The sequence below is a fragment of the Sphingomonas sp. FG14 genome, from assembly GCF_057809675.1.
In genome coordinates this window covers 53,232-106,771 of record NZ_JBMDKK010000015.1, presented here as the reverse complement: position 1 = coordinate 106,771, position 53,540 = coordinate 53,232, and the positions used below count along the sequence as shown (strand labels likewise).

Here is a 53,540-nt window from a genome sequence, read left to right as displayed (position 1 = left end):
CAGCCTGAACACCGTGCCGAAGCCCGCCCGATCCCCCTTGCCGCCCAGTTCGCCGTTGTAGAAGGTCAGGCCGTACAGCGCGCCGTCCGCCCCCTGGATCACGCCGCCCGTCGGGTTGCTCGGCGCCTTGTTGACGGGGCCGAACGAATAGAGCGTCGCCATCACGCCCGCCGGGCTCAGGCGGAAGATCGTGCCCGCCAGGTCGCCGCCGCGCCGCCCGCCCGAACCGGTGGCGCCATAGATGCTGCCGTCGCTGCCCTGCGTCAGATACTGGGCCGGGCCGCGCCCGTCATAGGCGACCGATCCGAAGGAATGCAGGATCGTCACCGCGCCGGCGGGCGTCATGCGAAACAGCGTGCCATGGCCGCTGCTGCCGCCGGAGGGCGAGGTGCCGTAGAAATTGCCGTCGCGCCCCAGCAGCAGCCCGCCCTGCGGCGCGATCGGCTCGGAGGCCCGCTCGCCGAAATCATGGACGACCGAATATGCCCCGGCGGGGGTGATGCGGAACGCGGTGCCGCAATTGTTGGTGTTGCCGAAGGAGCCACAGGCATTGGCGCCGCCATTCACGGTGGTGCCGTACAGATTGCCGTCATTGCCCAGCGCCAGCCCGCCGATCGGCGTCACCCCGTCCGCCGGGAATGCGCCGAAGGAATGGAGGATGGTCACCACCCCGGCGGCGGACATGCGGAAAATGGTGCCGCAATTGCCGCCGGCCTGCGGAATCTGGCGGCAGTGATTGGCGCCGCCCGTTCCCGTCACGCCATAGAAATCGCCATTGGCGGTCTGCACGAGCGGCCCGGTCGCCGTGCCGCCGTCATCCGCCGTGGCGCCGAAGCTGTGCAACACGCTGTACGCGCCGTCGAGCGTGATGCGGAAGATGGTTCCGCCGCCGCCATAGGTGCCGCCATTGCTGGTCGTGCCGTAAAGCGCGCCGTCCTTGCCCTGGATCAGCGCGCCGGTCGGCGAATAACCGTCCGTGGGCGTGGCCCCGAACGAATGGAGCACGGTTTCCTGCCCGCCGGGCGTCATGCGAAACACGGTTCCGCACGGAACCCGATCGCTGCCCCGGCAGCTATAGGCGCCGCCCGCGCGCGTGGTGCCGTAGAAATTGCCGTCGCTCGCCAGCATCAGCGGCCCGTTGGGCTGGCCGCCGTCATTGTCGGCGACGCCAAAGATGTGGAGATAGCTGATCGCACCCTGCCTGGGCGTCACCGTCACGATCGTGGTGGCGGTCGTCCCGCTATAGCTGGCGGTGATCGTCACCGTCCCCTCGGCGATGGCGGTCACGGTGCCGCCCGCCACCGTCGCGAGATTGCCCGCGCTGGTCGACCAGCTCACCGATCCCGAAAGGTCGCGCGTCGATCCGTCGGAATAGCTGCCCATCGCCTGCAGCACCTGCGTGGTGCCCGCTTCCACATCGGGGCCGGACGGTGTGATCTGCAAGGAACGCAGCGTGACCGATCCGCCGCCGGGGATGATCGTCCCGCCGCCGTCGCCACCGCTCCCGCCGCCACAGGCCGCCAGCAGCAGCACCGCCATCAGCGAAACCAGCAGCCCCGCCGCCCCCCGCATCGGATACATCCACGCAACTCCACACCTTGAAATCAAACGCGATTTCCTAACAACATGCGCCGGGCGCCACCATCACCGATTGATCCGTTCCGGAAGTATCGCGCGCCGCTCAATCCTTGTCGGGCGGGCATTCCACCTGCCCCTGCTCGTTCCTGACCTCGAAATTGCACCCGCACGACCAGTCGGTGAAGCGGCGGTGTTTTCGATCATATTCGCCGTAAGCGTAGCGATGCTGCGAATCGTCGATCAACGTCCGCCAATCGGGCTCGGCGATCACGCGCCCCGCCGGCAGGCCGCGATGCCCCGCCTCGACATAGCTGATCGTGATGATGTTGCGATCGATCCGGTTGTCGAACCGCTGATAGGCGAAGATCCGGTGCCAGCGGGCGAGCGATCCGACGCACGCGTCCTGCGTCGTCGCCGCCTCGATCGCGGCGACTTCCCCGGCGGGCGGCTTGCCGATCGAACACCCCATCATGCTCAGCAGGCCCAGAAGCAGCGACGTGCCTGATTTCATCGCCTCAGCCCTCTCCCCAACACATTTTCACCGCGGCCAGCGCGCGGGTGTCAGCGCCACGGGCGCCGCGGGCTCCACCGCCCGCCAGCCCAGCGCCGCGATCACATCGTTGCTTTCGCGCGCCTTGCGTTCCTCCGCCAGCGACCAGGTGATGTGGAAATGGCCGCCATCGCCGCGATCGGTGGTGCCGTCTATCCGCACCACCAGCGCCTGCACGCCCAGCCCGTCATCGGCCATGCCCACCACCTCGCCCGATCGCGCGTCCGGCAGCGGCGTTTCGGCGGTGGTGGCGAAACGCAAGGTCACATGATCGGCGATGACGCGCGGATAGAGCGGCGCGAACCGCGCGAGCAACGCCGCCCGCGCCGCCGCGTCCAGCTTCCATCCCGTGATCTGGTCGCTCATTCCGCGCCCCGCGCGCCAAGCAGGAAATCCAGCGTCTCATACACTTCCGACATCGTCCGCTCGACGGGCAGGCCCAGGATCAGGTTGAGCCATCCGGTGCCATATTCCACGGCATAGACCAGCTTCGCCATCCGCTCCGGCGGGAAGGGCAAGGCGAGTTCGCCGTTCTTCTCCAGCGCCTCGAATGTGGCGGTGAACATGGCCAGGCTCTTGCGAAGCTGCGTCACCAGTTCGTCGTTCAGCGGGCTTGGCGGAAAGCCCTCGGCCGACAGCCGCAGGCTGGCCGACACCATCTGTTCGGGGGTGAGCGCGGTCTTGATCGGGATCGTTTCCAGGAAGGACCGGAACTCGCTCAGCGTCTGTTGCGGCGCGGGCGAGACATAGGAGAATTCGCGGATCGCCGCCAGGATCAGCTCCTCCTTGTTGGCGAAGTGCAGATAGATCGTCCCGCCGCTGAGGCCCGCTTTCTTGCGGATATCGTCGATCGAGGTCCTCTCCACGCCCTTTTCCGCGATGCAGGCGATCGCCGCTTCCAGGATGCGGCGGTTCTGGGCGGCCATATAGGCGGGGCTTCGCTTCGGCATGGCGGCGTTATGCCGCGCGGGGTGAAGGGCGCACAAGAAAAATGTAATCGAGATTCATTTTAATTGACGCCACCGCGCCCCGCCTTCAAAAATGAATTGATAATCATTTTCGAATCGGCGCGCGGGATCGTGGCGCCGGCATGGTGGAAGGGCCGCGCCATCGCCCTGTTTTTCCGCCCGATCACCCGTTCCCGTCGCGATCGCGGCGGGGGCATCCGATTCAATGTGGAGAGAAGAATGTCCGACGGGAAACTCGCCGCCAAACTCGATCCCGGCACGATCGACGCGATCTTCGCGCCGGTGAACCAGGGCCAGTTGCCGGGCGTCGCGGTGGCGGTCGCGATCGATGGCGTGCCCGTCTATCGCAAGGGCTTCGGGCTCGCCAACATGGAGTTGCCGGTCACGCTGTCTCCCACGATGCGGATGCGCATCGGCTCCACGTCCAAGCATTTCGCGTGCCTCGCCTATCTGCTGCTCTGCGAGGACGGGCGCGCCGGGCTGGACGACGCGGTCGGCGTCCATTTCCCCGAATTTCACCCCGTCGCGCGGCGCGTCACGATCCGCCAGTTGATGGGCCACACCAGCGGCCTGCGCGATGCCGTCACGCTCTGCATGCTCGTCCATGGCACCGGCGTGCCCACCACCGAGCGCGAGATGCTCGCTTATTACGAGACGATCGGCGACAGCGATTTCGCGCCCGAAACCAACTGGAGCTACAATAACGGCGCCTATGCGATCCTGAGCACCGCGATCGAGCGGATCAGCGGCCAGAGCCTGGACAGCTTCCTTGAGGAGCGCGTGTTCAGGCCCGTCGGCATGAACGACACGATGATGCGGCGATGGGATACCAGCTTCGTGCCCAACAGCGCCACGCTGCACATGGTGGATGCCGGCGGCGGCTATACCAGGCAATATATGGGCATGGAGATTTCGGGCATGGGCGGCATGGTGTCGTCGATGGACGACATGCTCCGCTGGCTCCGCCACATGGACGCGCCGGTGGTGGGCTCGGCCGAGACATGGCGGCTGATGAAGGCGCCGCGCACCCTCTCCAACGGCCACGGCACCGGATATGGGCTGGGGCTGATCAGCGCGCTCTATCGCGGCGTGCCGACGATCGCGCACAGCGGCGGCGTGATGGGCGGCAATTCGCAGATGATCAAGGTGCCCGGCGCCGGGCTGGACATCTCGATCGCCACCAACCGCGCCGACGTCAATTCGATCGATCTCGCCAACAGGATCATCGATGCCTGTGTCGAGGGGCTGGCGCCCGTCGCGGAGGCGGAGGCGGAACCGGCGAGCGAGACGCGCACCGGCCTGTTCCGCTCCAGCCGCACGGGCCGGGTGGTGGAATTGCTGGCGGTGGAGGACAAGCCCTTCGTCTCGGTCGACGCGGCGATGCCCTTTCCGCTGAAGGCGGACGGTGATGGCGGCTTCGAACTCGCGCCCCCGGTGGATTTCATCAAATGGGGCGTGACGCCTGCGGACGCCGGCCTGACCTTCGTGGATTTCGGCAATGCGGATGAGTTGGACGAAGTGGCGCGCGATGCGGATGCGAAGATCGGCGCTTTCGCCGGCGCCTATCGGTTCGATCCGTTCGACGCGACCGCCGAAGTCTCGGACACGGCGGAAGGCCCCCGCCTGCGACTGAGTGGCCGGCACGGCAGCCATGCGTACAGGCTGGAGCCGCTCACCGCCACGATCTGGAAGGCGTCCAGCCTCGGCATTTTCTCGGTGATCGGCTTCACCGTCACCTTCGATCCCGAGGGTACGGGGCTGACGATCAACGCCAATCGCGCGGTAGGCCTCCGCTTCACGCGGCGCTGAACGGGCGATCGATCGGGCATGGGAGTCCCCGAGGGGGATTTCCCATGAACGGCAGCCGTGATTCCGAAGAACGCACACGCCATTGGAATCGCTTCGCAGGCAGGCGATCCCGCCGTCACCGCCAGCAGGGAGCGCAGCTTGAAACGATCGATACCGGCCCTCCTCGCCATCGCGCCTCTGTGCATCACGGGCCAGGCCATCGCAAAACGGCCGCTTTCGATCGACGACGTGCTGGGCATGTCGCATATCGATCAGGTCGCGATCGCGCCCGATCGGGAACGGCTTGCCGTCGTCGTGCTCCGCCCCGCCGGCCCCGGTGAAATCCACGGCCGCACCCAATATGAGGTCGACCCCTCGCGCGGCGACATCTGGCTGATCGATCGCAAGACCGGCGCCCGCCGCCGGATCACCAACGGGCATGCGAAGGCCGCCGGAGCCTGGTGTGCGCAATGGTCGCCCGATGGCCGGCGCATCGCCTTTCTCTCAACCACGCCGGAGGGGCGGGAACCCGGGGGCGGCAACGCCGTCCGCCTCTATCTGTGGGATGCGCGCTCCGGCGCGGTCCGCCGCCTGTCCGATCGAGCGGTCATGACGCAGACGCGCACCGGATCGGGCATCTGGGCCGTCGCCTTTCGCGGCCCCGCCGACGACGCGCCACGCACCTGCCGCACCGACGAGGACAAGGCGCCGTTCACCTGGACGGACAATGGCCATATCCTGGTCGCACTGCGGCCACAGGGCGCGACATCCGGACTCCAGGACGAATATGCGCGCACGCTCAGCCTGCCGGGAGAGACGCTCGCGCATATCCGGCGGGGCGATGCGCCGACGGCGACGAAGATCGGCAGCGGCGACGAACGCACGACGATCGCCGGGCCGGACGCGCGGGCGACTGTGGCGCTCGTCGATGTCGAACGGCAACAGGCGATCCGTGAAGTCGAGACCCCCGCCTACCCCTTTTCGGGCGAACTGGCGGTGGCGGTTTCGCCGGATGCCCGCCACGTCGCGATCCTGGCGAGCACGGGGATCGATGCGCCCGAACCGGGCAAGGCGGTGCGGATGGGCCATGAGGGCGCGATCGATCGGCGGCTCGGCTTTTTCGACCTGTCGGCGGGCGGCGCGATCCGATGGGCCGGCCTCGCGGCAACGCGGTTGGACAGTTGGTCGCCGGAAAGCCGGTCGATCGCCGTCCGGCTGACGGGCGGTGAGCTCCAGCAGGTTTCCGCCGCCGCCGGCACGTCGCTTCCAGGCGCCCCGCCCGCGCCCACTCCACCACCCGCGCATGCCGAAACCCTGCCCGACTATGCGGTGGAGCAGGCCAGGGCCGGCGACATGCTGATCTATAGCGAGCCGACCGAACAGGGCCTGTTGTTGCGCGAACAGACGGGCGGCGTCACGCGCACGCTGCTGACGCTCAACCCCCATCTCGCCGATATCGATTGGGGGCGCCGCGAGATTGTCGACTATGCCGGGCCGAACGGCCGGCCGCTCAAGGCGGCCGTGCTGCTGCCCCCCGGCTGGCGGCCGGAAACGCCGCTGCCGACATTGGTGTGGGTCTATCCCGGCACCATGATCAGCGGCAATGGCGATTATTTCTGCGATCCGGCGATGCCGGGTTTCTACAATCTCCGGCTCTACGCCGCACGCGGCTTCGCGGTGCTGATCCCGTCCATGCCGTTCGACCGGACGAAGACGCCCGCGTTCGCGCTGCCGACGCTGCTCGACGGCGTGAACCCGGCGATCGACGCGCTCATCGCGCGCGGTATCGCCGATCCGGGCCGGCTTGGCATTTTCGGCCAGAGCCTTGGCGGCTACGCCGTCAACGGCATCGTGACGCTCACCGATCGCTTCAAGGCGGCGGCGTCGATTGCCGGGATCAGCGACTGGCGATCCTTCCACCTGTCGATGGACCCCACCGGGCGCGGCTATGCCGGGGTGGAGCATGAACGATCGGCGAACATGCCGATCGTCGAGGGCGGCCATGGCTATATCGGCAAGGTGCCATGGGAGGCGCCCGGCCTGTACGACGCCAATTCCCCGATCGCCTTCACCGACCGCATCAGGACGCCGCTGCTGCTGATCCACGGCGAACAGGATGTGCGCGGCGGCCTGGATCAGGCGGAAACGCTGTTCATGGCGCTCTGGCGCCAGGGCAAGACCAGCCGCCTGCTGCGTTATTGGGGCGAAAGCCACGGCCTGGCGCTGTCCCCGGCGAATGTGCGCGACGTTCACGCCGAACTGATCGACTGGTTCAGCCGCCATCTGAAGAAATGATGGTGCTGCCAGCGAACCGATGCCTCCGGTCCACCCGCACCGAAAGGCGACCGGCTACAGCACCGTCAGGCCGTCCATCACGACATCCGCCACGCACATCCGGCTTTGGCGGTCCCCATCCCCCGGCGTCGGGAGCTCCAGCCAATCCTCCGTGCTCCTGCCCGTCACCGCGACCAGCTTGCCGCTGTCGGCAAGCAGCATCGCCTGCAGCCACCGCACGCTCCAGCCATTGTCCGGGTCGCGCATCAACAGGCAGTTGCGGGTCACGTCCTCCCCCGATCCGGTGGTGGTCGTGATCAGATAATCGCCGCCGCTGGTCCGCGAAATGCGGCCCTCCACGCGCAGCCGGTCATGCGGCTTCCAACTCACCGGCTTGCCATTCTCTTCAAGATAGACGGCGATGGGCGGCGGCGGCGGGCCGCGATCGCAGCCCGCCAGCAACAGCAACGCGAAAGCCAGGAACACCGCCCGTTTCATCCATCTCCCCGGCTTCGCATATCCGATCTCCTGGCCTGCCTGCGGCGGATCGGGCGAAGATGGGAAGAAGCGCGCCATGCCGCAACACGCCCCGATCCGGTTCGATCCGAACCGGATCCACTCCGTCTTGCGCCTGTCATGCGCCAGCCATAGGCTCCACCCCATGAAAATCCTGCTTCCCGGCCCCGCCGCCGCCGCGCTGCTCGCCTCGATCCCGGCCGGGGCCGTGCCGCCGCCACCGCCGATCTTCGTGGACGAGGCGCAGGCCACGCGCTGGCAGTTGCTCGCCTGGGCGCCCGGCACGGTGCGCTGCGGGGGGCAGGTGATCGGCGCCCCGGCAATGCCCCGCCCCGCGTTGGTCATGGGCTTTCCGCCACAGGGCACGGCGGCGCGGCGAGCCTATCGCTTCCGCATCGATGCGGAGGGGCGCGCGCTCTCGATCGTGCAGGATGGCGCCGCGAGCTGGGCGTCGGGCAATGACGATGCGGGCGCGGCGCTCGCCGCCACGCGCTTCCCCGCTGGGCCGGCGCGATCGGATTGCGCGATCGCCTTCACCGTCACCGCCACTCCGCTGGACAGCGCGCCGGTCGGCGACCTGATGGCCTATAGCATCTTGCCGCGCACGGGCCGGTTGCCGGCCGCCGCCTGGAAACGCATCGCCCCCGCCGGATCGACCTGCATGGAGGCGCCGCGCCCCGCGCCGCTCAACCGCGCCTTTCCCGATTTCGACGCGCTGCCCGCCAGCCCCGGCGCGCGCGACTGGGCGATGGTCGGCTATGATCTGGATGCGAAGGGGCGGCCCCGGAACGCGCGCGTCGTGGAGGGCACGGGCAACCGCGCGCTCGATGACGCGTCGGTCCGCGCGGTGCGCCAGTCCCGCTTCACCGGCGGCGCGCGCACCGGATGCCTCTATCCCTATTGGCGCGCGGCCGGTCCGCTGGCCGCGCCCGCCAGCCCCGATCCGGCCAGCCTGCGCCCCGAAGGAAGCAATTGCCCCGCCGGCCGGCCCTGGGCGGATGCGCCACGGCTGGTCTATCCCACGGCTTATCGCCAGCGCGCGGTGGAGGGATGGGCCGCCATCGCCTATGACGTCGCCCCGTGGGGAGAGATCGGCAATCCCCGCGTCGTCGCCAGCGAACCCGCCGCCGCCTTCGGCGAACAGGCGATGCAGATCATCCGATCGGCCCGCAAGCAACCCTCCCCGAACGGCGCCACCGGCTGCGTCGACATGGTCCGCTTCGTCATGACGGGCAAGGACGCCCCCGCGGACGCAGACGCGGCGGGGTTCGGGGAATAGCGGAAGCGTCGCCGGAGAGATCGAACAACCATGTCAATGCACCTCGCCAAAACTGCCATCACGTCCCTTTCGCTGTCGGCCATGACGATCGCCGGCGCCACGCCGGCCCATGCGGCATTCGTGCACGCGATCCACACCGATTGCCCCGCGCCCGGCACCCCCGTGCTGCATCCATTGCCCGGCAAGGATGCGGAGGTGGCGGGACGGCGCTATGCCCCGATTTCCGATGAGGCGCTGGCGCGTGCGCGAACAATCGCGGAAGGGCTGCTCGGCCCGGTCCAGGGCGATATCGGACAGGTCAACGCGGTCTATTATCACGGCACGATCGCGTCGGGCGAACAATGGCGCGACATGGGGACCTGGCCGGTCAACGATCTGCGCGCGCTGGCGAGGGATTGCACGGTCTCACCCGCCCGCTCGCTGGGCCGCCGGGGCGATGAAACCTTCGCCTTTGTCGATGTCGCCTGCGCCAGCGCGCAGGATCCCTGGGCCAGCCTGCGCGTCGGCGTCGCGATGAAGGGCGCGGCGCTCTCCACCCTCTGCCTCAATGTCGGTGAACCCGCCGTGCTGCAACTGGGCAAGCCGGAGGCCCGCAAGCCCGAAGGCTGAGCGGGTCCTACCCCCACCGCCCGCACGATCCGCGCCGGATTCCGGGCCACCAGCACGTTCGCGGGCACGTCTCGCGTCACCACCGATCCCGCCGCCACCACCAAATTTTCGCCGATCGTCACGCCGCCGATGATCGTGGCGCACGTCCCGCCCGTGCTGCATCCACCAATATGGACATGAATCCGATATACGCCGCCGCGCCGCCGCGTTAACCCCGGTGCCACCGCGTTCGGATAGGCTTGGCCGAACCGATCAGGGGAGGATGCACCGATGAAACAGATGATCGCCGTGGCGCTCGGCATCGCGATCTGCGCGACGCCGCTTCATGCGCAGACGATCGACGGCGCGGCGCGCATCAGCGGCGGCGGCCCGGCGGCGTCGGGCGCCTTCGCCGGCGCGCGGATCCGCATTCCCTTCGGCGGCGCGCGGGGCGAACGGAAACCGGTTCGCGCGGGGCTGACGATCGCCCCGACCCAGCGGCGCGAGGGACAGGGGCATGGCGCATCCACGCTGCGCTTCGGCGAGGGTGTTGAATTCGGCATTCGCGGCGACGTGCCGGTCGCGCATTTCTCGCTCGCCGGCCAATATCTCGGCCCCGCGCGCTATGCGCCGGGCGGGCGCGTGGCGGATGGCCGGCGCAGCCGGCTTTCGGGCGGCGGGACCACGGCGGTCGTCGTCGGCGTGGCGGCGCTTGTCGGCGTGGGCCTGCTGCTCGCGCTCAAGAGTTCGGGCGATCCCGACAATTGCACCGGCGGGGAGTGCAACAACAACTGATCCCGTCGCGCCGCGCATGACGGCGATCGAAAAAAATTTGCGCGGCGATGTCGATTCCCGAAAACACCGTTCGTCGTTCCGATGCGCGGCCAATGCGGCCGGCTTCGACAAGGAGACAGACAATGCGTGTGATGGTGCTGGTGAAGGCGACCGAGGACAGCGAACAGGGTTTCAACCCCACGCCCGAAACGATGGCGATGATGGAGGCGATGGGCAAGTTCAACGAGGAACTGATCAACGCCGGCATCATGCTCGCGGGAGACGGGCTGAAGCCCACGTCGGAGGCGAAGCGCGTCGCGTTCGACGGCCCCGGCCGCTCGGTCATCGACGGCCCCTTCGCCGAGACCCGCGAGCTCGTCGCGGGCTTCTGGCTGTGGCAGGTGAAGGACATGGACGAGGCCGTCGCCTGGGTGAAACGCTGCCCCAATCCCATGCCGGGGCCGAGCGAGATCGAGATCCGCCCGATCTACGAACTGGAGGATCTGCTGCCCGCCGACGCCTGAACGCGGGCCGCCCGAACGCCGCGCCCGATCGTCTTGCCTCACCCCCGGCTTTGGCCGACAAGGCGGCATGGCGGGTGAGACGCGACAGGCGATCGAGGCGGTTTTCCGCATAGAGCGGGCCAGGCTCATCGCGGGCCTGGCCCGCATCGTGCGCGATGTCGATCGCGCGGAGGAACTGGCGCAGGACGCGCTGGTGATCGCACTCTCCGAATGGCCGCGAACCGGCGTTCCCGCCAATCCCGGCGCGTGGCTGATGACCGCCGCCAAGCGCCGCGCCATCGACACCGTCCGCCGCGACGCGATGCGCGCGCGCAAGCATGAGGAGATCGCGCGCGCGCTTGACGGCGCATCCGACGACACCGCCGAAGAGGAGATCGCGGCGGCCATGGACGACGATCTGGGCGACGAGCTGCTGGGCCTGATCTTCACGGCCTGCCACCCCGTGCTCTCGCCGGACGCGCGCGCCGCGCTCACGCTGCGCGTGGTCGGCGGGCTGACAACAGACGAGATCGCCCGCGCCTTCCTGACGAGCGAGGCCACGATCGCCCAGCGCATCGTCCGCGCGAAAAGGACGATCGGCAAGGCCGGCCTCGCCTTCGAAGTGCCGCGCGGCCCCGAACGCGCGGCGCGGCTGGCCTCGGTGCTGGAGGTGATCTACCTGATCTTCAACGAAGGCTATGCCGCCACCGCGGGCGAGGATCTCGTGCGCCCCGGCCTGTGCCTGGAAGCGCAGCGGCTGGGCCGCATCCTGGCGGGGCTGATGCCCGCCGCCACAGCGGGGGCGGAAGCAGGGATGGAGGCCGGGGCGGACGCGGAAACCGCCGAACTGTTCGGCCTGCTCGCGCTGATGGAAATCCAGGCCTCGCGCCTGCCCGCGCGCACCGGGCCGGATGGCGCGCTGCTGACGCTGAACGAGCAGAATCGCGCGCGCTGGGATCGGCTGCTGATCCGTCGCGGCCTCGACGCGCTGGCCAGGGCGGAGGCGCTGGGCGGCGACGGCCCCTATGTGTTGCAGGCCGCGCTCGCCGCCTGCCACGCCCGCGCGCCCAGCATGGCGGAAACGGACTGGCCGCGCATCGCCGGTCTTTACGATCGGCTGCGCATGGTGATGCCCTCGCCCGTGGTCGATCTCAACCGCGCGGTCGCGCACAGCATGGCGTTCGGCCCGGAAGCGGGGCTGGCGCTGGTGGATGAACTCGCCGACAGCGCCGCGCTCGGCGCCTATGCGCCGCTCCCCGCCGCGCGCGGCGATTTCCTGTTCCGCGCCGGCCGCCATGCGGAGGCGCGCGCCCAGTTCGAAACCGCCGCCGCCCTCACCCGCAACGCCCGCGAAAAAGCCTTCCTCCTCGCCCGCGCCGACGCTTGCGATTGAAGATGGGCGGATAAAGGATGCCGATGATGTCCGCGACACGGGATTTCGACGCCAGGGCCATGGCGCTGCTGATCGCGGGCGCCGTGCTGATCGCGCCGGGATCGGCCGCCGCGCAATCCGCGCCCGCCGGCGACAGGGACGGCGCCGTCTATCTGATCAGCCACGGGGTGGAGACCGCGCAGACCGACAGCAACGGATCGAACAGCAGCTCCACCAGCCGGAACGTGGTGGCCGAACGCGTGCTGAAGGTCCGGCCCGACGGGCTGGAGCTGGAATATGATTTTCCGCGCGGAACCAAGGCGCAGGATCGCGAGCGCGACTGGCGCTTTCCCCTGCGGGTGCTGAGGCCCGCCGCCGGCCCGCCAACCCTGCTCGACCGCCCGGCGATGGAGGCGCGGATCGCGCGCTGGCTGAAGAAGAGCCGGCTGACGCGCGCCGATTGTGGCCGCTGGATCTTCACCTGGAACGCCTTCAGGATCGAATGCGATCCCCAGTCGGCGCTCGCGGCGATCGCGGATATCGATCTGCGGCCCGGCGAACTTCGCGACGGCGGCGCCTATCGCGATCCGGCGGCGGCTGCCGCCATGACGCTGGGCAAGACGCTGTCCGCGAACGGCGCCGCCAGTTTCGGCGCCACGATCGCGGCCGATCCCGAACATGTCCGCCGCGAACGGGCGGAGGCGGACGTCGCCGTCGCCGAGATCAACGGAAAGCCCGTCACCCTGGACGACGCCCTGCGCGTGCGATCGCGGGAGGCGGTGTCGGGAACGATCACGGTCTCGTTCGAAACCGATCCCGCCGGCGTCGTGCGGCAACGCTCCAGGGTGACCAGGCTGGAGATCACCCGGCCGGACGGCGTGGTCGAAAACCGGACGGTCACCGAAACGGTCAGGCGGCGGGAGATATCGGGCGCGGCGGGGTCTCGATAACGCGCCGCCGCGCCACGCATGGCGATCAGCGGACCAGATCCCGCACCCTGGCCTCATCCATCCGGTCACGCACCAACTGCTGCCCGCACCACCGCGCGACCTCGCGGAAGCCGTCCAGCATGATCCGCTTCCGGTGCACGCGCTTCTGCTCGTCATTGCTGTCGACATAGGTCAGCTCGAAGGAACGGGCGGCCAGCATGTCGGGCATGAGATAGACGAACGGCAGCCAGGGATGATCGGCCTTGCGGCGAAAGGACAATATCGACCGGTCGAATGTCAGGACGATCCCGTCCTCGCCCGGGGGTCCGCTCAGGCGCCATGGCAGGGCGGTCACCTCGAAACGCTTTCCATCGATCGACACCGCGCGAACCTGCATGGGCGTGTGCAAACGGCGCTCATCCTCTTGCAGGAACGTCCAGTAGGACGGCATCTCGCTCGCCTCATTCGGCCTTCTTTGCAACAGGCTCGCGCCCGAAGTGCTCATCAGGCACTGATATTCGGGTCCGAACGTGTAATCCGTGCCGAAAAGGGCGGCGGTCGCGCGCCACGATCCCGCACGATGTGTCGCAAAGGCGTTCTCGCGCACGTCATCCTCATGCGTCCTCGCGGCCGCCACCGCCGGTACGATGGCCAGCAATGCCGCCATCGCGAAAAATCCCACCCCCGCCATATCATTGTCCCCCGACGAAAAAGCCGATGCGCCGAACCCGCATGCCGCGAACCGGCGTCGCGTCCGCCGCCTTCAGCGGCGGCGCGGACGCGACTTGCGCGATAAGCGCACAGGCCTGCTGGTCCAGATCGGCATCACCGCTGGTTCTCTCAACCGCGCAGGCTTCCCGCGTGCCGTCGGCGGAGAGAAGCTCGCGAACCGCGACACTCGCGGATTTCTTCCCGAACGGGAGCGCCCGCACATTGATGATCGCGTCATAATCGCTCTCGACATCGGCACCGCCCGGCTGCCCCCAGGATATTCTTCGCGACCATTCGCCGGGCACGGCGGCGCCCGCCCGATCCAGCGCCGGCCTGAATTTCCCCCGTACCAGCATCAGCGCGCAGCTTTGCTGATCGAGCGCGGGCACGCCGCTGGAGCGGACGATATCGCAGCGATAGACCGTGCCGCCGGCATCGATCGCGAGCACGAACCGCACCGCGCCATGCAATCCCTTGGCGCTGGCGGCTCGCTGGAAGTCCGCCGCCTTCACCCATCCCGCCGGCTCGATCGGCACCGGCCCCGCGCTGGGATCGGCGCTGCCGGGCTGCTGACCGGCAAGCGGTGCCGCCAGGGCGAGCACGCAGCCGCCCAAGGCCCATCGCCCCATCGGCGCACGCCTCCAAAGCATCATCGGCGAACGATCCTGCAGCTATATCCCGCCTCGTCCCGGCCCCCTTGGCTCCAGTCGCTCGAGAATGTCAGTTCCGCCCCGGCGGGCGGGGACGACAGCGCCATCCGATGGGTGCCGTCGTGATGTTCCCAAAGCCGCGTGATCCGCCCCCGCCCCCATGGGGACGAGAAACGCTGGCGCGCCAGATCGAAGGTGATGACGAAATTGTCCTGGCGCACCGGGTCCACCATGCACATGCCGTCCTCTCCACAGCCGCCCGCCGAAGACAGGGTGCACGCGATCACCCTGGGCGTGGCCGTCCCGGCGGCCTGGGCGGCGCCCGTGCCGGCGATCAGCGCGACGACGAACCATCGATACATGCCGTGCTCCCCATCCGCATGCGCCCGGACGCGACACGCGTCATTCAGCGCCCGCCGCCTGACGCGCCGCCGAAAGCAGCGCGATCGCCCGCGCCAGCGCGTCGCGCGCCGTGTCCGTCTCGTCCTCGGCCGGAATCTCGATATCGGGCGCGATGCCGGGTGCGCCGCTCGTCGCGCCATCGGCCAGGATAAGGCGCGACGTCGTCACTTCCAGCGCTATCCTGTCGCTTGGCAAGAGCAGGCTCCGGATAAAGGGGGGGCCGACCGTGGTCCGACCGATCAGCCGCGCTCCCCTGTACAGCTTCAACGCGCTCGCCAGGATCAGCGCGCCGCCGCCCGTGTTTCCGTCCATCAGCACGATCAGGGGCAGGCCATTCGTCATGTCGCCCGGCTTTGCATACCAGCGCTCCACGTCGCCGATGGCCCGCCCCTGATTGGTGACGATAACGCCCTTTTCGACAAACAGGTCCGCCGTCTCGATCGCCGTGTCGAGCAGGCCGCCGCCATTGCCGCGAAGGTCGATGACATATCCCCTGGAGACGGCCCCGCCCAGGCGCTTTACGCCCGCTGCGATCAGTTCCGCCGTGCGGGGGGCGAAGCGCGTGATCCGGATGATGCCGATACCCTCGTCCACCCATGATCGCGGCTCACCCTCGATGGCGAGCGAGCGCGTCAGGCTGAGATCGAACGGTGCCGTATCGCCCCTTTTGACCGTCAGCGACGCGACCGATCCGTCCGCGCCGCGCGCAAGACGGATCACCTCGTCCAGCGTCATGCCCTGTGTCGGTTGCCCGTCGATGAAGAGTATGCGGTCGTCCTTTCGCAATCCGGCTTCAGCGGGGCCGCCAGGTGTCAGGTCGACGATATAGGGAAGCCCCTGATCCGCCGCGATGGTCAGCCCCAGGCCCGCCGGGCCGCGCGCCTGCATCCGCCTCTCGCTCTCGATATCGATATACCGCCCGGCACGGCCGGTTTGCTGGAGCATAGCTTCGACGCAGGCGCGCACCAGCTCCCGCTCGTCGTCGCCCGCCGCACGCAAGCGATCGAACACCGCCATCGGAGACGTCACATCCCTGGCCGAGGCGGCGTTGGCGTTGATGGCGGCGGCATTGTCGGTGGCGGTGTTGGTGGCGGCAGCGGCGGTGGCTGGGCGCAGGCGCATGGCCTCGACACAGTCTGACGCGAGCTTGCCCGCATCCACCGGATCAACGGCGTGCTTCCCGATCAGTTTGAGCGATTTCGAAATCTCCGACCGGCCGGCGTTCCCGGGCGCACCGGTCGCGGGCGAGGCGACCGCGCAGGCGGCGAGCATGGCGAAAATGGCGGCGCGGCGGATCATGACGAAGATGTGGCCGACGCGCCATGCCCGCGCAAGCCACGGCTCGCTCCGTTTCGGACCGATTCCCCCACCCGCGAGGCCGTGGGAAAGCCGCGATCGCGCTAGGCGCAGATCCAGTCGAGCTCGGCATCGTCGAGCGCACGCGCGATATCGCCGTCGTCCAGCATCGCGCCCAGCCGCCGACGCACCTTTTCGGGGGTTCCGCGCTTGGGGAAATCCTCGTCCGCGCGCGCCGCCGCGATCAACACGCCCAGCCTTTCGTCACGATCCGCCTGCTTCAGCAGCCACGCCGCGAAGGGGAGCGGCTTCTCCCCATACCATTCCCGCCCGATCATCGGGCCGATCGCCCGCCAGTCCATCTTTCTCCCCGTCGTCCACCGCCGCCGTATCGATCACCGCTGTTCAAAGCCCTGCTCCGCCGTCCATTCTCGCGGATCGTGAAAGCCCCGGCCGGGCGTTCGTTCCGGCCCATACGACAAGGCCCATGCCGGGCGCGACGGATGGTGGACCGGCACGGGCTGGCGCAACCGCCACCCCCTAGAACTCGAACCTCGGCGCCGACGCCGCGCAAAGCTCGGGATAGCTCATCGTCAGTTCGGCGACGATCAGTTCGCCCAGTTCCTTCGCCGCCCGGTCGCGCAGCGCATCGTCATGGAGGCCGACCAGCAATGTCCTCGGCGCGGCCTTCAGCCAGCCGGCGATCGATCGTGACAGATCGGCGTCCGTCATCACCGGGGCCGGAATGCCCTCCATCACCATGTCCATGCCGTCCTCCATCATCGAATCGGAAAGGCGGCAGGATAGGCCCGCGCGATTTTGTTCTCAATATGTTCTTCTTCGGCGCCCCTATTCCGGCATCCGCCAGCCCACGATCACGCGATAGGCCCGGCCGGCCACCGCTTCCCCGTCCTTGTTCGTCGGCAGCAGGTTGAGCAGCGTCGCGAACTGATAGGTGGCGCGGCGCAGATCCGGGGTAAGCAGGGCCTGGAGCGCGGCGCTGGTGCCGGGCGCGAACTCGATCGTGCCGGGTTCGCGGCACAGCAGCCGCAACACCTCCGTGATCCGGCAGACCATGGTGACGCGCGCGTTCACCCCATGGCGGATGGCGATGGCGGGGTGGAGGCCCTTGGCAAGCTCCCGGTCCACCGGCTTCGTCAGGCTCAGGCTCTTGACCAGCGGCGCATCGCCCTCGCGAAAGGGCGCGCGCGCGTCGGCGGGGGAGATCACTTCCTCGAAGATGCGGATGGCGATCGTCGGGCCGTCCTTCGGGCGCTCGCCGACCAGCGCGGCGCCGATGCGTTCGCCGGCGATCGCGCGCAGCCTCACGTCCATCGGGGCGGCCGAACGACCCGCCAGATCGGCCCGTTCGCGGATCTTCTTCCAGTCGACCGTCTTCTGCCCCGGCGGCACCAGCGCCGCATTCACGCAAGCGCCCGGTTGCCCGTTCATCCACACCACACAGGCCATCCGTACCGTCACCGGCCGGTCGGGCTTCACGGCCAGCCGATCCCAGGTCTCGGCGCGCACGGACTCGCCGATCGGCACGCGATATTCGTCGCGGCCGACAAGCGCGTAATCGATCGGCACCGCATCCAGATGCAGGCTCCCGCTTCCGGCCGGCTCATCTTCCTTCGGGGCGGGCGCGGACGGCGCCAGCGGCGGCGGGGATTGCACATCCCGCGCCATTCCCGGCCCGGCCAGCGCGAGCGCCGCCACCGCCGCGAACTGGGACGATATCCGCATCGCGCTCAATGCTGGGGGATTTCCCAGCGGAGGGAAACGCGGAAGGCGCGGCCCGCCACATCCTCGCCATCCTTGTTCTTCGCCTCGAAGCGCATCACCGACGCATATTGATAGGTCGCATGGCGCAACGAATAGGCGATGGCGCCGCGCACCTCGGCGGGCGGATCGGCGGCGAATTCGACCGTGCCGGGATCGCGGCACAGCAGCCGCAGCGCATCGGTGATCCGGCAGATCATGCTGACGCGCGCGGCCACGGCATAGCGCACGGCAAGGGTGGGATAGAGGTTGATCAGCACCGCGCTGTCCACCGGCTTTCTCACCAGCCCCGTGATCAGCGGCGCATCCGCATCGACGAAGGGCGGGCGCGCATCGGCGGGGGAGATCACCTCCTCGAAGAATTTGACGACGAACATCTCCTTCGACGCGGGCCGCGCGGTGAGCAGCGCGGCATTGATCCGCAGGTTGGCGGCAAGGCGGAGCGCGCGGTCCGCCGCGCCGGCGGCCTGCATCTTCGCTTCGTCGAGGCCGCGGATCCTCTCCCAGTCCAGCGTCTTCTGCCCCGGCGGCACCAGCGCGGCATCGACACAGGCGCCCGGCGCGCCGCTGATGATCATCACCGAACAGGCCAGGCGCAGTGTCACCGGCCGGTCGGGCCTGACGGCAAGCTCGTCCCAGGTTGCTGCGCGGACGGATTCGCCGGTGGGCAGCGCGAAGTCGGCGGGGCCGACAACGCCATATTCTACCGGCGTCGCCCGCAGATCAATATTCACGTCCTTCAGCTCGCGCGCGTCGGCGCTTCCCGCCGCCAGCACCAGCGCCGCCGCGACGGCGATCAGCCGCCGCCCATGTCGCGTCATTGCCTCACTCCCCCGGCATCTGCCACTTGATCGACACCCGATATGCCCGCCCCGCCACATCCTCGCCATCCCCGGTCTTCGGCAGGAAGCGCAGGGTGGATGCGAATTGATAGGTGGCGTTGCGCAGCGCGCCGGGAATCCGGGAAGGCGTGCCGGGATCGCTGCCGGGCGCATAATCGATCGTGCCCGGATCACGGCACAGCAGCCGCAGCGCATCGGTGATCCGGCACGTCATGGCGACGCGCGCGGTCACCCGTCGGCGGATGGCGATAGCGGGATACAGATCGCCGACCAGCGCGATATCAACGGGCGCGGCCATCACCGCGCGCACAATCGCCGTCGCGTCCTTCGCCGCGAAGGGCGCGCGCGCGTCGGCGGGGGAGATCACCTCCTCGAAAAAGCCGATCGTGGCCAGCGGGGCATCGGCGGCGCCCTTGGGCAGCAGCGCCGCGCCGATGCGCTCCGCCGCCACCCGGCGAAGCTGGATGCGCGCCATGTCCACCGATCGTTCGGCCGCCGCGTCGCGATCGCGCAACTGCGCCCAGTCGATCACCGTCTGTCCCGGCGGCACCAGCGCGGCATCGACGCAATCGGTGGCGCGCCCGTGCCGCCATACCGCGCAGGCCAGCCGCACGGTGACGGGCGCGGCGGGCTTTCGCTCCAGCATGTCCCAGGTCGCCGCACGCAGCGAATCGCTGACGGGCAGGCGGTATCGCGCGGGCTCCATCACCCGGTAATCCACCGGTACGGCGTGCGGATCGACACGATCGGGCAATGCCCAATCGACGGGATTCTCAGCGCTGGCCGCCTGCCCGGCGCCCGCCATGGCCGCCACCATCAACCCCAGCATCGCCGCCGGCATCATCCCCTCCCCCCTGAAACGCACGACCCGGACGCGAACGGACCGCCGGGACGCGGCATCCCAGATCGCCCCGCCCGCCGTCAACCACGCCGGCGAACAGCCCGTCTCCCGCGCGCGTTGATCTGGATCAGGACTCGCACGGCCATTCTCGTGTATAGCGGGGCAATGGCGCCACGGTTGAACCGCAAGCCGGCGCTGAATGACGGTAATCCTGTTGCGCCGCCGCTTGTTGAAGCCGGAGGCCAGCCATGCCCCAGGAAAATCAGACCGATTATTATATCCGCCGCGAACGCGAATGCCGCGCCGCCGCCGAACGCGCCACCGATACCGCCATCCGCCAGACGCATCTGAATTTCGCGGAGCGTTATGCGGGCCGCACCGCGATGACGGCATCGTCAAGGGCCATCGCCGAATAAGCGATCGCGCGCGGGCGGGCATGCGGTGAAACAAAAGCTTGGAGCGGCCGATCTGGTTCGTTCGGCTTGCCGAAGGGATTGCCGCCGGACTCACCCGGGCCGGGCAATGTCCCGTACTTCGCCGAGGGGAGCGAAAACGAACCGCCTCGCTCGGCCATTCCAGTCAAGGGGACGCGAGCAGAACCACCAGTCACTGAAAGCACGGGCTGTTCCTGGCGGTTGGCCACATGCCGACGCGGCAACTTTCAGCCAGAGGCGAGACTTTCCCCGCCTGGACGTGAGTTCCACGCCATGGCTGTAGCCGTCATAGGCCAGACGCGCGGAACGCCTTGGCCCGCCAACGAAGATCCAGATCGGGGACCCATTGTGTCCGCCGTGCATGAACGACTCCGAATTACGGCAGCTATAGTGCGATAGATCAACCAGATAGTCGGGTTGTCCATCATTTGTGATTTCGATGATCCGGACAAGGCGAGGCGATCTGGGCGGGATGCCCCCTGAACGACTGCAATGATAATGGATGTCTTTCACATGTTGCCTGACGATGGCGGGCAAACGGGAGGCGGAAGCCGGTGCCGCCTCCACCGCGGACACCTGCAGGGCGATCAGGATCGCCGCGGCCGCAGGCCGGCGAACGGCGCCAGACATCATAGTCGTTTGAAAGCGCATCACCGGCATGGTGACACGCGCCGGCGAAAGTCCGCAATGGGCAGTAGCGGGCAGGCCGTTTTTCATGAGTCTGCGATCCAGGCCGTAGATTCATGAAAGCGGCCAGTCGGCAAACGCCCCAATTGCGGACCTTTGGACTGCCGGGTAGATTTATCCGATGAAACTACCTTGGCGAAAAACGAAACCCATGCCGGAAGCGCAAATTGTGCGCGCAGCCGAGGTCATTGCTGCGGCGTGGGATGCCGGTGAAGACGGACAGGTAGCTGCCTTGAGGCGGAACGGATTTGATGAGGGGCAAGCACGAAGATTGCTGGCATTTCTGCCGATAGCCTTCAGCCGACCAATCTTGGAAGAATTGGGGGTAGTCGATTTCGATCCGAACGTAACCGTGAGCGGGCGCGATGGAGAGCTTTTGAATGCGAAACTGATGCGGCAACCCGAATATGTTCAAGGTCTCAAAGTCGCTCGTGATCATCGCAGCAAAGGCGTGATGGATCACGAGGTTTACAAACTGATTGCTTCTAGCAGCGCCGATCTCAATGCGGTGGATAACGCACTAAACGAGGGGGCAGACGTTACAGGCGCAACAATCGCAACTTCGCTTTTGGACGTTAAAATCGCTCTTCACCTCATTCGGTAGGCGGGACCGCTTCCCACCCAAATCCAGTCATTCCGCCCTTCTGCGGAAAGCGGCCGTTTATGAGTTCGCGACCTAGCCGAATCCGGCCAGATATTCGCCGATCTCCTCGTCGGAGGTATGCCAGGCTTCGCCCCTGATTTCGGCCATCGCGATCAGGCCGAGCAGCGCGACGGGGGCCTTCCGCCGCGAACCAGTTCCCGTCCCGCTCGGCGATCATCAGGCCGCCGCCGTTTCGCACCGCATAGCCTTTCGACAGGATCGCGAGATAGGCGGGCGCCGTCACATTCGCCGCGTCAACGATGCGCATGGCGCTTGCTCCCGATCGGCCTCCTCGCCAAGAACGCCATAGCAGCGCGGGATCGAATCCGCATCCCTTTCACGAAAGGCGCGTGCGGAATGGACAGTGCCCTGGTGGAGAATGGCCGATGATGCTGGGGGTGGTGATTGGCGCGGGCCTGCAAATGGCCAGCATCGCGGCGGCGGACGTGCCGCCGCATGTGGCGGCCGCCATCCGGGCGGTCGAGGCCGGCGATGCCGCGCGGATCGAACAGGGCTTTCCGGTGATCGAGGAGGTCGGCGAAACGGGAAGCGCCACCATCGACGGGCGAAAGGCCATCGCACTGCTCGCCGGTTGCCGGCAGGGCGATGTCCGGGCCATGCCGCCTGACGCCCATGTCGTCGACTATGCCTGTCCCGCGCGGCAGCAGGTCGCCACGGGCTGCGACAGTGGAGACCTGTTGCTGATCCTGTCGGCCGATCGCGGATCGCCGACCTTCGCCGTGGTCCACCGCCGCAAATATTCGCCGGAATGCCCCGTCCGGGTGCCGCCCCCGCCGCCGCCGCCCGTTGACGAGGCCGTCGCCAGGGCGTTCGTCGACGCGCTGGTCGCCGGCGATCAGGCGACGATCGAAAAGATGGTGACCGACGAAAGCTTCGTCCTCACCGTGCAGCGTTTTCCGGGATCGAGGGAGGTAAAGGAAATCGGCAATGCCAGGGGGCTGGCGGAACTGCGCAAGCAACTCGCGCATCTGACCGGCATCCTCGGCAAACCGAAGGCCGCGACCTGCCGGAAAGAGCAATATTTCGAATTCTGCCATTTCGAGATGAAGCGGCCGGAACATGTGCTCATGGCCTTTGTGAACACGTCGGGATCGGGCATCCACACGATCCGCTTCGACTATGCCGTGCGCGGCGGCCAGTAACGCGGCGATTCCCGGAAATTCGTTCCATGAACCACGCGTATCGCCCCCGCCCCATGCTCCGCCGCGCCCTGTTGGCGCTCATGGTGATGGGCCTTGCCGCGCCGCTCCATGCGCAGGATGCCCCGCGCACCGAGACCGTCCGGACCGAGCCCGAGGCGGCGCGCGCCGATGCCGCGCCGGCGGACGATGCGCCCGATGCCGAGGACGACGATGCCCCCGCCACGCTGGCGGCGCGCTGCGCGGACGCGGATGGCGAGGCCTGTACCGCGCTCGGCCATCGTCATCTGAAGGGGGACGGCGTTCCCGAGGACGCGGCGCGCGCGACGGCGCTGTTCGCGCAGGGCTGCGATCGGGGGAACATGAACGGCTGCACCATGGCCGGCTATCTCCACGGCGCGGGGCGCGGTGTTGAAATCTCCGCCGAACGCGCGGCATCCTATTATGCGAAGGCGTGCGACGGCGGAGAGGCGACGGGCTGCTCCAATCTCGGCCTCGCCTATGTGAACGGCCAGGGCGTGCCCGCCGATCCGGCCCGCGCGGCCCAGTTGTTCCAGCTGGCATGCGATGCGGGCGGGCGCGGCGGCTGCGCCAACCTCGGGGCATCCTATTCGCTGGGCAAGGGCGTGAAGCGCGATCGCCGGCGCGCGGCGCGGCTGTTCGGCCAGGCGTGCGAGGCGGGCGACCAGCATGCTTGCTACAATCTGGGTGTGCATTATCGCGACGCGCTGGGCGTCGCCCGCGACCACCGCCGCGCCGCCGCGCTGTTCGAACGGTCCTGCGATGCGGACGACGCCGATGCGTGCGGCAATCTCGGCATGATGGTGGATGACGGGCGCGGCGGCGCCAGGGATCGCCAGCGCGCGCTGGCCCTGTTCGAAAAGGCGTGCGGGCTGGGCGCCGCCGAAAGCTGCTTCACGCTCGGCCGCGCCTATCAGACGGGCAATGGCCGCGAACGCGACATCGCCCGCGCGATCGCGCTGCTGGAACGCACGCTGGCGCTCGATCCCGCGACCGAATCCGCCGGGGAGGCCGCGAAGGCGCTGGAGATGGCGCGTGCGGGCGATCCGGCCGATGGCACCGGCAAGGCGACGAACGAGTGATCCAGCGATTGATATGCTTTTTCGGCGCGGCGCTGCTGTGCCTCTGGGCAAGCGCCGCCACCGCCGCCCCGCCACCCGGCGAGGATACGGTGCTGCGCTGCCGGATCGCGGGACAGGATCGTGAGGCCGCGATATCGATCGCGGGCACGCGCGCCATCTATCGCTATGGCCGGCCGGGCCAGTCGCCCGAACTGACGCTCGCCAGCCCGCTCTCCGCCCTCGACTACCGGCGCGAGGATGGACCGGGCGACACGATCGGCGAGATCGCGACCTTCATGAACGGCGACACCGCCTATCGCTTCGCCGCCGGCTTCCGCGACGGGCAGGCGCCCGATCCGACAGCGCTGCACCCCTTCGGCCTGTTGACCGTCAGCCGCGCAGGCAAGGCGCTCGCCACTCTCTCCTGCCGCCCGGAAACGATCGTCCGCGTGCATGACCGGTTGCTGGCGGGCATGCGCGCGATCGGGCGGGAAAAGGGATCGGACGGCGACTCCCTTCCCAACTATCCCATCGACTATCCGCCGCCCGCCGCCCAGTCGCCCCCGTGCAAGGCGGAATCCAACGTCGATAGCTGCTGGAGCAGCGGCGTCAGCGCCGCGCGCGGCGGCGACCTGCGCGCCGCGCTGGGGCATCATGACAAGTCATGCGCGGCCGGGCTGATCACCGCCGGCTGCTATGAAGCGGGCAAGCTCTATCTGCACAACCGGCAATTGCGCGACTATGCTCGCGCGCGGCAGCGGCTCGCCCGCGTGTGCGACGGCGACGATCCGGGGCAAGGCCCCTATGCCTGCAAATATCTGGGCTGGATGGCGCTCACCGGAACCGGCGTGGAACGCGATCCCGCCACCGCGCGCGATCTGCTGGCGCGCGCCTGTTTCCTGCATAACGACGCGCTGATGATCGATCCGGAGGGCTGCCATTTCCTGGCCCAGGCGACCCGGGAAACGCGCGGCCGCACAGCCCGGGACGCGGACAGGGCGGACTATGTCGCCTATCTCGCGCTCGCGCAGGGCTGCACCGACGGCGCGGAGACGGTGTGCGCCGAAGCCCGCGCGCTCCACCAGCGGGCGATGGCAGGCCGCGCGCCCTGGATCACGCGCTGCGACCGCGATGCCCGCCACCATGGCGATATCGAAAGCTGCGCGGGGCTGGCGCGCAACGATCCGGATTACGACGTGGCCCGCGCCACCCGCCGCCAGCTTCTCACGCTTTACCGGGAGGCGGCGGCGGCGCGGGACTGACGCCCGGAAAACCGGTTCCCACTTTTCCGCACGATGCTTAGGATCGCCGCCAGCCGGCCCAGCGCCGCGCGGACAACAGGTTTGGGGGTTCATTTGGCTTTGTCGTGGTTCGCGCTCGCCGCCGCGCTTCAGGCGCAGGCGAGCCAGGCGGCGCCCATGCGCGTCGATCTCGGGTCGGTCTTCGTCACGGAGGATACCCTGGAGCTGGAAGGCGCCGGCAGGTTCAGGTTCGAGCCCGATCCCACCGGCTTCGATGTGGTCGCCCCGCCGGGCGGCAGCGGGGTGTCGTTCACCGTCCGGCTGTGGTTCGATCCCTCGGGCAAGCCCGTCGGATGCGATGCCGGCCAGCAATTGCTGCCACAGGCGGCGCGGACCGGCTGCGCGCAACTGATGAAATCGGCCAGTTTCCAGCTCTTGCCGGGCATGGCGGCGCCGTTTCGGCGCGGCTTCGTGGATGTGAGGTTCAGCTTCTTCAACAATCCGCCCGCGCCGGAACTCTACGCTTTTCCCAGCCCGGCCTATCGCAACACGACGATCATCTATCCGCCCGATACCGTCGCGGACGGCGATCGCCTGCGCGCGGCGGACGGCAGGCTGATCTTCTCGATCATGGCGGACGATTATCCCCCCTCCGCGATCCGCTACAATCTGGAAAGCGCCACCGTCGTCCTGCTCGGCATCAGCCGGGATGGCACGGTCAAGACCTGCCGGCCGCTCACCGGATCAGGCCCCGGCAGCGCCATGCTCGACAACACCACCTGCGCGCAGTTCCTGCGGCGCGCCCGCTACGAATTCGCCGCGGACGCGCCGCGCTTCGATGGCTTGCGCTATCTCAAAAGGGCGCTGCGCTGGAAAATGCCCGAATAGGGGCGCAGCGCCTTCAACCGCCGCGCGATCTGCTGGCGCGCGAAGTGCCCCGCCCTAGTCGGAAAAGGTGAAGACCCAGACGGTCGCCCGCGTCCCGCGCGGCAGCAGCATCACCTTCACGGCGGGCATCGCATCGTCGGCGATCATATCCTCGCCCCCTTCCGCCCCCGCCGGCATCGATTTCGGCCACCACGCGATCTCGTCGTCAGCGCCGAGGCCGACCTTGCGCACCGGATGCAACGGCCCGCCGATCAGCTTGCGCGCGAATGCCCGCGCCTCTTCCAGATCGGCGTCGAACATCACCCAGAGCTGGGGATCCTGAAACTGGCGGAGATGCATGCGGACATTGGCGGCGGACGGAGGCAGCGGACGGCTATCGACGAGCAGCCGCACCGCCGCCACCTTGTCCGGCGGCACCAGCGTCTCTTCGTCAGTTTCGAACATCGCGAACGGATGGCAAGCCGTCAGCGCAATGGGAAGCAGAAGGGCCCTGAGAACTCTGACGGCCATGCCTCACCTTTGCCGATGCGCCGCCTCACGGATTGGCGCGGCCGGCTTTAACACGGCTTGCCGACGGAAAGCGAGATTGATCCGAAATGGATCAGTCTGGACTCGGCAATCTCCAAGCCACCCGCCATGCCAACCATAGGGGGAGAGGGTCCATGAGAATCGCAATGTTGCTCGCGCTTGCGAGCGCGCCTGCCGTCGCGCAGGAAACGGCCGCGCCACAGCCATCGGCGGCGCAGCCCGCCGCACCGCAATTGACAGCGTCCGTCGCGCAGATCGCGCCGCCGAAGCAGGAAAGCATCCTGCGGACGGGAACGGTCGTGCCGGTGCGCACGCTTGTCGAACTGACGACCAAGAAGAAGAAGCTGCGCGTCGGCGAACGCTTCAATGTCGAGGTCGCCGAAGCCGTCATGCTCAACGGCCAGGTCGTGATCCCCGCCGGTTCGCCGGGCATGGGGGAGATCACGAACGTCCGCAACAAGGGGATGTGGGGCAAATCGGGCGCGATCGAGGGGCGGCTGCTCTATGTGCGCGTCGGCGATCGCCAGATCCGCATCACCGGCGCCTTCAACGACAAGGGCGTGACGGGCACGGCGGGCGTCGTCGCCGCCGTGGCGTTCGTGCCGATCGCCGGTTTCTTCACCACCGGCACCAGCGCGCACATCGCGTCCGGCAGCATCCTGAAGGGTTTTCTGGACGAGGATCTGCCCGTCACCTTCACCACCGCGCGCGTCGAGCCGCTAGCGGTTCCGGCGGCGGCTCCCGCTCCCGTCGCGGCGCCTGTCACGGCTCCCGTCGCGGGATCCGCTCCGGCCACGGGCGCGCCGCAGCGCTAGAGCGATTTGTAGTTCGATGGAATCATCGAACGACCCGAAAATCGCGGTAAAACATGATTCTCCGGGCAGGTGGCATCACCTGCCGGCGCCGGGCCGCAGGCCAGCCAGGCTGAATTGCGGTGAAACAGCGCGCTGCGGCAATTCCCGCCGGCATCACGGCGCCGGCGGGGATTGCCGCGTTATTTCCCTTTCAGCCAGCCGCGATTGATCGCGAATTTGCGCAGGCCCAGGAACGCCAGCCAGATGATGCCGAAATACAGCACGGTCAGCAGCGCGATGCCGGTCACCACCACCATCGCGAAGATGAACTTGGATTCGATCAGGTCCAGCCCGTCGCCATAGGCCGATCGCGGCCGGCCATAGCGGTTCGCGTCCTGATAGCGGATGGTGAGGCTTTCCACCGCCGCGCGCTTGGCGAGCCGCGCCATCTGCTCGTCGGTGCGCGACAATTGGGATTCGATGCTCGATCGCTTGCGCTCGATCAGCTCGAGGCTTTCGGGCGACTGGGTGATCTTGAGCGCGGCCAGCCTGTCCCGCTGCGCAAGCAGGAGTTGCTTCTCCACCTCCAGCTCCGCCTGGTTCCTCCGCCCGGAACGCTGCGATCCGTCGTTGTCGATGGAGAAATTGGCCTTGCCGGTCGATCGGGTGATGCCGGCCATGAACGCCGGCGTCGTGCCCGGCGCCAGGACGAACCGGGCCGAGCCCGAACTGCCCCTGCCGCTCTCGTGCGGCCCGAATTCGATCACCCTGCACCGGGCGGCGCCAAGCGCCTCGCACGCGTTCTTGTGCGTCCGCGCCAGCAACTGGAGATCGCCTTCGGCCACCGTGAAGGTCATCCGATATTCAAGCCCGCCGGATTCGCCGCGATCGGGAATCTCCAGGATGGTTTCGGCGGGCGCGGCGCCGGCGGCGGCCAGCAGCGCGGCGCTCGCCAGTCCCTTCAACAGGCGCGTCTTGAATCCGGTCATGTCGCAATCTCTCCCCATCATCCCCCAGTCTCGCGGATCGGCCCGGCCATGCTGGCTCAGCTTCGGCGAAGTAATCCGATCGCGACACTGGATCCGGACTTAGCCGCGATTGTCTCACCAGAAGATGAATCCACGCCGGCTGCCCGGATTGTCGGCAAGGGTCGCGGCGAAGACATGGAAGGGCGGCGATATTTGATGGCGGCGATTGGCCGCCACCCGCCCTATCGCACGATCGCGCGGCGAACCTTGATGCCGAAGGGATAGGCCCAGCCGCTGCATGGCTCGCCATCGCATCCGGTCGCGAATATCTCGCCCTCAAGGCACCGGCGCCCGCCGCCGCGCAGCGAGCGGCCCATTTCGGCGGTGGGCAGCGCCACCGCCAGGCCCTTGTCCGATGGCCGGGGGCCGCGCCTGATATTGGCGATATCGGGCATATGGCCGCAAACCGTCACCTGCCGGCCCACAAAGGCCGCGGGGGACCGGAACACCGCCGCCGACATATCGCGCGCATGCGCGGTGCCGGCGGCCGGCAGCGCCAGCGGCAACAGCGCCAACAACGCCAAAACACCCCTGCTCAGACGATCCCTCCATCCTGAAGGCGTACCGGAACCTCGATCATCATCCACGGAGCCTAGCGCCCATGATCGCCGAAGCAAGCGCGGCGGGCACGGGCGATGCGCTTGCCCCCGCGGCTCCCCCGGTGGCTTCCCTAACGGCGCAGAACTGCGGTAACAGCACGGAAATTCCCGCGTGATCGACGCGTCCATACAGAGAGAATGGCATGGCAGACGACAGCTTCTATCCCGTGGGCACCCCGGGCCAGCCCTGGGGCCGGGAGGAACTGGACCAGTGGCGCGCGCGGCAGCCGCGCCGCCGCCGCTATGACGAGGATGTCGTGCCGCGCGTCACAGCGCTGGCCGATCGGTACGAAAGGCTGGTCTATGGCGCGCTCGATTATGCCGGCGAACGCTATGACCTGCTCGCGCTGCGCGATCGCGATTTCGATCCCGCGCTGCCCACCGCGCTGGTGACGGGCGGGGTGCATGGTTACGAAACCAGCGGCGTGATGGGCGCGCTCGATTTCCTGGAGACGCGCGCGGCCGACTATGCGGGCCGCGTCAATCTGCTGGTGGCGCCCTGCGTCAGCCCCTGGGCCTATGAGCGCATCAATCGCTGGAATTACGATGCGATCGATCCCAACCGCAATTTCCGCGCGGACGGCCCGGCGCGCGAATCCACCGCGCTGATCGCGCTGGTGCGTTCGGTGGAGCATCCCTTCCTGCTGCATATCGACCTGCACGAAACCACCGACAGCGACGAAGGCGAGTTCCGCCCCGCGCTGGCCGCGCGCGACGGCAAGCCCTTCGAACCGGAGCTGATTCCCGACGGCTTCTACCTGGTGGACGACAGCGCGAACCCCCAGCCCGCTTTCCAGCAGGCGATCGTAGCGGCGGTCGAACGGGTGACGCACATCGCCCCGCCCGACGCGGCCGGAGAGATCATCGGCTCCCCCGTCGTCGCGCATGGCGTGATCGAATATCCGCTGGCGAAGCTCGGGCTTTGCGGCTGCATCAGCGGCGCGCGCTTCACCACCACCACCGAAGTCTATCCCGACAGCCCCCGCACCAACCCGGAGGAATGCATCCGCGCACAGGTGACCGCCGTTTGCGCGGCGCTGGATCACGCGCTGGCGCAGGGGTGAAACGACGGGGATGAAAGCGGTCTGAACGCCGGTGCCCAATTGCGGACGTCAACAAATCCGTGCGATGCGAGGATATGGAACTGACGCGACGATTGGTCCTGGGGGGGCTCGCGGCGACCGGCTTGACCGTCGCCACACGATCAACGCACGCTGAACCGGTACCGCCTGATCTTACACCCCTTACGCCCGAGCAGCGCGCCGAATACGAAGGCATGCGCGCTCGTTTGATGGCGGCTCTTCCATATGAACGGATCACTGTTTCGGGCGCGCAGGCGCTAGAGGAATGGGAAAAGCTCAAAAGCGCAGGGCGCGGCTGGCCGGTGATCATTGGCGAAGACAATGATCTAGAACGGATTGCAGATCAGTTCTCGATGAATAACCCGGGCGTTTCCGGCGTGTCTGCACCTGGCCTGGAGGTGCGTTCTCCCAAAGACATTCTCGCCGCCGCAGCCAAGCTGACTTTCCCAACCGATCTCCAGAAATGGTCAGGTGCATATGCGGCGGACGACCTAAGAGCGCCTGTCGGTGATTGGCCGCCAAAGGTCGATGTCGGGCCTCCCGGTCCTAGCCTCGCAACCAACATCCTCTCGGGCAAGTTTCACGACCGAGTACATATTCTCCTAATCCCGACGAAGTTCGGGTGGGAGGTTCCTGCCTATTTGCGGTGGGGCGATTGGAATGCATGCCCTCCGCCGGAACACCATGTTGCCGCCTTGCGATCATGGCACAGCGCGTTTGCTGTCGATCTGGTTGGTATAAACGGCGACACAATTAATTTGCGAGCAGCCGGTCGGCCGAAAACCCGTGAAAGTGCGATGAAACTTGCGCGGGAGCAGTACGGATATTGCCCCGACATCGTCGATCAGGGTGTTGGAACGATTTCCGCTCTCGCGGCCACTCTCATGGCATCGGAATGGTGGTATCTCTGGTGGGATTGAGCAGGTGTCGGACGAGACGGCAGCTAACCGTGTGCGCGGCACCGCAAGCGGACCATCGGCTAACCACCCGATCCCCACCATCCGCATATAGCTCACGATATCGGATTGCCCCGAAGCCGCCACCGATCCAGCTTGGCCGAACCGAGAGGACCGGAACCGTCATGAACGTCGTCAAACTCGATGCCAGGCACTGGAACGTACCCGGCGATTTCTACAAGGCCCTGTTGCGGAAGCTGGGCGCTCCGGAATGGCATGGCGACAATGTGGCCGCGATCATCGATTCGATGATCGCCGGGGGTATCAACGAAGTGGGATTGCCGTTGCGCGTGGTCGTGACCGGATTGGACCGGTCCGGCGCGGCCGCCTTCGACGAACTGATCAAGGCGTTCTCCGCGCTCGCCCGCTACGGGGCGGTGACCTGCATCACCGCCGATCGGGCATCGCTGGAGATCGCCGACGACGTGTCTCCATTCATCGTCGGCCGGACCCGGGCGGACGTTCCGCCGGGTCCGCTCTAGCCTCAGCCCTCGACCGCCGTCGCGATCGCGACCGCCTTCGCCTTCAGTTCCGCCGGCGGCGCCGGGGGCTTGCCGAACGAGATCGCGCCGGGCGGCGTGACCACGATCATCCGCCCCGCTTCCGGCACATAGGAAAGCGTGTTCAGCCTGGTCGCCCAGATCGCCTTGCCCCTGGGCATCGCCACATCCTCCGACGGCCCGGTCGCTTCGGGCTGCGATTTCAGCCCGGCGATCTGCGCGTCGATCGTCTCCGCGCCCACCTTGTCCTGCCGCAGCAGCACGCCGAAGCTGGTCGCGCCGTCCGCGCTGGAATAGGTGCAGTTGGAAACGAGCACCTGCTCGTTGCCCGTCTGGCCCACCGTCTCCGCCTTTGCGACGGCGACCCCGGCGGCCTTGCCGGCGGCTTCGGCCGGAAAGCTCTTGCACGCATCGGCCGCCCAGTCCGCCGATTTGCCTGATCCGCCGCCCCCGCCGCCGCTTCCGCAACCGGCGGTCAGGCTGGCCAGCATGAGGGCGCAAAACGACAGGCCACGGCTCTTGATCATCGGCATATCCTTCTTTCCAGCAGGGTCAGCGCGCGCGGCGCGCGGGCGGGGTTTCGAACCAGTAGCGGCTCTCATCGGGCAATATCGCGATAAAGCCGGCATCGGTCTCGGCCAGCCTGAACCGCGCCTTATGCAGCGGATCCTCGAACCGCGCCTCGCCCTTCTCCGCGTCGAAGATCCATCGCGCGGATTCGGCGAGGGCAGGCACGGCATCGCAGCCGCGCGCGGAAAACTGGCCGCCGGCATCATCGGCCCAGGCGATCTCCACGCGGCACACGATGCGTTTCGAATCCTCGGTCTTCACGACATAATGGCCGAGATAATAGCGCTCGATCTCCGTGGCCGGGCGCGCCGCCGCGACCGCCGCGCAGTTGAGCGCGACCATCGCCAATATTCGCGGATATTTCATCACCCTAGCCCGCCGCCCCCGCGCCCGATCGCCAACCCCGCCTATCAAACATGGCCGGCCCGCGAGGGCAAGATGCCGAACGCGCGGCACGCGGGTGGATGGCGCTGCAACAAAGACTGTTAGGGATGTTGGCGCGATCGGTAATTGCGGACGCACCTTCGACGGTGCAAGTTCACACGGATGCAACATGCTTCCCTCACCGCTTTCCTGACCGGCGAACTCTCTGCTGAGGCATTTGCTGAAGAGATCGCCAGTGAGACAGCCGCGTTCAATGAAGCGCTCCGAGAGACCGGTCATGGCTTCATCGTCGTTTCCGAAGGACCGAACTTTGTTCTTACTAAGGACGGTGCAAGGCGCTTGTTGCAGGCCGTGCTCAACGAACAGCTTCCTTCCTGTACGGCAGTTTACATTGCCGATTGCATTCAAGCGAGCAAACACATCGACTTTGCGGATCAAGTCACGCGCGATGCCATTTTCTTCGTGGAAGACGACCACGGCCGTTTCATCGAAGGACGCGATACCCCATGGACTCGCGATGATATCCTAAATGAGCTGGCGCTCCTCGAATGAACGACCGCGTCGGAACCGCTGACGTCTGAATAGATCGTTGGTCGGAAACCCCCACATCCCGATCCACGTACGCAAAGCCATCTCCGGTTTGCACCCGGCCTGCGGGCGGACTAGGGCGTCCGCCCGTGTCATGAAGGTGCTCGCGTCATGAGAACCCGCCCCGCCGCCACCCTCCACCGCCTGATGCTGGCCCCGCTGTGCTGCGGCGCGATCCTGTCGGGATGCGTCGATTCCGCGACCGCGCCGGCCGACCGGCCCGCCGCCACGCGGGAGGCCGCCGCGGCGGCGGATATCGCGGCGCTGCTCGCCATTCCGGTCGCCGCGCTGACGCCCGATCAGGCCCTGGACGAGCGGCATGTCGGTCAGCGCGTCCGCTGGGCGGGCGCCGTCCACCATATGACGCGCACCGAGGCGGGCGTTTGCCTGACGATGCTGTTCGCCGCCAGCGGCGAGCATGGCGCGCCGCGCTGGACGCCGGAGCCGACCTATCAGAGTTTCAAGGCCTGCACCGCCGGCACATATGATCCCGAACTGGTGCATGATTCCACCAACCTGACGATCGTCGGCCGGATTTCGGGCAAGGCCCATATCGGCATGGGCGGCGGCGGCAGCGAAGGCCCCGTCATCGAGATCGACAAGCTCTTCCGCTGGTCCGATTGCCTGGCGGGCGACGACAGCCCCGTCTGCCGATACGGCTTGCTGACGCCAAGGGCCGTCGCCGACGACTGAGCCGCCGGCGCGTTACGACCCCGCCCGCGTGAATTTCAGCCCGCGCGCGCGGCCGGCGTTGAGCAGCAGGTTGCCCGCCCGGCCGGATGCGTCGCGGCTGAACACGAGTTCCAGCCCCATGTCCGGCGCCCAGAACCGGTCCGGTCCGGTCTGGACCAGCTTCATCTCGGGCAGCGGTCCGGCCTTGAGCATCAGCCCCCCGGCATTGCGGATGGTGAAGGGCATCGGCACTTCGGTGCTGCGATAATCGCCGGCATAGGCCGTGGCGGCCTCCGCGGTCGGCTCGCTCTTCTCCACCCGTTCGAAGCGGCGCTCCGGATTGCCTTCGGAAAACAGGCGAAACGCCTTGCCGTCCGCGTCGAAGGCGAGGCGGTTGCCGTCAGGATCGCTGGGAAAGGCGAAGGTGCCGGTGGAAAGCTGGGCGAGCGGCCGTTCGGGGCGGACGGTGCCGAGCGTCCCGTCCTTCAGCGCGAGTTCCAGATAGGCGCCGGTCGCGTCGCGATAGGTGCCGGCAAAGGGGCGCGCCGCCTCTCCCGGCGCGGCGGTGTTCAGCACGGTCGCGGGCTTCAGCTTGCCCTCCAGGAAGATGTTGGCGACCTTGCCCGCCAGCTCGTCGGACCGGGCGGTGCCGTTGTTGCACGAAATCACGATGCCCAGCTTCTCGCCCGGAATCCATCAGGTCATGGTGCGATAGCCGCCCAGCGCGCCGCCGTGATGGACGATGGGCAGGCCGCGATATTTGCCGGGCGAAAGGCCCATGCCATAGCCGGTGAGCTTGCCGTCCTTCAGCCGCGCGGAAACGCGCATCAGCGCCACCGATTTCGCGCCCACCTTGCCGCTGTCCATATTGGCGATCCAGCGCAGCATGTCTCCGGCGGTGGAATAGAGCCCGCCATCGCCGACGACGTCGAGATTGGAGTTGGAGAGCGTCCAGCCCGTGGCGCTCTTCACATAGCCATTGGCCTTTTCGGGCACGGGCTGGTTGTGATCGTGCTGGAAGCGCGTCTGCGTCATGCCCAGCGGCGTGAAGATCCGCGCCCGCGCGAAATCGTCGAGCCGCTGGCCGGACACGCGCTGCACGATCATCGACAGCGCGACATAGCCGCTGTTGCTGTAGAGGTGATCGGTATCGGGTTCGAAATCCAGGCCCTGCTGGCGGCCGAGCAGGTCGATCAGGTCCTTCTCGGTATAGACATGGTCGTTCGCAATGCCGCTGAGCGCGCCCAGCGTGAAGAAATCGCGCAGCCCGCTATTGTGCGTCAGGAGCTGGCGGACGGTGACCGCGTCGGCATAGGCGGGCAATTCGGGCAGGATCGTGCGCACGCGATCGTCCAGCCCCAGCTTGCCGTCCTCGACCAGCAGCAACACCGCCATCGCCGTCACCTGCTTGGAGACGGAGGCCATGTAGACGCTGGACGTGGGCGTCAGCGCGCGCTTCGCCTCCAGATCGGCGGCGCCATAGCCGCGCGTCAGCAGCGTCCGCCCATTCTGTTCCACCCCGACGGTGCAGCCGGGCGTGGCGGGGCCATAACCGGCGAACACCGCATCCACCTTCGCCTGGCGCGCGGCATCGGGCGCCGCAGCCCCGGCAATGGCGGCAGAAGGCACGACGACACACGCGATGGACGCGGACAACAGGCGCTTGAACATGAAAAATCCCCTCCGAGGTGACGGACATGTCTCATGAAGCGCCGGGGGCGGGCAAGCGACGGATATAATGGTTGGATATAACCGGGGGATATAATGGCCTCGCTCGCGCTCCCGGCGCTGAACGCACAAGCGGCGGACGCTAGAGCAGGCTGCGCTTAGGTTGAAGCGCAGCCTGCTCTATTTATTATTTGTTCTCCGCATTTTGCGAGTCGTCAGGTGAGTCCGCCTGACTTCAAAATGCTCTAGCGATCCAGATCCCGCACGCGCAGCCGCGCGCGCAGATCGCCCAGCGCGGCGGTCGCCTTTTCGTCGTCGCAGCGATCGAGCTTCGCGACCAGCGAGATCACCACCTCCTGATTGTGATCGGGCGTGGTGCGGAAATATTGGCGGATCGCCAGCGCCGGGCCCGCCGGATTCCAGCCATGCCCGGCCAGCCAGCCAAGGTCATGCTCCTCCGCCACATCGGCGGCGGTGATCGCGGCGCATTGGGTGCGCACGCGGAAACCCGGCAGGTCACCGGGCGGAAGCGCGTCGTAATCGGATGCGCCGCTGCCATCGGCCACCCGCTCGGCATGGAGCAGGATCGCGCGGTCGCGGCCGAGGAAGCCGGCGAGCGTCACCTGATAGGGGCGCGTGTTGAACACCGCGCTCCGGCTGGCCGGCCGCGCGGTGGCGAAGCCCGGCGGGCGGCGGATCTCCAGCCGGATGTCATGGGTGGTGCGCAGCCCGCCGCGCACGGCCTCGACAAACGAAAACCCGCCCGAGCCCGCCGCCGACGCCAGCACCGACACCGCCACCATCACCGGCGCCATCACCGGCCACACCGTCATCATGCGCCCTCTCCCCCTCCAGCGACAACCGCGCCCCGCGCCGGATCATATGCCCATCTTCGCGAGTGCCGGGGGTGAATGGCAAGGCTATTCGCGGCGCGGCACTGGTGTCGGGACTTTTTGAGAAACGGGCGATTGCGCGGGAAGCGCCTGGCGCACCCGGTGTCAGAATAGCGCACCACCGCCCACACCGTTCGGGCCGGGCCTGTCGAAGCCCCCGCCCTCTCAATCCACGCACATGCCGTTCGCCCTCCCCTTGTTGACGCGCCAGGCGCAGCCGAAACCGTAATCCGTCGCCGCGCACTGGCCCTTCACCAGCCGGCCCGGTTTCGGCGGCTTGAAGTCGGGTTTCCTGTCGTCCAGCAGGCAGCTTCCGCCCTTGCACTGCGATCCGTCCGTGCAGATCTTGCCCGCGTCCGGCATGGGGAGCACGCAGCCTTCCCCGTTCAGCATGCCCAATGTCGCGGTATGGCCGCCGCGCGCGATGCAATCCGCCCTTTCGGCATCGCTCAGCCGGTGGCGCGGATCAGGATGGGGCCTTGCCGGCGCGCCGGCATTGGCGGGAAGGGCAAGGCCGATGATCGCGGCCGTCAGCAGCAGGAATGGTCCGGTCGTCCCGATCATATCCCTCACCCTCCTCCGGGCCGCCCAACAGGCAACCACAATGTTGCTGATCACTCCCCGGCACGCCGGGCGATCCGTTCGCGGCGCTGGGGGATCGGCGTGTCGGGATCGAGCTGGACCAGCTTCGCGCCCGTCCCCTGCATCGCCGCCACCGCGCCCGGCCAATGGGGATCGGAAAGCGCGATGAAGACCGTCACCTTGGACAGCGACCGGCGCGGCAGCGTCGCGGCGGCCCTTTGCAGCACGGTGACGAGATTGGGTTCGGAGATCGACGCGATCGCGACCTCGTCCGAATAGCGTTCGGTCCCCAGCGCTTCCTGAACCCAGCCTTCCGACGCCGCGTAATCGGCGGCGTCGGGCGCGCGCAGCACCGTCGTGGAAGCCGATGCGTCGTCCCCGCGCAGGCGGGCCACCGCCTCGTTCAGATAATCGTGCCATTCGCGCTCTTCATTCACCTGCGGGCGGGTGAGCGGCGCGAGGAACGCGGCCTTCGCCGCTGCCTCGGCCGCGACCTGCGCGGCCAGCGCGACGCGGCCTGCCGCCAGCGCCGCCGCCCAGGCATTCGCATCGACCGGCGCAACCGCGCCATCGGCCAGCGTCACCGCGAGTTCGACCCGGGCATGATCCATCGTGAAATCGGCGGACGGAATCGTGACCGGAATGATCACCCGCGCGCCATCGGGCGAAAAGCGCGGTTCCCCGCGCCACTGGACGGAGCTGACCGACCGGGGCATGGCGCGAAGATAATCGCCGGGCACGAGATCGGAGAGCGCGAGCGCGCGCACCAGCACGCCCCCCACACCATAGATCGCGACCACGTTCGGCCCATAACCCATCATGTGCCAGTCATCGAAGGTGGCGACATATTGGCCGTCATCGCGCACGATCGCGGAAACCGGCGCCACCTCATTCGCGATCTTCCCCTCCCACAGCGGTTGCCAGCGCCCGTCGATCAGCCTCTCCACCCGCGCGCTCGCCGCCGCCGCGCCGCCGCGCTTCTGCCCGGCGGATCTGGACTTGCGCACCTTGTCCTCGAAATAGGCGAGCTGGCTTTCCAGGGCGCGCGGCGTGACGGTGACGCGCGCCTGCCCGCCGCATGATGCATAGCTGGTCCTTTCGGGCAGCATCCAGGTGTCGGCGCAGGCGGGCCGCGGCGCGACCGAGATCGTCGCCACGCCAAGCGCCAGCACAGCCAGTGCGCGCATGATCCTCATCGGCATCCCCTCTCAAGGATATGATGTATCATTGCGAGGGGATGTTCAAGAGCGCGGATCGCCCCCTGTCAATCGCCACCGATCAACGCCGTCGCCAGTCCTCGCGCAGGAACCCGGCGATGCGGAAACAGGCGGGGCTGTCGTTGTTGCCCAGCGTGACGATCGTCATACCCGTCGCCTCATAGGTGCGGATGTCGACGCATTGCCCGTGGATCTTGCCGCCATGCCCCCAGCGCAGATCGCGGGGCAGGAAATCGCCGCCATAATCAGTCGCGATGAAGCCCAGGCCGAAACCCTTCAATCGCGGGGTGGTCGCCTGTTCGAACAGCGCGCGCGGCACGCCCAGCCGGCCCTGACGGAGCGCGGTGACGAAACGGAGCATGTCGCGCGCGGTGAATGCCTGCCCGCCCGCCGGCCAGCCGCCGTCCAGCACCGTGAAGCAATTGGGCATCCGCTCGCCGGCCACGTCGACATAGCCGACCGCCAGCCCCGGATCGTCGGCGCGGCAGGCGTCGTTCGCATGATCGGCATCCATCCCCGCCGGACGGAAGACATGATCCGCGATGTAGGACCGGTAATCCTGCCCGGACAGGACCTCCACCACCCGGCCGAGCAGCGTCATCGCGTGATTGCTGTATTCCTGCTTCGTGCCGGGCGGAAAGGCCGGATCGCGTTCGCCATGGAGCGCGACGAGATCGGCCACGCCGGGCGCGCGCCCGCGCCAGACGAGATCGCCGGGATAGAACATGGCGTCGCTATCCCCCGCGCCCGCGCTGTGGGTAAGGAGTTGCGCGATCGTGGCCGTGCGCATCGCCGCGTTCGGATAGTCGCGCAGCACCTCGCCCAGCGTCGTCGTCAGGCTGAGCCTGCCTGCCGCGATCTGTTGCAGGACGGCGGTGGCGGTGAACATCTTGCCGGCGGAGGCAAGGTCGAAGCGCGTTTCGGGCGTGACCGGGTCCGCGCGCTTCTCGTCGCGCAGGCCATAGGCGCGCTCGAACAGCACGGCCCCATCCCTGGCGACGAGCACCACGCCGGAGAACTGTCCGGCGGCCGCCACGCCCTTCACATGGGCGTCGAGCCGTTCCAGCGCCTGCGGCGTCGCGGCGGCGCCGGCCTCCACGCTCCGGGCGAGCGCGCCTGCGGAGGGCGGCGCCAGCGCGGCGATCAGCATCAGGGCGGCGCAGGCGGCGCGCATTGCGATCCCCCGGTAACGGCCAGGGCGCCGATGACATGACGGCCTCACGACAGCCCCCTCCTGGTGGCGTCCGCGCGCAATCCGCTCAACGCGCGGAGAATGTGCGGACGGGCCGAGGCAGCCTTCATCCAGGCGGGCAGACGAGACATCATGGTCTTGTTGCGAAGCGAGGTCGCTGCCGGACGCTCCCGCAACGTCGCCGAGAGATAGTCGATCAGCGCGTCGATATGCGCGACATTATAGGCCCAGAGCCGATGCTTGCCGATCCGGGCGGTCAGATAGAGCGGCAGGCCGAACCGTCCATCGTCTCCGCCCCCCGCCCATTGATGAAGATGCGGCGCGTCGATCTCGCGATGCAATCCGCATTCGAGGCAGCTTAGCCGGTGCTTCCGGTCTTCCGTGGTCGCGCGCGCCGGTCCCGCGCAGGCCGGGCAACATGCCCATGCCGGATCGCGATAACACCAGATGGTGGTCCCTGGGTCCGCCGCGCGCCTCAGGCCAGCGCCCCCCGCGCCTCGCCACGCGGCAGCAGCGCGCGGATCGCGAACAGCAGCGCGCCGATGGCGATCGCGGCATCGGCGATGTTGAAGACCAGGAAGGGGCGGAAATCGCCGAAATGGAGATCGGCGAAGTCGACGACATGGCCGAAGCGGACGCGATCGACGATATTGCCGAGCGCGCCGCCCAGCACCAGCGCCAGCCCCGTCACTTCGGCGCGGTGCTTCTCCCGCCACATCCACAGCATCACGCCCAGGCTCATCAGGCCGGTGAGCGCGACGAGCATCCAGCGCATCGCTTCGCTGTCCGCGCTCAGCAGGCCCAGCGAGACGCCATTGTTCTCGACATAGGTGAGGTTGAAGAAAGGCAGCAGCTCAAGCGACTTGCCATGGCCGTCCACGCCCAGCGGGCCGGTGACGAGATATTTGGCGAGCTGATCGGCGACGAGGATCGCGAGCGCCACGATCAGGCCAAGGCGGCGGCGGGCAGGAAGGGCTTCGTTCATGGCCACGCCATACCGCGCTTTTGGCGAAAGCGGAAACGGGCGGGCATGGACGGCGCGCGCCGATATCGGCATGACATCGGCGTACGCGGCGAGCGGCGTTCGCCCCGCGATTGGGGCGACGACATGCGAACCGGGCGATGTGGCGGATGACCAGGATATCGCGCCGCCCCGGCGGCATCGAATGGGCGACGCTGCTGATCACCGCGCTGCTCGTTCCCGCCGTGATCCTCGCGCATGAGCTGGGCCATTATCTCGCGGGGCTGGCCTTCAACGTCCCGAACCCCCGGCTGGGATTGTCGGGCTTCACCCACGGCCCCGCGCCGTGGCTGAGCCGGCGGCAAGTGGCGATGATCGGCGTCGCCGGGCCGGCGGTCAGCCTGGCGCTGGCCGCGATCGGACTGGCGCGGGTCAAGCCGGGCCATGCGCGCTTCGCGGCGGCCCTCGGCGTCGCCGCATGCATGCGGCTGTGCGAATTGCTGCCCTTCGCGGTGGTGGCGCTGGCCCGCCTTGCAAGGGGCGCGCCCTATCGCCGGACGACCTTCGACGAGCCGCGCGTTTTCGATGCGCTCGGGCTGAACGGCGATATCGCGCTTGTCGGCGCATCGGTGATCTTCGCCGCGATCCTGTTCGCCGTGCTGCGCCGTCAGCGGCGTGGATCGGGAAAGAGCCTGATCATCGGCGGGCTGATCGGCTGGGGCGCATGGCGGATCATGCTCGAACAGGGCCTGCTCGCCTGAACGAAAGGCGGCCGGCCGGTGCTGGTGATTGCCTGGTGGCCGCGTCCAGGGCAGGAAAATCAGGCCACCAGGCAATCTGAGCGGATCGGGTTTCCGACAAAACTGGGGATACTTGCCGGATACGATCCACTGCCCGATATCGTCGGCGTCAGCCGAACCACCGCAGCCACACCCACACCATGCTGCCGATGGATATGGCGCCCACCATCGCATGTTGGGGGTTCACCGGGCCGACAACGCCGGACTGGCTGAGGACAAGCCAGGGCATCAGGATGGCGAAATAGGCGAGGAAGGCTATCGCGAAGGCCCATAGATTAGCCCTTCGGTCATGCTCGTCGGTGCGCGCCAGGTGATAATATGTGATGCCGACGAACCCTGCCGTCACCACACACGCCATCATGATGCCGAAGGCCGGATCGAATATCCTCTCGCCGGGAATGGTGGACTTGTTTCCGATGCTCGTCAGTGTTCTCATGACAATGAAGAGCACAAAATACGCCAGCATAGTCTTGAGATAGACATGGCGCGCCGATCCGGTCGATCCCGCCGATAATGTTTTAGCCCTCTCCATCATCGAATATCTCCTCGATCTTCATGTCGAATACCCGCGCGATCCTGAAGGCGAGCGGCAGGGATGGGTCGTGTTTGCCCGTCTCTATGGCGTTCACGGCCTGTCGCGAGACATCGATCTGCTGACCCAGATCAGCCTGGGTCCAGTCGCGCTCCGCCCTCAGAACCTTCAATCTGTTCTTCATGACTGACTCACATTACAAAATGTAGTGTAACCATGACAATGTGTCAGGTAAACATGACATCGTCAAGCGCATATCGGTGGCGCCCGGCTGCGATTGCATTCAGGCCGACCTGGGCCATGGCGCGGGGGCGAGCGCGGGACGGCGATTGGGCGCCCCGATGCGATGCGCGCCGAAGAAGAAACGATCGCGCGCCCTGTTCCAAGATCTGTCGCCTGTTCCGCCGCGATTCGGCGCCTCGGGCAAAGCAGCCGAACGAATCGGCCGCGATCGAATTCATGGCCGCAACTTTATCGCGACTTGCTCGTTTTGGCGGCCCCGACGCCGCATTAAATCGATCAACTGTCGCGAAACAACGGCCTGCATCGGCTCGCCGCAATATGCGCTCCGATTACCGGGACGACGCGCCCGCGCCCCGGAACCGTTCATCTGCGCGAAAGGTTCGGCTGAACACCCAAACGGTCCCGATATCCAGGGAACGGCCCAAACGTCGTGAATTTTTTTTGAAGCGTGATGGAGAGGAATCCGAAATCCGGGCGTTATCGCAAGCTCGGCGGTTCGGATGAGAAGCTGTGATCACGCAAGCCAAGGCCGTTCGAGTTAAAAGGAGTAGCGCAATGAGTCTCATTTCCAGAAGTCCCCGCGCTGTGTTGCTGATCGCCCTGCTTGCCGCGCCGGCCACCGCCAGCCTCGCCCTGCAACCGCAGGATCCGCCCGAAGCCGAACTCTCGACCAGCGTCGCCGTCGATCCGGCCGGCGCCACCATGGCCAAGGGCCCGGTGATCGAGGGCATCATCTCCGCGCGCAGCACGGACAGGATCCAGATCACCGCGGCCGACGGCACCAGCACGCTCGTCGCCGTCAATGACGAAACCCGCATCAAGTCGCGCGGCGGCTTCCTCGGGCTGAACAGCAGCAAGCTCGCCTCCGCGCAGCTCGCCAACGGCCTGCCCGTCACCGTGAAGACGCTGCAATCGGGCGACAGCCTGATGGCGAGCCAGATCGACCTGAAGAACAAGGATCTGCGCACCGTCGCGATGATCCATGGCGGCACCGATCAGCGCTTCGCCGAACAGACCGCCGCCACGGAAGCGCTGCGCGGCCGCGTCGGCGATATCGGCGAATATAATATCAAGGGCACGACCAACGTGAACTTCGATACGGGCAAGGCCGTGCTCTCCGCCCAGGCGAAGAACGACCTGTGCGCCACCGCCACCCAGGCCGAAGGCACGAAGAACGCGCTGCTGCTGGTCGTCGGCTATACCGACTCCACGGGCAGCGAGGAACTGAACCAGGTGCTCAGCGAGAAGCGCGCCGCGCGCGTGGTCAACTATCTGCAACAGGCCTGCGGCTGGAAGCCCTATCGCATGCTCACCCCCACCGGCATGTCCGAAGCGGACCCGATGGCGGACAATGAAACGCCCGAGGGCAAATACCAGAATCGCCGCGTCGCGGTGAACATCCTGGTCAGCAAGGGCCTGGACGGCATTTGACACGGATACGGGATGGGCGGCGCCCATCCCGGTTTCTTGGCGGCAGGACGTTTCCTGCGGCGAAGCGCCTGACCACAGGCAGGCCGCGCATCGGCGCAGCAACGGCGCGACACCAACACGACACCAACACGACAGCGGCCGGGCGACACGCAATGCGCGATCATGGCGCGCACCGGCGCCGCAACCGCGCCCCACATCGAGCGCCGCCGCCACCCCTCTCCCCGAAAGCCGCCGCCCCCGCCGATCAGGCGGCGAACGGCCGCGCGGAACTCATTTACTTGTCAGCGCCCGCCGGGCGGACCGCGCCAGCGCGCAGTTGCCGCCGGTGGTGGCGCATTCCCGCTCCAGCATCTCGACGATCTTGAGCTGTTCGCGCTGCACGAACTCGTCATTGCGGATATCGGGCGAGAACATGTTCCTGCCCACCGGCGGCGCGCCCCCGCGATCGGGACGGCGAACCTCCCCCGAACCCGCCAGCACGAACTGCGCCGCGCGCGGAACCGCAAGCCCGATCGCCACCCCCGCCACCAGACACACCCCCGCGACAGCCACTGTCCCCATGCGTCGGCGCGGATGCGTCATGCCCGGTCCCCCGTCTCGATCGGCCCAGACTATCACGCCGGATAGCGGGCGGCACGTGGCTGGATTTGGTGGCGATTCCGGCGGGGTTTCGCGCTTCGAGGTTGCGGCTTCATTGCGGGGGTGGCGTCGGGGTTCCGAACACCGAAGCCGGGAATTACGGCGACGAGCTCGGGAATGGCTTCACTCTATAAGCACTAGCTCGACTGGGAAGTTCAGCATCTAGGGATTCCGCAGCTGTCATGATGATTGAATTGGACTCGACCGACCGCAATGCGGGGTAATTTTTGCCGTTACAGGCTGCTTGAGCGCTTCCCGGTAGTTGCCCTTCGTTCAGCTTGAGCGAAGGGCCAACGCAAATGTTGATGCTGTCAAAATTAGTTTTCCGGACAGCGCTTCCGCCGATGGTGAGGCTTCGAGTGTTTTTTGGGGAGCGTCTTCGGCATCGACTTTATGTAAATTTTCAGCAACTGTTCCGCAGCAATATCGAATGGGGTGGGAATGGCTATCGAGCATGTTGAAGCGACTGCTTTATGGCAGCACAGTCTGGCGACGCGCGAGAATGACTCTGCGTCGAAATATCGGGACCGGCTGCGCAGCGCGCTACTTACCATGCGCGATAACGTGATTCCGTTCGTGCGCAATATTCATCGGGATATACTTGGCCTAACTGTGCACGAAGAATCCCACCTTGATGCCTTATGGCAGACGGCCACGTGCATAGCCGGCGACGACTTCGAGCTGACCCCGATCGAGGCTTTCGTTTTCGGAGCCTCGATCCTGCTGCACGACACCGGCCTCGCCGTGGCCGCCTATCCCGGTGGCCTGGCAGATCTTGCCGAAACCGCAGCGTGGCGTGATGCCGAGGCGGGCGCTTGCGCACGACGCGTGCCCGCTTCGAGTGGTCCTTTATCGCCCGAGGAACGTCAAGCGGTCCTATTTACGACCTTGCGTAAGCTTCACGCCGAGCAGGCTGAAAAACTGATCAGCTTCACCTTTAAGCGGCCTAACCGCGAGGAAGCGATACCGCTGCTCCAAGACGTGGGGCTCCACGATGCGCTGGGCGCTGCGATTGGGCGCATTGCGCATAGCCACCATTGGAACAGCACCGATCTGGCGACCAAACTTGTTACGCACGCCGGCACTATTCCGGGGTTTCCCCCGGAATGGACGCTGAACGAACTGAAGGTGGCCTGCCTTTTGCGCTGCGCGGATGCTGCACACATTGATGCGCTGCGTGCACCCACTATGCTGTTCGCGATTTCCGACGTCCCGGGCGTGTCAGCGGAGCACTGGACCTTCCAAAACAAGCTCAACTCCGTCACGCGAGCCAAGGACAAGCTGGTCTTCTACGCCGGCCAGCCGTTCGGGGTCGACGAGGCTTCGAGTTGGTGGCTCGCCTACGACACCATGCAGATGGTCGACGGTGAACTCAAATCGAGCAACGCAATCCTTGAGGAGTCCGGATCACCGCAATTTGCTGCGACAGGTGTCTATGGCATCGAGGCCCCGCGTCTGTTGAGCAAAACCGTACGGGTCGACGGCTGGACGCCAATAAGCGCCGAGGTTAAGGTTTCTGATCCGGTTCATCTTGCGCGAACTCTCGGTGGTCGCAATCTCTATGGCTCAGGCGCAATCGCACCGGTCCGCGAGCTTCTCCAAAACGCGGTCGATGCTGTGCGCGCGCGGCGCGCGCACCAAGAGCGCGAAAGCGATTAGGGCAAGATCCGGTTGATCATCGAATCTCCGGACGGCGACCCCGCTGAGGTATGGCTGCACGTTGATGACCAAGGTACGGGTATGTCCGAGCGCGTGGTGACCGGACCACTGATCGATTTCGGTAAATCTTTCTGGTCATCGACGCTAATGGATGAGGAATTCCCGGGGCTGCGCAGTCACGCCCCTAAGCTGGTCGGCAAGTTCGGGATCGGTTTCTTTTCGGTGTTTCTGTTGGGGGACGCCGTACGTGTTATAACGCGGAGATTTGATGCGAGCGAGAATTCCGCTACCGTCCTGAGTTTCGATGAGCTGACCCGCCGGCCTCTGCTGCGTCGTGCAGCCACCGGGGAGCTTCCGCTAGACTACACTACCCGCATAAGCGTCAAACTCAACGACAAGGCGCGTGCTCAGCTTGCACCGACGAGAATGGGCCGATATCGGGCCGATCATCTCGTCAGTTTTGTAGCGAAGGTCGTGCACCTGATTGCCGCAGTCGATGTGGATATTGAGATCATTGATCGCGTCCATGGCGAAACGCGCAAACATGCTGGAGAATGGCTTATCAGCCCTGCCATCACTTTTCTGGAAGAAGTCTGCTCGCTTCACGACCCTCGGTTCGCACGGCATATCGTCTCGACCCATGGCGACCGTGTGCGGCAGATTGTCGAATTAGACGGCACTGTAGTTGGTCGCGGCGCCTTGTTGATTTCTGACTCACGTGATGAGGCATCTTGCATCGTCTCAGTTGGTGGCTTTTCCGCGCAGCGCAGCACGTTTGAGCGCCATCATTATGCCTACTACGAAGAATCGCAGCTGCCCGTCGGCTTCTTCGGCGGCAGCTCCGTGGTCGGCGTTGTTATCGGAGATACCCAAGATGCGGCCCGTGCCCGTGCGTCAGTCACTGCCTCACGCGATGCGATCGCGCGCTGGGCAAAAGAACAGGATGATCTGATCGATATTGATCGTTTTACTCCGGCGCACCAAGTCGAAATCTGCCACGCTTTGCTCAGGCTAGGAGCGGAATCCTCCAAGCTGCCGTTTGGCTTTCTTGGAGGACGATTCGCAACAGTCGAGCAGTTTCGTCAATCGATTCGAGAAAGCATTGCCGTAGACGTTCCGATAAATCACGCAGATTATCGTAACAGCCTAACTTTCCGTGATATTAATAAACTGACCACACCGTATTTTACTTCGATGCTTCACTCGACTGTAGCGGTAGTGTCTAAGTCCAGCTCATCCGACCTCCTTAGCGAGGAAGATCGACGCGAAATAGTAGAAGGAGGACGTAAGAGCCTTAACGATTCTCAGGTTGACAGCCTTTTGACTGATTACGCACTGAAGCAGCTGTCAAATATTGCAACAGAGGTCTGGTGTTCGAAGCCGATATTTACCATCGAACGCGTCAATTTGATTGCTGGCAACGCACCTGCGGGACGGCTCGATTCTTGGGCATTTCGGTTTAGTAAAGCGAATTGAGAGGGTATCGCACCCGCAATTCTCGCGCATAGAATTTTCAAAACGGACGCACAGCGTCATTTGGTGATCTATCGGTTGTTCGTGATAGGTTCCACAGTAATTTCCGCTATTCGGTGGGCTATCCTTGAAAGCGGCCTGTCAGTAACCGCGCCAATAGCCGCCTTGAAGAGTATCTAGCTTATACCGAAAAGCGTGAGCGGCTTTGATCAAACCCAAAACAGCCCAATCGATGTCTTATCGCAGCTAAGGATCACCGCCCCCGCCCAATCCCCTCACCGCCCTCCAGGCCGCCCCTCGATCTTCCCGATCGACAGCCGCCGCTTGCGCTTGGTCCCGGCCGCTGTTCCCGGCGCGCCCGGCTTGCGGTTGCGTTTCCAGTGATGGGGGATGGCGGGCGGCAATTCCCTGCCCCGGCGTCTGGTGAGGTGCAGGGCGATCGCGATCGGCAGGGTGAGCGCGAACAGCGCGGTGAAGCATATGCCGCGGATCTCCCCCGCGCCGTACCAGCCAAAGGCGATCGCCAGGGTCGCGGGTGAGAGCACCAGCGCCGCGAACCACAGCCGCACCTGATAGGCGAAGCCGGGCTTCTCGCCACCTTCCAGCCCGTTGCGCGCGAACCATCGCGACAGGCGATAGCCCAGCGCCGTCCCCGCCATCGCCAGCGCGACATACAGGATGTGGAGCAGGATCACGCCTTCGATACGCATGCCACCGGCGTATCGGTGCCGCCCGCGCGTGGCAACAGCCCGGCTTGCCGCCCGAGCGCCCTCTTGCGGACATGGATTGTATAATTCATGTATACGATTCTTGAATATGCGCAGGGGGAGCGATCGGGCGATGCGACACTGGACGGGCCTGTTGGCCGCCGCCGCGCTGGCCGCCCTCGCGCCGGCGCCGCCGCCCGCCATTGCCCGCGCGCCAGTCGACACGAGCGCATCCGGGGCCGGCGCGCGCCCCGCCCCCGCCCAGCCCGTCCGCGTCATCCTCGATACCGATATGTGGGGCGATATCGATGATGTGCTGGCGCTGGCGATGCTCCACGCCTTGCAGGATCGCGGAGAAGCGCGGCTGCTGGCGGTGACGGGATCGACCGACGATGCCTCCACCGCCGCCTTCATCGCTGCGCTCAACGGCTTTTACGGCCGCCCCGCCATCCCCGTCGGGCTGGTGCGCGGCGGCGTGACGGCGGAGCGGACCGCCCGGCGCTTTCCGTTCCTGAACGCCGTCACCCCCTATACAGAGGCGCTGACGCGCGCGGCGAAGGCGGACGGATCGCCGCTGTTCCCGCGCGCGGCGGAGGGTGGCGGCGCCGCGCCCGATGCGGTGGCGCTGCTCCGCCGCACGCTCGCCGCCCAGCCCGACGGCAGCGTCGTCATCATCCAGATCGGCTTCGCCACCAATCTGGCGCGGCTGATGGACAGCGGCGGCGACGCGGCCAGCCCGCTCGACGGGGCGGGCCTGGTCCGGCGCAAGGTGCGGCTGCTGTCGGTGATGGCAGGCGGCTATGCCGATGCGCGGGGCCGCCCGCTCACCAAAAGCGCGCCCGAATATAATCTGGAGCTGGACGTGCCCGCCGCCCGCGCGCTGTTCGATCGCTGGCCCACGCCGATCGTCGCCAGCGGGTTCGAGGTGGGCGTATCGATGCGGATCGACGGGCGCGCGATCGATCGGCTGCTCGGCCATTCCGCGCCCAGTCCGGTGCTGATGGCCTATCATCATGTCGATCCCGTCTATCGCACGATCCGGCCGACCGCGCCGGGCGCGCTGCACGATCACGCCACCTTCGATCTCACCGCCGTCCTCCACGCGGTCCGTCCCGATGACGGCTATTTCACCCTGTCCGCGCCGGGGCGGATCAGCGTGGCGGCGGACGGATCGAGCCGCTTCGCCGCGCAACCCGGCGGCACGCACCGCTATCTGAAGATCGACGACAGCATGCGCGCCCGCGCGCTGGAGGCGATGACCCTGCTCGCCAGCCAGCCGCCCGCGCGCTGAGCCGGAGGAGGATGCGCGATGCCGGAGATGCCTTTGGCGTGAGCAAGCTTAGAACTCGAACCAGAGCCCATCGGACTGATAACGCCCCGCCCCGGTGGCGCTGATCGACCACAATTTCCGGTTCTCATCCCGATCCACCTCCGCCAGCAGCTCACAGGCACCGTCGTAAAGGCGATGCCCTCCCACCAGACAGGGCGCGACCGCAAGCAACCTGCTCAGAAAACCATCATCCAGGATGGCAATCCTCGTGCCATCGGCAAGGTGCAAGGTCGCATCCGACCCCACCACGCACAACCTGCCAGTCAAGCGGTCCATACCAGCCTCCCGAAGCCCAGCCATGATCCCCCGATTCGCGATTCAGTCCGAATAATCGCGGCCCGAGTCGTACATCGACGTGCTGTCTTCATTCCTGTCGGATGGCCCGCCGCCGCCTCTTATGAACTGGACAATGCACCAGAGCATGAAGGCGCCGATCGGGATCATCCACCAAAGGCTGCTCATGCCTGCCCTCATCTTTCCCGCCCGCGAGGCCCGGGTGCCGGGGCGGTCCGCCGATCATAAGCGCGATGCCCGCCATTCGCCATCCGTGCCACCCGGATCGAACCGCTTGCGGCGGCGCGGGTTTCCGTGCTCCAATCGCCGGGCGATCGCGCGAAAATCAGGCGAGGGCTGAACCATGTCGCGAATGATCATGGCGCTGCTGTTGACGGCCCTGCCGCTGCCGGCGGCTGCCCAGTCGCTGACCAGCGAGCAGGCGATGGAGAATTTCCGCGCGAAGACCATGCAGCCGCCCCGCTGCGCGGCGAGCGGCGACCCCGACGACATCACCGTCTGCGGCAGCCGCAACCAGGGCGGATACCGGCTGCCGCTGGATGAACCGACGCCCGGCGCGCGCATCCGGGGCGAGGCCGTCTCGGCGGTCACGGTGGCCGAAACGCGCGACACCTGTTCGGCGGTCGGCCGGAATCAAAGCTGCGGCGGCGGCCTGCCGATCATGGGCATGGTGATGATGGTCGCGAAGATCATCGAGAAGAAGGTGCTGAACCCCGACGATTGACGCCGATCATGATGCGGCGTGAGAGATGCCGAGCCGCCCGGAGCCCCCCTTTTCGAGCATTCGCTTTCCCTAACGCCCGTGAACAACATCGATCGGCGCGAATTGACTGGATCCTTGTCTCGCGCGTCACCCCAGCGCAGGCTGGGGTCTGCCGACCAGATCGCGCCTTATCCTGTGGGAGATGCCAGCCTTCGCTGGCATGACGTTTGGGGTTGCGCCCCGCTCCCCCCTCACAGCGCCATGAACAGCACCGCCGCGACGCCGCCCACCGCCGCGATCAGCGCGGCGGCGCGCAGGCCGTATGAACGCAAGTCGCCATGCCCGCGCGGTTCGGGGAAAAACACCTCGGCATGGCCGGTGGCCTCCCCCTCTCGTGGCGGAGTGCGGATCGCGGCCGAGCGGGAGATCAGGCCCGGCCCGCTGACGCCGCTGGCCAGCGCCAGTTTCTCGAAGGCCAGCTCCATCTTCTCCTCGCGCAGATAGCGCGCGATCTCCACCATGCGCGCGTCGGGGGCGGGGCCGGAAAGGCGGCCGACAAGCTGCTCCACCTCGATATCGAAGCGGTGGAGCTGGTCGATCGCCTCCATCGCGCGGCGGCGGTCGCCGCGTTCGAGCGCGAGTTGCAGCCGGGTGAGCGACAACATGCCCGCGCGGCAGAATTGCAGGCCCAGCGCATGGTCGGTCGCGGCCGCCTCCCGCGCGTCAGGCGGATAATCGTTCCGGGCCGAAAAGGCGTTCATATCGCATGCTCCCTGCATCATCGTTCGCCCCGTTGACGCGGGCTTAGATGCGGGATCGGCCATGGCGACAGCCCCGATCCGATCCGCCGTGTCGCGGACGCGCCCAATGGTGATCGCCGGCGTTGGCGGGGTGGGCGCTGCCCGCTCTCCGTTCGGGCCGGCATGCCTGCACCACCCCCTCCCCGTTCCGGCCGGGGCAGACTTGCACCACCCCCCTCCGTGGCGATGCGGCCCCGCCCGCATTGCCCATGTGAACCGCCAACCCGATATGGCGCGCGCACCGCCGCCTCGCTACAAACCCGGCGATTCCACCCCGGCCAGCGAGAGCAGGATGACGAACGACAGATTTTATCCCATCGGCACCCCCGGCCAGCCCTGGGGAGCGGCGGAGCTGGACCAGTGGCGCGCGCGCCAGCCGCGCCAGCGCCGCTACGACGCGGACGTGCTGCCGCGCATCGATGCGCTGGCCGACCGATTCGAGCGCATCGTTTATGGCCAGACCGATTATGCCGGCGAAACCTATCCCCTGCTGGCGTTGCGCGGCCGCGATTTCGATCCCGCGCTGCCCGGCGCGCTGGTGACGGGCGGGGTGCATGGCTACGAAACCAGCGGCGTGATGGGCGCGCTCGCCTTTCTGGAGACGCGCGCCGCCGATTATGCGGGCCGCGTCAACCTGCTGGTGGCGCCCTGCGTCAGCCCCTGGGCCTATGAACGCATCAATCGCTGGAATTACGACGCGATCGATCCCAACCGCAATTTCCGGGCGGACGGCCCCGCGCGCGAGGCGACGGCGCTGATCGAACTGGTGCGATCGGCGGGCCAGCCCTTCCTGCTGCATATCGATCTGCACGAAACCACCGACAGCGACGAAAGTGAGTTCCGGCCCGCGCTCGCCGCGCGCGACGGCAAGCCCTTCGAACCGGGGCTCATCCCCGACGGCTTCTATCTGGTGGACGACAGCGCCAATCCCCAGCCCGAATTCCAGCAGGCCGTGATCGCCGCAGTGGAGCGCGTGACGCATATCGCCCCGGCGGACGCGGATGGGGAGATCATCGGATCGCCCGTGGTGGCGCATGGCGTGATCGAATATCCGCTGGCCGAACTCGGCCTGTGCGGCTGCATCACCGGCGCGCGCTTCACCACCACGACGGAAGTCTATCCGGACAGCCCGCGCACCGATGCGGAGGAATGCCTGCGCGCGCAGGTGGCCGCGGTGTGCGCCGCGCTGGATCATGTGCTGGCGGCGGGCTGAGGCGGGCGCCGATCCCCACTGGATTTCCCTTCCCCGCTCCCGCAATAGGGCGCGCATGATCCGTCGCGTCCTGCTTCTCCTCGCCGCCGTCAGCCTTCCGCTCGCCGCCGCGCCCGCCAAGTCGCCCCCCGTCATGTCGGGCACCGTTTCCGCCGCCGATCCGCGCGCGGCGGAGGCGGGGATAGAGATATTGCGGCAGGGCGGCAGCGCCACCGACGCCGCGATCGCGATGATGCTGGCGCTGAACGTGGTGGAGCCGCAAAGCTCGGGCATCGGCGGCGGCGGCTTCCTGGTCAATCACGACGCGAAAAGCCGGGCGGTCACCAGTTTCGACGGGCGCGAGGCGGCGCCCGCCGCCGCCGATGGCGAATGGTTCTTTCGCGACGGCAAGGTGATGGACCATGCGGACGCCATTCCCGGCGGGCGCAGCGTGGGCGTGCCCGGCAATCTGCGCATGATGGCGATGGCGCATGCCCGCCACGGCAAGCTGCCCTGGGCCGCGCTGTTCCAGCCCGCCATCCGCCTGGCGCGCGACGGTTTCGCGATCACCCCGCGCCTCAGCAATTCGATCGACCGATATGGCAAGGCGATCATATCGGACTGGGGCCGCGCCTTTTTCTTCGATGCGGACGGATCGCCGAAAGCCGCGGGCACGATCCTGAAGAATCCGGAGCAGGCGGCGCTGTTCGCGGGCATCGCCGCGAAGGGCCCCGATTATTTCTATCACGGCGCGACCGCCGAAAAGCTGGTGGAAACCGTCAACGGCGCGCGGGTCAATCCGTCGCGGATGACGATGGCGGATGTCGCCGCCTATCGCGCGAAGGAACGCGATCCCGTTTGCGGCACCTATCGCGTCTATCGCATCTGCGGCATGGGGCCGCCATCCTCGGGCGGGATCACCGTGCTGCTGATCCTCAAGCAGCTCGAACGGTTCGACATGGCGGCGCTGGGGAAGGACAATCCGGTCGCCTGGCATCTGCTGGCCGAAAGCGAGCGGCTCGCCTATGCCGATCGCGACACCTATCTGGGCGACGCCGATCATGTGTCCGTGCCGGTGAAGGGCCTGCTCGATCCCGCCTATATCGCGTCGCGCTCGGCGCTGATCAGCCCCGATACGACGATGGCGTCGATCGCGCCCGGCACCCCGGCCGGCGCGCCGCCGCGCGTGCGGGTGCAGCCCGGCCCGGAACATGGCACCTCGCACATGTCCGCCGTGGATGCGCGGGGCAATGTCGTCGCCGTCACCTCCACGATCGAGGATGTGTTCGGATCGGGCCTGACGATCGACGGCACCGTGCTCAACAACGAACTGACCGATTTCGACATCGCGCCGGTCAGGGACGGCTATCTCGCCGCCAATCGCGTGCAGGGCGGCAAGCGGCCGCGCAGCTCCATGTCGCCCACCATCGTCTATGGGCCTGACGGCAAGGTGCGCATCGCGCTGGGCGCGGCGGGCGGATCGACGATCATCGCGCAGATCGCCAAGGCGCTGGTCGGCGTGCTGGACTGGAAGATGAGCGCGCAGGACGCGATCGGCATGGGGCTGATCTACACGCCCGGCCCCGGCGGCGTGGTGGAACGCGGCACCCAGCTGGAACCCATGCTGCCCGCGCTCGCGGCGCTTGGCGAACAGCTCCGCGCCGGCCCGCTGGGGCTGAAGGCGAATGCGGTGGAACAGGTGAACGGCCAATGGACCGGTGCCGCCGATCCGCGCAGCGAAGGCG

The 53,540-nt window shown here is 67.0% G+C and carries 63 protein-coding genes (2 of these 63 cut by a window edge); 28 read left to right on the top strand and 35 right to left on the bottom strand.

Going from position 1 to position 53,540, the window contains the following annotated elements:
* The 4 genes from ACODTA_RS24870 to ACODTA_RS24855 all read right to left on the bottom strand — a co-directional run.
* Positions 1 to 1,581 carry the 5' portion of a choice-of-anchor tandem repeat GloVer-containing protein gene (locus ACODTA_RS24870; RefSeq protein ID WP_489069722.1) on the bottom strand. Its footprint begins 12 nt before the window's first position, so 1,581 of the gene's 1,593 nt are visible here — the first part of the coding sequence; the start codon lies at positions 1,579 to 1,581; its stop codon lies beyond the left edge, outside the window.
* A gap of 100 nt (positions 1,582 to 1,681) precedes the next feature.
* Entirely contained in the window at positions 1,682 to 2,089 is a 408-nt protein-coding gene (locus ACODTA_RS24865) for a hypothetical protein (RefSeq protein WP_489069720.1), read from the bottom strand.
* 27 nt (positions 2,090 to 2,116) lie between these two features.
* A complete protein-coding gene (locus ACODTA_RS24860) occupies positions 2,117 to 2,494 on the bottom strand; it encodes a hypothetical protein (RefSeq protein ID WP_489069718.1) in 378 nt (125 codons plus the stop codon).
* Entirely contained in the window at positions 2,491 to 3,078 is a 588-nt protein-coding gene (locus tag ACODTA_RS24855) for a TetR/AcrR family transcriptional regulator (RefSeq protein WP_489069717.1), read from the bottom strand. The genes ACODTA_RS24860 and ACODTA_RS24855 overlap by 4 nt, the downstream gene beginning before the upstream one ends.
* Positions 3,079 to 3,315: 237 nt before the next feature.
* On the opposite strand from ACODTA_RS24855, the gene ACODTA_RS24850 reads away from it, so the two are divergent.
* On the top strand, positions 3,316 to 4,905 hold the full coding sequence (locus tag ACODTA_RS24850) for a serine hydrolase domain-containing protein (RefSeq protein WP_489069715.1): 1,590 nt from the start codon (positions 3,316 to 3,318) through the stop codon (positions 4,903 to 4,905).
* 138 nt (positions 4,906 to 5,043) lie between these two features.
* Positions 5,044 to 7,179: a S9 family peptidase gene (locus ACODTA_RS24845; protein ID WP_489069713.1), complete on the top strand. Its 2,136-nt coding sequence runs from the start codon at positions 5,044 to 5,046 to the stop codon at positions 7,177 to 7,179.
* A gap of 54 nt (positions 7,180 to 7,233) precedes the next feature.
* Here ACODTA_RS24845 and ACODTA_RS24840 read toward each other — a convergent pair whose 3' ends face one another.
* The gene (locus tag ACODTA_RS24840; RefSeq protein ID WP_489069711.1) at positions 7,234 to 7,821 is read right to left on the bottom strand and encodes a hypothetical protein; all 588 of its coding nucleotides are present in this window, start codon (positions 7,819 to 7,821) and stop codon (positions 7,234 to 7,236) included.
* Between ACODTA_RS24840 and ACODTA_RS24835 the strand changes: the two genes are divergently transcribed.
* The 6 genes from ACODTA_RS24835 (at position 7,820) to ACODTA_RS24810 (ending at position 13,140) form a co-directional block, all read left to right on the top strand.
* Complete coding sequence (locus ACODTA_RS24835) at positions 7,820 to 8,953, top strand: TonB family protein (RefSeq protein WP_489069709.1); 1,134 nt, start codon at positions 7,820 to 7,822, stop codon at positions 8,951 to 8,953. The two genes, ACODTA_RS24840 and ACODTA_RS24835, sit on opposite strands and share 2 nt — an antisense overlap.
* Before the next feature lie 81 nt (positions 8,954 to 9,034).
* Positions 9,035 to 9,562: a hypothetical protein gene (locus ACODTA_RS24830; RefSeq protein ID WP_489069707.1), complete on the top strand. Its 528-nt coding sequence runs from the start codon at positions 9,035 to 9,037 to the stop codon at positions 9,560 to 9,562.
* A 270-nt stretch (positions 9,563 to 9,832) separates the two neighbouring features.
* The gene (locus ACODTA_RS24825) at positions 9,833 to 10,336 is read left to right on the top strand and encodes a hypothetical protein (protein ID WP_489069705.1); all 504 of its coding nucleotides are present in this window, start codon (positions 9,833 to 9,835) and stop codon (positions 10,334 to 10,336) included.
* A 122-nt stretch (positions 10,337 to 10,458) separates the two neighbouring features.
* Positions 10,459 to 10,839, top strand: coding sequence for a YciI family protein (locus ACODTA_RS24820; protein WP_489069703.1), 381 nt, complete (start codon positions 10,459 to 10,461; stop codon positions 10,837 to 10,839).
* Between the two features lie 67 nt (positions 10,840 to 10,906).
* The gene (locus ACODTA_RS24815) at positions 10,907 to 12,211 is read left to right on the top strand and encodes an RNA polymerase sigma factor (protein WP_489069701.1); all 1,305 of its coding nucleotides are present in this window, start codon (positions 10,907 to 10,909) and stop codon (positions 12,209 to 12,211) included.
* Positions 12,212 to 12,237: 26 nt separating this feature from the next.
* Positions 12,238 to 13,140, top strand: a complete 903-nt coding sequence (locus ACODTA_RS24810; RefSeq protein ID WP_489069699.1) for a hypothetical protein — start codon at positions 12,238 to 12,240, stop codon at positions 13,138 to 13,140.
* Positions 13,141 to 13,165: 25 nt separating this feature from the next.
* Here the strand turns inward: ACODTA_RS24810 and ACODTA_RS24805 are convergent, their stop codons facing one another.
* The 9 genes from ACODTA_RS24805 to ACODTA_RS24765 all read right to left on the bottom strand — a co-directional run bounded on the left by ACODTA_RS24805 (position 13,166) and on the right by ACODTA_RS24765 (position 19,643).
* Complete coding sequence (locus ACODTA_RS24805) at positions 13,166 to 13,786, bottom strand: hypothetical protein (RefSeq protein ID WP_489069697.1); 621 nt, start codon at positions 13,784 to 13,786, stop codon at positions 13,166 to 13,168.
* A gap of 25 nt (positions 13,787 to 13,811) precedes the next feature.
* Complete coding sequence (locus ACODTA_RS24800) at positions 13,812 to 14,459, bottom strand: energy transducer TonB (protein WP_489069695.1); 648 nt, start codon at positions 14,457 to 14,459, stop codon at positions 13,812 to 13,814.
* Positions 14,460 to 14,479: 20 nt separating this feature from the next.
* Entirely contained in the window at positions 14,480 to 14,842 is a 363-nt protein-coding gene (locus ACODTA_RS24795) for a hypothetical protein (RefSeq protein ID WP_489069693.1), read from the bottom strand.
* Positions 14,843 to 14,882: 40 nt separating this feature from the next.
* On the bottom strand, positions 14,883 to 16,181 hold the full coding sequence (locus ACODTA_RS24790; protein ID WP_489069691.1) for a S41 family peptidase: 1,299 nt from the start codon (positions 16,179 to 16,181) through the stop codon (positions 14,883 to 14,885).
* Positions 16,182 to 16,282: 101 nt separating this feature from the next.
* Positions 16,283 to 16,540, bottom strand: coding sequence for a hypothetical protein (locus tag ACODTA_RS24785; protein ID WP_489069689.1), 258 nt, complete (start codon positions 16,538 to 16,540; stop codon positions 16,283 to 16,285).
* A 178-nt stretch (positions 16,541 to 16,718) separates the two neighbouring features.
* Complete coding sequence (locus ACODTA_RS24780; protein WP_489069687.1) at positions 16,719 to 16,946, bottom strand: hypothetical protein; 228 nt, start codon at positions 16,944 to 16,946, stop codon at positions 16,719 to 16,721.
* An 81-nt stretch (positions 16,947 to 17,027) separates the two neighbouring features.
* Positions 17,028 to 17,924, bottom strand: a complete 897-nt coding sequence (locus tag ACODTA_RS24775; protein ID WP_489069685.1) for a hypothetical protein — start codon at positions 17,922 to 17,924, stop codon at positions 17,028 to 17,030.
* A 5-nt stretch (positions 17,925 to 17,929) separates the two neighbouring features.
* Positions 17,930 to 18,781: a hypothetical protein gene (locus ACODTA_RS24770; protein WP_489069683.1), complete on the bottom strand. Its 852-nt coding sequence runs from the start codon at positions 18,779 to 18,781 to the stop codon at positions 17,930 to 17,932.
* 4 nt (positions 18,782 to 18,785) lie between these two features.
* Entirely contained in the window at positions 18,786 to 19,643 is an 858-nt protein-coding gene (locus ACODTA_RS24765; protein ID WP_489069681.1) for a hypothetical protein, read from the bottom strand.
* 248 nt (positions 19,644 to 19,891) lie between these two features.
* Here ACODTA_RS24765 and ACODTA_RS24760 point away from each other — a divergent pair, with 248 nt between their 5' ends.
* Together ACODTA_RS24760 and ACODTA_RS24755 are read left to right on the top strand one after the other, a co-directional pair.
* Entirely contained in the window at positions 19,892 to 20,059 is a 168-nt protein-coding gene (locus tag ACODTA_RS24760) for a hypothetical protein (protein ID WP_489069679.1), read from the top strand.
* A gap of 826 nt (positions 20,060 to 20,885) precedes the next feature.
* Entirely contained in the window at positions 20,886 to 21,368 is a 483-nt protein-coding gene (locus ACODTA_RS24755; protein ID WP_489069677.1) for a hypothetical protein, read from the top strand.
* Here the strand turns inward: ACODTA_RS24755 and ACODTA_RS24750 are convergent.
* The gene (locus ACODTA_RS24750; RefSeq protein ID WP_489069675.1) at positions 21,358 to 21,675 is read right to left on the bottom strand and encodes a hypothetical protein; all 318 of its coding nucleotides are present in this window, start codon (positions 21,673 to 21,675) and stop codon (positions 21,358 to 21,360) included. The two genes, ACODTA_RS24755 and ACODTA_RS24750, sit on opposite strands and share 11 nt — an antisense overlap.
* Before the next feature lie 118 nt (positions 21,676 to 21,793).
* Here ACODTA_RS24750 and ACODTA_RS24745 point away from each other — a divergent pair, with 118 nt between their 5' ends.
* From ACODTA_RS24745 to ACODTA_RS24730, 4 genes are all read left to right on the top strand, one after another.
* Positions 21,794 to 22,570: a hypothetical protein gene (locus ACODTA_RS24745; RefSeq protein WP_489069673.1), complete on the top strand. Its 777-nt coding sequence runs from the start codon at positions 21,794 to 21,796 to the stop codon at positions 22,568 to 22,570.
* A gap of 53 nt (positions 22,571 to 22,623) precedes the next feature.
* Positions 22,624 to 23,670 carry a tetratricopeptide repeat protein gene (locus ACODTA_RS24740; protein ID WP_489069671.1) on the top strand — a complete coding sequence of 349 codons (1,047 nt, stop codon included), beginning with the start codon at positions 22,624 to 22,626 and terminating at the stop codon, positions 23,668 to 23,670.
* The gene (locus ACODTA_RS24735; protein WP_489069669.1) at positions 23,667 to 24,911 is read left to right on the top strand and encodes a tetratricopeptide repeat protein; all 1,245 of its coding nucleotides are present in this window, start codon (positions 23,667 to 23,669) and stop codon (positions 24,909 to 24,911) included. The genes ACODTA_RS24740 and ACODTA_RS24735 overlap by 4 nt, the downstream gene beginning before the upstream one ends.
* A gap of 93 nt (positions 24,912 to 25,004) precedes the next feature.
* The gene (locus tag ACODTA_RS24730) at positions 25,005 to 25,778 is read left to right on the top strand and encodes an energy transducer TonB (RefSeq protein WP_489069667.1); all 774 of its coding nucleotides are present in this window, start codon (positions 25,005 to 25,007) and stop codon (positions 25,776 to 25,778) included.
* A gap of 54 nt (positions 25,779 to 25,832) precedes the next feature.
* Here the strand turns inward: ACODTA_RS24730 and ACODTA_RS24725 are convergent, their stop codons facing one another.
* Positions 25,833 to 26,222 carry a hypothetical protein gene (locus tag ACODTA_RS24725; RefSeq protein ID WP_489069665.1) on the bottom strand — a complete coding sequence of 130 codons (390 nt, stop codon included), beginning with the start codon at positions 26,220 to 26,222 and terminating at the stop codon, positions 25,833 to 25,835.
* Between the two features lie 218 nt (positions 26,223 to 26,440).
* On the opposite strand from ACODTA_RS24725, the gene ACODTA_RS24720 reads away from it, so the two are divergent.
* A complete protein-coding gene (locus ACODTA_RS24720) occupies positions 26,441 to 27,121 on the top strand; it encodes a hypothetical protein (protein WP_489069663.1) in 681 nt (226 codons plus the stop codon).
* Positions 27,122 to 27,300: 179 nt separating this feature from the next.
* Here ACODTA_RS24720 and ACODTA_RS24715 read toward each other — a convergent pair whose 3' ends face one another.
* Positions 27,301 to 28,089: a hypothetical protein gene (locus ACODTA_RS24715; RefSeq protein ID WP_489069661.1), complete on the bottom strand. Its 789-nt coding sequence runs from the start codon at positions 28,087 to 28,089 to the stop codon at positions 27,301 to 27,303.
* 221 nt (positions 28,090 to 28,310) lie between these two features.
* Positions 28,311 to 28,643, bottom strand: coding sequence for a hypothetical protein (locus ACODTA_RS24710; protein WP_489069659.1), 333 nt, complete (start codon positions 28,641 to 28,643; stop codon positions 28,311 to 28,313).
* Positions 28,644 to 28,870: 227 nt separating this feature from the next.
* Between ACODTA_RS24710 and ACODTA_RS24705 the strand changes: the two genes are divergently transcribed.
* From ACODTA_RS24705 to ACODTA_RS24695, 3 genes are all read left to right on the top strand, one after another.
* The gene (locus ACODTA_RS24705) at positions 28,871 to 29,791 is read left to right on the top strand and encodes a M14 family metallopeptidase (protein WP_489069658.1); all 921 of its coding nucleotides are present in this window, start codon (positions 28,871 to 28,873) and stop codon (positions 29,789 to 29,791) included.
* 74 nt (positions 29,792 to 29,865) lie between these two features.
* Positions 29,866 to 30,729, top strand: coding sequence for a DUF4253 domain-containing protein (locus ACODTA_RS24700; protein ID WP_489069656.1), 864 nt, complete (start codon positions 29,866 to 29,868; stop codon positions 30,727 to 30,729).
* A 161-nt stretch (positions 30,730 to 30,890) separates the two neighbouring features.
* Positions 30,891 to 31,247 (top strand): barstar family protein, encoded by a 357-nt coding sequence (locus tag ACODTA_RS24695; protein ID WP_489069654.1) that lies wholly within the window; start codon positions 30,891 to 30,893, stop codon positions 31,245 to 31,247.
* Between the two features lie 2 nt (positions 31,248 to 31,249).
* Here the strand turns inward: ACODTA_RS24695 and ACODTA_RS24690 are convergent, their stop codons facing one another.
* Both ACODTA_RS24690 and ACODTA_RS24685 read right to left on the bottom strand, forming a co-directional pair.
* Positions 31,250 to 31,792 (bottom strand): hypothetical protein, encoded by a 543-nt coding sequence (locus ACODTA_RS24690; protein ID WP_489069652.1) that lies wholly within the window; start codon positions 31,790 to 31,792, stop codon positions 31,250 to 31,252.
* 25 nt (positions 31,793 to 31,817) lie between these two features.
* On the bottom strand, positions 31,818 to 32,201 hold the full coding sequence (locus tag ACODTA_RS24685) for a hypothetical protein (protein WP_489069650.1): 384 nt from the start codon (positions 32,199 to 32,201) through the stop codon (positions 31,818 to 31,820).
* 180 nt (positions 32,202 to 32,381) lie between these two features.
* On the opposite strand from ACODTA_RS24685, the gene ACODTA_RS24680 reads away from it, so the two are divergent.
* Entirely contained in the window at positions 32,382 to 32,771 is a 390-nt protein-coding gene (locus ACODTA_RS24680; protein ID WP_489069649.1) for a hypothetical protein, read from the top strand.
* 147 nt (positions 32,772 to 32,918) lie between these two features.
* Positions 32,919 to 33,500 (top strand): Slp family lipoprotein, encoded by a 582-nt coding sequence (locus ACODTA_RS24675; RefSeq protein WP_489069647.1) that lies wholly within the window; start codon positions 32,919 to 32,921, stop codon positions 33,498 to 33,500.
* Positions 33,501 to 33,512: 12 nt separating this feature from the next.
* Here ACODTA_RS24675 and ACODTA_RS24670 read toward each other — a convergent pair whose 3' ends face one another.
* From ACODTA_RS24670 to lspA, 8 genes are all read right to left on the bottom strand, one after another.
* Positions 33,513 to 34,148 (bottom strand): hypothetical protein, encoded by a 636-nt coding sequence (locus tag ACODTA_RS24670; RefSeq protein ID WP_489069645.1) that lies wholly within the window; start codon positions 34,146 to 34,148, stop codon positions 33,513 to 33,515.
* 27 nt (positions 34,149 to 34,175) lie between these two features.
* Positions 34,176 to 35,150: a serine hydrolase domain-containing protein gene (locus ACODTA_RS24665; RefSeq protein WP_489069643.1), complete on the bottom strand. Its 975-nt coding sequence runs from the start codon at positions 35,148 to 35,150 to the stop codon at positions 34,176 to 34,178.
* A gap of 242 nt (positions 35,151 to 35,392) precedes the next feature.
* Positions 35,393 to 35,983, bottom strand: a complete 591-nt coding sequence (locus tag ACODTA_RS24660; protein ID WP_489069641.1) for a hypothetical protein — start codon at positions 35,981 to 35,983, stop codon at positions 35,393 to 35,395.
* Between the two features lie 222 nt (positions 35,984 to 36,205).
* Positions 36,206 to 36,604 carry a hypothetical protein gene (locus tag ACODTA_RS24655; RefSeq protein ID WP_489069639.1) on the bottom strand — a complete coding sequence of 133 codons (399 nt, stop codon included), beginning with the start codon at positions 36,602 to 36,604 and terminating at the stop codon, positions 36,206 to 36,208.
* Positions 36,605 to 36,654: 50 nt separating this feature from the next.
* Entirely contained in the window at positions 36,655 to 37,818 is a 1,164-nt protein-coding gene (locus ACODTA_RS24650; RefSeq protein WP_489069637.1) for a hypothetical protein, read from the bottom strand.
* Between the two features lie 82 nt (positions 37,819 to 37,900).
* On the bottom strand, positions 37,901 to 39,013 hold the full coding sequence (locus tag ACODTA_RS24645) for a serine hydrolase domain-containing protein (protein ID WP_489069635.1): 1,113 nt from the start codon (positions 39,011 to 39,013) through the stop codon (positions 37,901 to 37,903).
* A 44-nt stretch (positions 39,014 to 39,057) separates the two neighbouring features.
* A complete protein-coding gene (locus ACODTA_RS24640) occupies positions 39,058 to 39,372 on the bottom strand; it encodes a hypothetical protein (protein WP_489069633.1) in 315 nt (104 codons plus the stop codon).
* Between the two features lie 134 nt (positions 39,373 to 39,506).
* A complete protein-coding gene (gene lspA / locus ACODTA_RS24635; protein ID WP_489069631.1) occupies positions 39,507 to 40,016 on the bottom strand; it encodes a signal peptidase II in 510 nt (169 codons plus the stop codon).
* A 146-nt stretch (positions 40,017 to 40,162) separates the two neighbouring features.
* On the opposite strand from lspA, the gene ACODTA_RS24630 reads away from it, so the two are divergent.
* Positions 40,163 to 40,753, top strand: a complete 591-nt coding sequence (locus ACODTA_RS24630) for a hypothetical protein (RefSeq protein ID WP_489069629.1) — start codon at positions 40,163 to 40,165, stop codon at positions 40,751 to 40,753.
* Positions 40,754 to 40,901: 148 nt separating this feature from the next.
* On the opposite strand, the gene ACODTA_RS24625 is transcribed toward ACODTA_RS24630, so the two are convergent.
* Both ACODTA_RS24625 and ACODTA_RS24620 read right to left on the bottom strand, forming a co-directional pair.
* Positions 40,902 to 41,258, bottom strand: a complete 357-nt coding sequence (locus ACODTA_RS24625; protein ID WP_489069627.1) for a hypothetical protein — start codon at positions 41,256 to 41,258, stop codon at positions 40,902 to 40,904.
* Positions 41,259 to 41,310: 52 nt separating this feature from the next.
* On the bottom strand, positions 41,311 to 41,508 hold the full coding sequence (locus ACODTA_RS24620) for a helix-turn-helix transcriptional regulator (RefSeq protein ID WP_489069625.1): 198 nt from the start codon (positions 41,506 to 41,508) through the stop codon (positions 41,311 to 41,313).
* Positions 41,509 to 42,122: 614 nt separating this feature from the next.
* Here ACODTA_RS24620 and ACODTA_RS24615 point away from each other — a divergent pair.
* Complete coding sequence (locus tag ACODTA_RS24615) at positions 42,123 to 42,998, top strand: OmpA family protein (RefSeq protein WP_489069623.1); 876 nt, start codon at positions 42,123 to 42,125, stop codon at positions 42,996 to 42,998.
* Positions 42,999 to 43,268: 270 nt separating this feature from the next.
* Here the strand turns inward: ACODTA_RS24615 and ACODTA_RS24610 are convergent, their stop codons facing one another.
* The gene (locus ACODTA_RS24610; RefSeq protein WP_489069621.1) at positions 43,269 to 43,580 is read right to left on the bottom strand and encodes a hypothetical protein; all 312 of its coding nucleotides are present in this window, start codon (positions 43,578 to 43,580) and stop codon (positions 43,269 to 43,271) included.
* Between the two features lie 498 nt (positions 43,581 to 44,078).
* Here ACODTA_RS24610 and ACODTA_RS24605 point away from each other — a divergent pair, with 498 nt between their 5' ends.
* Together ACODTA_RS24605 and ACODTA_RS24600 are read left to right on the top strand one after the other, a co-directional pair.
* Complete coding sequence (locus tag ACODTA_RS24605) at positions 44,079 to 45,296, top strand: HD domain-containing protein (protein WP_489069619.1); 1,218 nt, start codon at positions 44,079 to 44,081, stop codon at positions 45,294 to 45,296.
* Between the two features lie 12 nt (positions 45,297 to 45,308).
* Positions 45,309 to 46,772: an ATP-binding protein gene (locus ACODTA_RS24600; protein ID WP_489069617.1), complete on the top strand. Its 1,464-nt coding sequence runs from the start codon at positions 45,309 to 45,311 to the stop codon at positions 46,770 to 46,772.
* Positions 46,773 to 47,044: 272 nt separating this feature from the next.
* Here the strand turns inward: ACODTA_RS24600 and ACODTA_RS24595 are convergent, their stop codons facing one another.
* The gene (locus ACODTA_RS24595) at positions 47,045 to 47,479 is read right to left on the bottom strand and encodes a hypothetical protein (RefSeq protein WP_489069615.1); all 435 of its coding nucleotides are present in this window, start codon (positions 47,477 to 47,479) and stop codon (positions 47,045 to 47,047) included.
* A 130-nt stretch (positions 47,480 to 47,609) separates the two neighbouring features.
* Here ACODTA_RS24595 and ACODTA_RS24590 point away from each other — a divergent pair, with 130 nt between their 5' ends.
* The gene (locus ACODTA_RS24590) at positions 47,610 to 48,767 is read left to right on the top strand and encodes a nucleoside hydrolase (protein WP_489069613.1); all 1,158 of its coding nucleotides are present in this window, start codon (positions 47,610 to 47,612) and stop codon (positions 48,765 to 48,767) included.
* A 48-nt stretch (positions 48,768 to 48,815) separates the two neighbouring features.
* On the opposite strand, the gene ACODTA_RS24585 is transcribed toward ACODTA_RS24590, so the two are convergent.
* On the bottom strand, positions 48,816 to 49,082 hold the full coding sequence (locus ACODTA_RS24585) for a hypothetical protein (protein WP_489069612.1): 267 nt from the start codon (positions 49,080 to 49,082) through the stop codon (positions 48,816 to 48,818).
* Positions 49,083 to 49,124: 42 nt separating this feature from the next.
* The gene (locus ACODTA_RS24580) at positions 49,125 to 49,268 is read right to left on the bottom strand and encodes a hypothetical protein (protein WP_489069610.1); all 144 of its coding nucleotides are present in this window, start codon (positions 49,266 to 49,268) and stop codon (positions 49,125 to 49,127) included.
* Positions 49,269 to 49,452: 184 nt separating this feature from the next.
* On the opposite strand from ACODTA_RS24580, the gene ACODTA_RS24575 reads away from it, so the two are divergent.
* Positions 49,453 to 49,824, top strand: a complete 372-nt coding sequence (locus ACODTA_RS24575; RefSeq protein ID WP_489069608.1) for a hypothetical protein — start codon at positions 49,453 to 49,455, stop codon at positions 49,822 to 49,824.
* Between the two features lie 230 nt (positions 49,825 to 50,054).
* Here the strand turns inward: ACODTA_RS24575 and ACODTA_RS24570 are convergent, their stop codons facing one another.
* A complete protein-coding gene (locus ACODTA_RS24570) occupies positions 50,055 to 50,564 on the bottom strand; it encodes a hypothetical protein (RefSeq protein ID WP_489069606.1) in 510 nt (169 codons plus the stop codon).
* Between the two features lie 331 nt (positions 50,565 to 50,895).
* On the opposite strand from ACODTA_RS24570, the gene ACODTA_RS24565 reads away from it, so the two are divergent.
* A complete protein-coding gene (locus tag ACODTA_RS24565; protein WP_489069604.1) occupies positions 50,896 to 51,816 on the top strand; it encodes a M14 family metallopeptidase in 921 nt (306 codons plus the stop codon).
* Positions 51,817 to 51,871: 55 nt separating this feature from the next.
* On the top strand, positions 51,872 to 53,540 hold the 5' portion of the coding sequence (gene ggt / locus ACODTA_RS24560; RefSeq protein WP_489069602.1) for a gamma-glutamyltransferase. The gene runs 74 nt beyond the window's last position; the window shows 1,669 of its 1,743 coding nt (coding positions 1-1,669); the start codon lies at positions 51,872 to 51,874; its stop codon lies off the right edge, out of view.

Excerpts from the sequence above, each read along its gene's own strand:
- ACODTA_RS24605 (WP_489069619.1), top strand. The coding sequence starts at position 44,079 with ATGGCTATCGAGCATGTTGAAGCGACTGCTTTATGGCAGCACAGTCTG.
- ACODTA_RS24815 (WP_489069701.1), top strand. The coding sequence starts at position 10,907 with ATGGCGGGTGAGACGCGACAGGCGATCGAGGCGGTTTTCCGCATAGAG.
- ACODTA_RS24855 (WP_489069717.1), bottom strand. The coding sequence starts at position 3,078 with ATGCCGAAGCGAAGCCCCGCCTATATGGCCGCCCAGAACCGCCGCATC.
- ACODTA_RS24680 (WP_489069649.1), top strand. The coding sequence starts at position 32,382 with ATGCAACATGCTTCCCTCACCGCTTTCCTGACCGGCGAACTCTCTGCT.
- ACODTA_RS24780 (WP_489069687.1), bottom strand. The coding sequence starts at position 16,946 with ATGGACATGGTGATGGAGGGCATTCCGGCCCCGGTGATGACGGACGCC.
- ACODTA_RS24590 (WP_489069613.1), top strand. The coding sequence starts at position 47,610 with ATGCGACACTGGACGGGCCTGTTGGCCGCCGCCGCGCTGGCCGCCCTC.
- ACODTA_RS24700 (WP_489069656.1), top strand. The coding sequence starts at position 29,866 with ATGGAACTGACGCGACGATTGGTCCTGGGGGGGCTCGCGGCGACCGGC.
- ACODTA_RS24570 (WP_489069606.1), bottom strand. The coding sequence starts at position 50,564 with ATGAACGCCTTTTCGGCCCGGAACGATTATCCGCCTGACGCGCGGGAG.
- ACODTA_RS24645 (WP_489069635.1), bottom strand. The coding sequence starts at position 39,013 with ATGCGCGCCGCCTGCGCCGCCCTGATGCTGATCGCCGCGCTGGCGCCG.
- ACODTA_RS24850 (WP_489069715.1), top strand. The coding sequence starts at position 3,316 with ATGTCCGACGGGAAACTCGCCGCCAAACTCGATCCCGGCACGATCGAC.
- ACODTA_RS24685 (WP_489069650.1), bottom strand. The coding sequence starts at position 32,201 with ATGAAATATCCGCGAATATTGGCGATGGTCGCGCTCAACTGCGCGGCG.
- ACODTA_RS24765 (WP_489069681.1), bottom strand. The coding sequence starts at position 19,643 with ATGCCGGCGGCGATGCTGGGGTTGATGGTGGCGGCCATGGCGGGCGCC.
- ACODTA_RS24620 (WP_489069625.1), bottom strand. The coding sequence starts at position 41,508 with ATGAAGAACAGATTGAAGGTTCTGAGGGCGGAGCGCGACTGGACCCAG.
- ACODTA_RS24695 (WP_489069654.1), top strand. The coding sequence starts at position 30,891 with ATGAACGTCGTCAAACTCGATGCCAGGCACTGGAACGTACCCGGCGAT.
- ACODTA_RS24665 (WP_489069643.1), bottom strand. The coding sequence starts at position 35,150 with ATGTTCAAGCGCCTGTTGTCCGCGTCCATCGCGTGTGTCGTCGTGCCT.
- ACODTA_RS24785 (WP_489069689.1), bottom strand. The coding sequence starts at position 16,540 with ATGGACTGGCGGGCGATCGGCCCGATGATCGGGCGGGAATGGTATGGG.
- ACODTA_RS24745 (WP_489069673.1), top strand. The coding sequence starts at position 21,794 with ATGATGCTGGGGGTGGTGATTGGCGCGGGCCTGCAAATGGCCAGCATC.
- ACODTA_RS24690 (WP_489069652.1), bottom strand. The coding sequence starts at position 31,792 with ATGATCAAGAGCCGTGGCCTGTCGTTTTGCGCCCTCATGCTGGCCAGC.
- ACODTA_RS24860 (WP_489069718.1), bottom strand. The coding sequence starts at position 2,494 with ATGAGCGACCAGATCACGGGATGGAAGCTGGACGCGGCGGCGCGGGCG.
- ACODTA_RS24805 (WP_489069697.1), bottom strand. The coding sequence starts at position 13,786 with ATGGCGGCATTGCTGGCCATCGTACCGGCGGTGGCGGCCGCGAGGACG.
- ACODTA_RS24565 (WP_489069604.1), top strand. The coding sequence starts at position 50,896 with ATGACGAACGACAGATTTTATCCCATCGGCACCCCCGGCCAGCCCTGG.
- ACODTA_RS24675 (WP_489069647.1), top strand. The coding sequence starts at position 32,919 with ATGAGAACCCGCCCCGCCGCCACCCTCCACCGCCTGATGCTGGCCCCG.
- ACODTA_RS24650 (WP_489069637.1), bottom strand. The coding sequence starts at position 37,818 with ATGAGGATCATGCGCGCACTGGCTGTGCTGGCGCTTGGCGTGGCGACG.
- ACODTA_RS24705 (WP_489069658.1), top strand. The coding sequence starts at position 28,871 with ATGGCAGACGACAGCTTCTATCCCGTGGGCACCCCGGGCCAGCCCTGG.
- ACODTA_RS24840 (WP_489069711.1), bottom strand. The coding sequence starts at position 7,821 with ATGGGGTGGAGCCTATGGCTGGCGCATGACAGGCGCAAGACGGAGTGG.
- ACODTA_RS24630 (WP_489069629.1), top strand. The coding sequence starts at position 40,163 with ATGACCAGGATATCGCGCCGCCCCGGCGGCATCGAATGGGCGACGCTG.
- ACODTA_RS24825 (WP_489069705.1), top strand. The coding sequence starts at position 9,833 with ATGAAACAGATGATCGCCGTGGCGCTCGGCATCGCGATCTGCGCGACG.
- lspA (WP_489069631.1), bottom strand. The coding sequence starts at position 40,016 with ATGAACGAAGCCCTTCCTGCCCGCCGCCGCCTTGGCCTGATCGTGGCG.
- ACODTA_RS24615 (WP_489069623.1), top strand. The coding sequence starts at position 42,123 with ATGAGTCTCATTTCCAGAAGTCCCCGCGCTGTGTTGCTGATCGCCCTG.
- ACODTA_RS24795 (WP_489069693.1), bottom strand. The coding sequence starts at position 14,842 with ATGTATCGATGGTTCGTCGTCGCGCTGATCGCCGGCACGGGCGCCGCC.
- ACODTA_RS24810 (WP_489069699.1), top strand. The coding sequence starts at position 12,238 with ATGTCCGCGACACGGGATTTCGACGCCAGGGCCATGGCGCTGCTGATC.
- ACODTA_RS24655 (WP_489069639.1), bottom strand. The coding sequence starts at position 36,604 with ATGATCGGGACGACCGGACCATTCCTGCTGCTGACGGCCGCGATCATC.
- ACODTA_RS24660 (WP_489069641.1), bottom strand. The coding sequence starts at position 35,983 with ATGATGACGGTGTGGCCGGTGATGGCGCCGGTGATGGTGGCGGTGTCG.
- ACODTA_RS24865 (WP_489069720.1), bottom strand. The coding sequence starts at position 2,089 with ATGAAATCAGGCACGTCGCTGCTTCTGGGCCTGCTGAGCATGATGGGG.
- ACODTA_RS24790 (WP_489069691.1), bottom strand. The coding sequence starts at position 16,181 with ATGATCCGCCGCGCCGCCATTTTCGCCATGCTCGCCGCCTGCGCGGTC.
- ACODTA_RS24830 (WP_489069707.1), top strand. The coding sequence starts at position 9,035 with ATGACGATCGCCGGCGCCACGCCGGCCCATGCGGCATTCGTGCACGCG.
- ACODTA_RS24770 (WP_489069683.1), bottom strand. The coding sequence starts at position 18,781 with ATGACGCGACATGGGCGGCGGCTGATCGCCGTCGCGGCGGCGCTGGTG.
- ACODTA_RS24580 (WP_489069610.1), bottom strand. The coding sequence starts at position 49,268 with ATGAGCAGCCTTTGGTGGATGATCCCGATCGGCGCCTTCATGCTCTGG.
- ACODTA_RS24725 (WP_489069665.1), bottom strand. The coding sequence starts at position 26,222 with ATGTTCGAAACTGACGAAGAGACGCTGGTGCCGCCGGACAAGGTGGCG.
- ACODTA_RS24740 (WP_489069671.1), top strand. The coding sequence starts at position 22,624 with ATGCTCCGCCGCGCCCTGTTGGCGCTCATGGTGATGGGCCTTGCCGCG.
- ACODTA_RS24755 (WP_489069677.1), top strand. The coding sequence starts at position 20,886 with ATGAAACTACCTTGGCGAAAAACGAAACCCATGCCGGAAGCGCAAATT.
- ACODTA_RS24820 (WP_489069703.1), top strand. The coding sequence starts at position 10,459 with ATGCGTGTGATGGTGCTGGTGAAGGCGACCGAGGACAGCGAACAGGGT.
- ACODTA_RS24585 (WP_489069612.1), bottom strand. The coding sequence starts at position 49,082 with ATGGACCGCTTGACTGGCAGGTTGTGCGTGGTGGGGTCGGATGCGACC.
- ACODTA_RS24715 (WP_489069661.1), bottom strand. The coding sequence starts at position 28,089 with ATGACCGGATTCAAGACGCGCCTGTTGAAGGGACTGGCGAGCGCCGCG.
- ACODTA_RS24835 (WP_489069709.1), top strand. The coding sequence starts at position 7,820 with ATGAAAATCCTGCTTCCCGGCCCCGCCGCCGCCGCGCTGCTCGCCTCG.
- ACODTA_RS24760 (WP_489069679.1), top strand. The coding sequence starts at position 19,892 with ATGCCCCAGGAAAATCAGACCGATTATTATATCCGCCGCGAACGCGAA.
- ACODTA_RS24750 (WP_489069675.1), bottom strand. The coding sequence starts at position 21,675 with ATGCGCATCGTTGACGCGGCGAATGTGACGGCGCCCGCCTATCTCGCG.
- ACODTA_RS24800 (WP_489069695.1), bottom strand. The coding sequence starts at position 14,459 with ATGGGGCGATGGGCCTTGGGCGGCTGCGTGCTCGCCCTGGCGGCACCG.
- ACODTA_RS24575 (WP_489069608.1), top strand. The coding sequence starts at position 49,453 with ATGATCATGGCGCTGCTGTTGACGGCCCTGCCGCTGCCGGCGGCTGCC.
- ACODTA_RS24775 (WP_489069685.1), bottom strand. The coding sequence starts at position 17,924 with ATGCGGATATCGTCCCAGTTCGCGGCGGTGGCGGCGCTCGCGCTGGCC.
- ACODTA_RS24610 (WP_489069621.1), bottom strand. The coding sequence starts at position 43,580 with ATGACGCATCCGCGCCGACGCATGGGGACAGTGGCTGTCGCGGGGGTG.
- ACODTA_RS24625 (WP_489069627.1), bottom strand. The coding sequence starts at position 41,258 with ATGCTGGCGTATTTTGTGCTCTTCATTGTCATGAGAACACTGACGAGC.
- ACODTA_RS24595 (WP_489069615.1), bottom strand. The coding sequence starts at position 47,479 with ATGCGTATCGAAGGCGTGATCCTGCTCCACATCCTGTATGTCGCGCTG.
- ACODTA_RS24720 (WP_489069663.1), top strand. The coding sequence starts at position 26,441 with ATGAGAATCGCAATGTTGCTCGCGCTTGCGAGCGCGCCTGCCGTCGCG.